Annotated in this window: 54 protein-coding genes (1 of these 54 running past the window's edge); 32 read left to right on the plus strand and 22 right to left on the minus strand. The window is 69.3% G+C overall.

Features of this window, described 5'->3' with window-relative positions:
- A protein-coding gene (locus tag AB0H50_RS15590) for a Dyp-type peroxidase (protein ID WP_357452157.1) crosses the window boundary here: on the minus strand, positions 1-625 show its 5' portion. The gene continues 686 nt to the left of window position 1, outside the view; 625 of the gene's 1,311 nt are visible here — the first part of the coding sequence; its start codon is at positions 623-625; its stop codon lies off the left edge, out of view.
- Between the two features lie 106 nt (positions 626-731).
- Between AB0H50_RS15590 and AB0H50_RS15595 the strand changes: the two genes are divergently transcribed.
- From AB0H50_RS15595 to AB0H50_RS15605, 3 genes are all read left to right on the plus strand, one after another.
- Positions 732-1,181, plus strand: coding sequence for a MarR family winged helix-turn-helix transcriptional regulator (locus AB0H50_RS15595; RefSeq protein WP_357452160.1), 450 nt, complete (start codon positions 732-734; stop codon positions 1,179-1,181).
- Between the two features lie 94 nt (positions 1,182-1,275).
- Complete coding sequence (locus AB0H50_RS15600) at positions 1,276-1,725, plus strand: hypothetical protein (RefSeq protein WP_357452163.1); 450 nt, start codon at positions 1,276-1,278, stop codon at positions 1,723-1,725.
- A gap of 122 nt (positions 1,726-1,847) precedes the next feature.
- On the plus strand, positions 1,848-2,150 hold the full coding sequence (locus AB0H50_RS15605; protein WP_357452166.1) for a hypothetical protein: 303 nt from the start codon (positions 1,848-1,850) through the stop codon (positions 2,148-2,150).
- A 159-nt stretch (positions 2,151-2,309) separates the two neighbouring features.
- Here the strand turns inward: AB0H50_RS15605 and AB0H50_RS15610 are convergent, their stop codons facing one another.
- Complete coding sequence (locus tag AB0H50_RS15610) at positions 2,310-3,158, minus strand: hypothetical protein (RefSeq protein WP_357452169.1); 849 nt, start codon at positions 3,156-3,158, stop codon at positions 2,310-2,312.
- 131 nt (positions 3,159-3,289) lie between these two features.
- Positions 3,290-5,518, minus strand: coding sequence for a hypothetical protein (locus AB0H50_RS15615; protein WP_357453393.1), 2,229 nt, complete (start codon positions 5,516-5,518; stop codon positions 3,290-3,292).
- A gap of 298 nt (positions 5,519-5,816) precedes the next feature.
- On the opposite strand from AB0H50_RS15615, the gene AB0H50_RS15620 reads away from it, so the two are divergent.
- A complete protein-coding gene (locus AB0H50_RS15620; RefSeq protein ID WP_357452172.1) occupies positions 5,817-8,078 on the plus strand; it encodes an acyltransferase family protein in 2,262 nt (753 codons plus the stop codon).
- 28 nt (positions 8,079-8,106) lie between these two features.
- Here AB0H50_RS15620 and AB0H50_RS15625 read toward each other — a convergent pair whose 3' ends face one another.
- The 4 genes from AB0H50_RS15625 to AB0H50_RS15640 all read right to left on the minus strand — a co-directional run bounded on the left by AB0H50_RS15625 (position 8,107) and on the right by AB0H50_RS15640 (position 11,637).
- Positions 8,107-8,517 (minus strand): RNHCP domain-containing protein, encoded by a 411-nt coding sequence (locus AB0H50_RS15625; RefSeq protein WP_357452175.1) that lies wholly within the window; start codon positions 8,515-8,517, stop codon positions 8,107-8,109.
- An 11-nt stretch (positions 8,518-8,528) separates the two neighbouring features.
- A complete protein-coding gene (locus tag AB0H50_RS15630; protein WP_357452178.1) occupies positions 8,529-8,912 on the minus strand; it encodes an RNHCP domain-containing protein in 384 nt (127 codons plus the stop codon).
- A 300-nt stretch (positions 8,913-9,212) separates the two neighbouring features.
- Complete coding sequence (locus AB0H50_RS15635) at positions 9,213-10,607, minus strand: serine hydrolase (RefSeq protein WP_357452181.1); 1,395 nt, start codon at positions 10,605-10,607, stop codon at positions 9,213-9,215.
- Between the two features lie 31 nt (positions 10,608-10,638).
- The gene (locus tag AB0H50_RS15640) at positions 10,639-11,637 is read right to left on the minus strand and encodes an alpha/beta hydrolase (protein ID WP_357452184.1); all 999 of its coding nucleotides are present in this window, start codon (positions 11,635-11,637) and stop codon (positions 10,639-10,641) included.
- Positions 11,638-11,808: 171 nt separating this feature from the next.
- On the opposite strand from AB0H50_RS15640, the gene AB0H50_RS15645 reads away from it, so the two are divergent.
- The 9 genes from AB0H50_RS15645 to AB0H50_RS15685 all read left to right on the plus strand — a co-directional run bounded on the left by AB0H50_RS15645 (position 11,809) and on the right by AB0H50_RS15685 (position 20,994).
- Entirely contained in the window at positions 11,809-12,183 is a 375-nt protein-coding gene (locus AB0H50_RS15645; RefSeq protein WP_357452186.1) for a DoxX family protein, read from the plus strand.
- A complete protein-coding gene (locus AB0H50_RS15650; protein WP_357452189.1) occupies positions 12,174-12,395 on the plus strand; it encodes a hypothetical protein in 222 nt (73 codons plus the stop codon). Before AB0H50_RS15645 ends, AB0H50_RS15650 begins: the two co-directional genes overlap by 10 nt.
- A 99-nt stretch (positions 12,396-12,494) precedes the next feature.
- Positions 12,495-13,514: a GAF domain-containing protein gene (locus tag AB0H50_RS15655; protein WP_357452193.1), complete on the plus strand. Its 1,020-nt coding sequence runs from the start codon at positions 12,495-12,497 to the stop codon at positions 13,512-13,514.
- Between the two features lie 337 nt (positions 13,515-13,851).
- A complete protein-coding gene (locus tag AB0H50_RS15660; protein ID WP_068051984.1) occupies positions 13,852-14,295 on the plus strand; it encodes a GyrI-like domain-containing protein in 444 nt (147 codons plus the stop codon).
- Positions 14,292-14,726: an effector binding domain-containing protein gene (locus AB0H50_RS15665; RefSeq protein WP_357452196.1), complete on the plus strand. Its 435-nt coding sequence runs from the start codon at positions 14,292-14,294 to the stop codon at positions 14,724-14,726. Before AB0H50_RS15660 ends, AB0H50_RS15665 begins: the two co-directional genes overlap by 4 nt.
- 253 nt (positions 14,727-14,979) lie before the next feature.
- A complete protein-coding gene (locus AB0H50_RS15670; protein WP_357452199.1) occupies positions 14,980-15,750 on the plus strand; it encodes a hypothetical protein in 771 nt (256 codons plus the stop codon).
- A complete protein-coding gene (locus AB0H50_RS15675) occupies positions 15,747-17,894 on the plus strand; it encodes an Rv1355c family protein (protein WP_357452202.1) in 2,148 nt (715 codons plus the stop codon). Before AB0H50_RS15670 ends, AB0H50_RS15675 begins: the two co-directional genes overlap by 4 nt.
- A 67-nt stretch (positions 17,895-17,961) precedes the next feature.
- Positions 17,962-19,779: an EAL domain-containing protein gene (locus AB0H50_RS15680; protein WP_357453397.1), complete on the plus strand. Its 1,818-nt coding sequence runs from the start codon at positions 17,962-17,964 to the stop codon at positions 19,777-19,779.
- A gap of 87 nt (positions 19,780-19,866) precedes the next feature.
- Entirely contained in the window at positions 19,867-20,994 is a 1,128-nt protein-coding gene (locus AB0H50_RS15685; protein WP_357452204.1) for a glycosyltransferase, read from the plus strand.
- 239 nt (positions 20,995-21,233) lie between these two features.
- On the opposite strand, the gene rsmI is transcribed toward AB0H50_RS15685, so the two are convergent.
- On the minus strand, positions 21,234-22,106 hold the full coding sequence (rsmI, locus tag AB0H50_RS15690) for a 16S rRNA (cytidine(1402)-2'-O)-methyltransferase (RefSeq protein ID WP_357452207.1): 873 nt from the start codon (positions 22,104-22,106) through the stop codon (positions 21,234-21,236).
- Positions 22,107-22,462: 356 nt separating this feature from the next.
- Here rsmI and AB0H50_RS15695 point away from each other — a divergent pair, with 356 nt between their 5' ends.
- Entirely contained in the window at positions 22,463-24,061 is a 1,599-nt protein-coding gene (locus AB0H50_RS15695) for a phospholipid carrier-dependent glycosyltransferase (RefSeq protein ID WP_357452210.1), read from the plus strand.
- Positions 24,062-24,104: 43 nt separating this feature from the next.
- On the opposite strand, the gene AB0H50_RS15700 is transcribed toward AB0H50_RS15695, so the two are convergent.
- Both AB0H50_RS15700 and arcA read right to left on the minus strand, forming a co-directional pair.
- Positions 24,105-24,470 (minus strand): GntR family transcriptional regulator, encoded by a 366-nt coding sequence (locus AB0H50_RS15700; RefSeq protein ID WP_357452214.1) that lies wholly within the window; start codon positions 24,468-24,470, stop codon positions 24,105-24,107.
- 7 nt (positions 24,471-24,477) lie between these two features.
- Positions 24,478-25,773 (minus strand): arginine deiminase, encoded by a 1,296-nt coding sequence (gene arcA, locus AB0H50_RS15705; protein ID WP_357452217.1) that lies wholly within the window; start codon positions 25,771-25,773, stop codon positions 24,478-24,480.
- A gap of 125 nt (positions 25,774-25,898) precedes the next feature.
- Here arcA and soxR point away from each other — a divergent pair, with 125 nt between their 5' ends.
- Positions 25,899-26,384 (plus strand): redox-sensitive transcriptional activator SoxR, encoded by a 486-nt coding sequence (gene soxR, locus AB0H50_RS15710; RefSeq protein ID WP_357452220.1) that lies wholly within the window; start codon positions 25,899-25,901, stop codon positions 26,382-26,384.
- A gap of 104 nt (positions 26,385-26,488) precedes the next feature.
- Complete coding sequence (locus AB0H50_RS15715) at positions 26,489-27,241, plus strand: isocitrate lyase/phosphoenolpyruvate mutase family protein (RefSeq protein WP_357452223.1); 753 nt, start codon at positions 26,489-26,491, stop codon at positions 27,239-27,241.
- 141 nt (positions 27,242-27,382) lie between these two features.
- Here AB0H50_RS15715 and metG read toward each other — a convergent pair whose 3' ends face one another.
- On the minus strand, positions 27,383-28,981 hold the full coding sequence (gene metG, locus AB0H50_RS15720) for a methionine--tRNA ligase (protein ID WP_357452226.1): 1,599 nt from the start codon (positions 28,979-28,981) through the stop codon (positions 27,383-27,385).
- Between the two features lie 71 nt (positions 28,982-29,052).
- Here metG and AB0H50_RS15725 point away from each other — a divergent pair, with 71 nt between their 5' ends.
- The 4 genes from AB0H50_RS15725 to rsmA all read left to right on the plus strand — a co-directional run bounded on the left by AB0H50_RS15725 (position 29,053) and on the right by rsmA (position 32,453).
- Positions 29,053-29,883, plus strand: coding sequence for a TatD family hydrolase (locus AB0H50_RS15725; protein ID WP_357452229.1), 831 nt, complete (start codon positions 29,053-29,055; stop codon positions 29,881-29,883).
- Between the two features lie 226 nt (positions 29,884-30,109).
- The gene (locus tag AB0H50_RS15730) at positions 30,110-31,237 is read left to right on the plus strand and encodes a transglycosylase family protein (protein ID WP_357452232.1); all 1,128 of its coding nucleotides are present in this window, start codon (positions 30,110-30,112) and stop codon (positions 31,235-31,237) included.
- 45 nt (positions 31,238-31,282) lie between these two features.
- Positions 31,283-31,414 (plus strand): hypothetical protein, encoded by a 132-nt coding sequence (locus tag AB0H50_RS15735; RefSeq protein WP_357452235.1) that lies wholly within the window; start codon positions 31,283-31,285, stop codon positions 31,412-31,414.
- Between the two features lie 157 nt (positions 31,415-31,571).
- Positions 31,572-32,453: a 16S rRNA (adenine(1518)-N(6)/adenine(1519)-N(6))-dimethyltransferase RsmA gene (rsmA, locus tag AB0H50_RS15740; protein ID WP_357452238.1), complete on the plus strand. Its 882-nt coding sequence runs from the start codon at positions 31,572-31,574 to the stop codon at positions 32,451-32,453.
- A gap of 188 nt (positions 32,454-32,641) precedes the next feature.
- Here the strand turns inward: rsmA and AB0H50_RS15745 are convergent, their stop codons facing one another.
- From AB0H50_RS15745 to AB0H50_RS15760, 4 genes are all read right to left on the minus strand, one after another.
- On the minus strand, positions 32,642-34,978 hold the full coding sequence (locus AB0H50_RS15745) for a heavy metal translocating P-type ATPase (RefSeq protein WP_357452241.1): 2,337 nt from the start codon (positions 34,976-34,978) through the stop codon (positions 32,642-32,644).
- Positions 34,975-35,874, minus strand: coding sequence for a hypothetical protein (locus tag AB0H50_RS15750; protein ID WP_357452244.1), 900 nt, complete (start codon positions 35,872-35,874; stop codon positions 34,975-34,977). Before AB0H50_RS15750 ends, AB0H50_RS15745 begins: the two co-directional genes overlap by 4 nt.
- Complete coding sequence (locus AB0H50_RS15755; protein WP_357401287.1) at positions 35,874-36,080, minus strand: copper ion binding protein; 207 nt, start codon at positions 36,078-36,080, stop codon at positions 35,874-35,876. The genes AB0H50_RS15750 and AB0H50_RS15755 overlap by 1 nt, the downstream gene beginning before the upstream one ends.
- Before the next feature lie 106 nt (positions 36,081-36,186).
- On the minus strand, positions 36,187-36,783 hold the full coding sequence (locus tag AB0H50_RS15760; protein WP_357452247.1) for a TetR/AcrR family transcriptional regulator: 597 nt from the start codon (positions 36,781-36,783) through the stop codon (positions 36,187-36,189).
- 79 nt (positions 36,784-36,862) lie between these two features.
- On the opposite strand from AB0H50_RS15760, the gene AB0H50_RS15765 reads away from it, so the two are divergent.
- The 3 genes from AB0H50_RS15765 (at position 36,863) to AB0H50_RS15775 (ending at position 40,513) form a co-directional block, all read left to right on the plus strand.
- The gene (locus tag AB0H50_RS15765) at positions 36,863-37,615 is read left to right on the plus strand and encodes an SDR family oxidoreductase (protein ID WP_357452250.1); all 753 of its coding nucleotides are present in this window, start codon (positions 36,863-36,865) and stop codon (positions 37,613-37,615) included.
- Positions 37,616-37,691: 76 nt separating this feature from the next.
- On the plus strand, positions 37,692-38,627 hold the full coding sequence (locus AB0H50_RS15770; RefSeq protein WP_357452253.1) for a 4-(cytidine 5'-diphospho)-2-C-methyl-D-erythritol kinase: 936 nt from the start codon (positions 37,692-37,694) through the stop codon (positions 38,625-38,627).
- Positions 38,628-38,722: 95 nt separating this feature from the next.
- Positions 38,723-40,513, plus strand: a complete 1,791-nt coding sequence (locus tag AB0H50_RS15775; protein ID WP_357452256.1) for an ABC-F family ATP-binding cassette domain-containing protein — start codon at positions 38,723-38,725, stop codon at positions 40,511-40,513.
- Between the two features lie 102 nt (positions 40,514-40,615).
- Here AB0H50_RS15775 and AB0H50_RS15780 read toward each other — a convergent pair whose 3' ends face one another.
- Positions 40,616-41,524 carry an Abi-alpha family protein gene (locus AB0H50_RS15780; RefSeq protein WP_357452259.1) on the minus strand — a complete coding sequence of 303 codons (909 nt, stop codon included), beginning with the start codon at positions 41,522-41,524 and terminating at the stop codon, positions 40,616-40,618.
- A complete protein-coding gene (locus AB0H50_RS15785; RefSeq protein WP_357452262.1) occupies positions 41,515-42,789 on the minus strand; it encodes a hypothetical protein in 1,275 nt (424 codons plus the stop codon). The genes AB0H50_RS15780 and AB0H50_RS15785 overlap by 10 nt, the downstream gene beginning before the upstream one ends.
- Before the next feature lie 417 nt (positions 42,790-43,206).
- On the opposite strand from AB0H50_RS15785, the gene AB0H50_RS15790 reads away from it, so the two are divergent.
- The 4 genes from AB0H50_RS15790 (at position 43,207) to AB0H50_RS15805 (ending at position 46,395) form a co-directional block, all read left to right on the plus strand.
- Positions 43,207-44,082, plus strand: coding sequence for an Abi-alpha family protein (locus AB0H50_RS15790; protein ID WP_357452270.1), 876 nt, complete (start codon positions 43,207-43,209; stop codon positions 44,080-44,082).
- Between the two features lie 279 nt (positions 44,083-44,361).
- Entirely contained in the window at positions 44,362-44,889 is a 528-nt protein-coding gene (locus AB0H50_RS15795) for a nuclear transport factor 2 family protein (protein WP_357453400.1), read from the plus strand.
- Positions 44,886-45,845 (plus strand): sigma-70 family RNA polymerase sigma factor, encoded by a 960-nt coding sequence (locus AB0H50_RS15800; RefSeq protein WP_357452273.1) that lies wholly within the window; start codon positions 44,886-44,888, stop codon positions 45,843-45,845. Before AB0H50_RS15795 ends, AB0H50_RS15800 begins: the two co-directional genes overlap by 4 nt.
- 112 nt (positions 45,846-45,957) lie before the next feature.
- Positions 45,958-46,395, plus strand: coding sequence for an SgcJ/EcaC family oxidoreductase (locus AB0H50_RS15805; RefSeq protein WP_357452276.1), 438 nt, complete (start codon positions 45,958-45,960; stop codon positions 46,393-46,395).
- 109 nt (positions 46,396-46,504) lie between these two features.
- On the opposite strand, the gene AB0H50_RS15810 is transcribed toward AB0H50_RS15805, so the two are convergent.
- Complete coding sequence (locus AB0H50_RS15810) at positions 46,505-48,148, minus strand: peptide chain release factor 3 (protein WP_357452279.1); 1,644 nt, start codon at positions 48,146-48,148, stop codon at positions 46,505-46,507.
- A 308-nt stretch (positions 48,149-48,456) separates the two neighbouring features.
- Here AB0H50_RS15810 and AB0H50_RS15815 point away from each other — a divergent pair, with 308 nt between their 5' ends.
- Positions 48,457-49,047: a 50S ribosomal protein L25/general stress protein Ctc gene (locus AB0H50_RS15815; RefSeq protein WP_357452282.1), complete on the plus strand. Its 591-nt coding sequence runs from the start codon at positions 48,457-48,459 to the stop codon at positions 49,045-49,047.
- A gap of 23 nt (positions 49,048-49,070) precedes the next feature.
- A complete protein-coding gene (gene pth, locus AB0H50_RS15820; protein WP_357452285.1) occupies positions 49,071-49,652 on the plus strand; it encodes an aminoacyl-tRNA hydrolase in 582 nt (193 codons plus the stop codon).
- A gap of 50 nt (positions 49,653-49,702) precedes the next feature.
- On the opposite strand, the gene AB0H50_RS15825 is transcribed toward pth, so the two are convergent.
- Positions 49,703-51,349 carry a fatty acyl-AMP ligase gene (locus tag AB0H50_RS15825; protein ID WP_357452288.1) on the minus strand — a complete coding sequence of 549 codons (1,647 nt, stop codon included), beginning with the start codon at positions 51,347-51,349 and terminating at the stop codon, positions 49,703-49,705.
- Between the two features lie 150 nt (positions 51,350-51,499).
- The gene (locus AB0H50_RS15830; RefSeq protein WP_357452291.1) at positions 51,500-52,192 is read right to left on the minus strand and encodes a lysophospholipid acyltransferase family protein; all 693 of its coding nucleotides are present in this window, start codon (positions 52,190-52,192) and stop codon (positions 51,500-51,502) included.
- Between the two features lie 98 nt (positions 52,193-52,290).
- Between AB0H50_RS15830 and AB0H50_RS15835 the strand changes: the two genes are divergently transcribed.
- From AB0H50_RS15835 to AB0H50_RS15845, 3 genes are all read left to right on the plus strand, one after another.
- A complete protein-coding gene (locus tag AB0H50_RS15835) occupies positions 52,291-52,854 on the plus strand; it encodes a TetR/AcrR family transcriptional regulator (RefSeq protein WP_357452294.1) in 564 nt (187 codons plus the stop codon).
- Positions 52,855-52,939: 85 nt separating this feature from the next.
- Complete coding sequence (locus AB0H50_RS15840; RefSeq protein ID WP_357452297.1) at positions 52,940-53,797, plus strand: hypothetical protein; 858 nt, start codon at positions 52,940-52,942, stop codon at positions 53,795-53,797.
- Between the two features lie 98 nt (positions 53,798-53,895).
- Positions 53,896-54,159, plus strand: a complete 264-nt coding sequence (locus tag AB0H50_RS15845) for a hypothetical protein (RefSeq protein WP_357452300.1) — start codon at positions 53,896-53,898, stop codon at positions 54,157-54,159.
- On the opposite strand, the gene AB0H50_RS15850 is transcribed toward AB0H50_RS15845, so the two are convergent.
- Positions 54,156-55,073: a ribonuclease Z gene (locus tag AB0H50_RS15850; RefSeq protein ID WP_357452303.1), complete on the minus strand. Its 918-nt coding sequence runs from the start codon at positions 55,071-55,073 to the stop codon at positions 54,156-54,158. The genes AB0H50_RS15845 and AB0H50_RS15850 overlap by 4 nt on opposite strands.
- Entirely contained in the window at positions 55,073-56,251 is a 1,179-nt protein-coding gene (locus AB0H50_RS15855; RefSeq protein ID WP_357452306.1) for an aminotransferase class V-fold PLP-dependent enzyme, read from the minus strand. The genes AB0H50_RS15850 and AB0H50_RS15855 overlap by 1 nt, the downstream gene beginning before the upstream one ends.
- Positions 56,252-56,372: the final 121 nt, after the last annotated feature.

Here is a 56,372-nt window from a genome sequence, read left to right on the forward strand (position 1 = left end):
AGCGCAGGCGACCGAGGCCGGGCATGCGCGCCCGCAGCGCGCGAAACGCGTGGCTGACGATCTGGGCGTCGTCGGCGCAGATCTGGACCAGCACGTCGCCGCCGCTCCACGCGGAATTCAATGCGTCGCCGGGGAATTCGGGGAGTGGGTGCAGGTGCCGGGGACGCTGGGTGGCGAGGCCGAAACGGTCGTCGAAGAGCGAAGGGCCGAGTCCGAAGGTGAGGGTAAGGCGGGCCGGGTCGAGATCGGTGGCGAAATCCGTGTGCGCGCTGAAACCCGGTGCGGTGCCGGGGGTTTCGGGCACCGGCTGGCCCGTGGTCAGGGCCGCGGCCGTCGCGGTCCATCCGGTCAGCAGGTCGCGGAGTGTGGCGCGATCCGGTCGCGCCACGTCGACCGAAAGGAACAGCGCGTGCGACTGGGCGGGCGTGGCGATACCGGCTTGTCTTGGACCGTGGAAGGGTTCGGTCGAGGAGGCGGGCTCGGGGCCTGGGGCGGTCGCACGTCCCGCGGCGACGCCGACGGCAGCCGCCCCGGCGGTGGCGAGGCTCGCGCCGAACAGTGCGCGGCGGGTGACGCGTCCGGCCGGTGCATCGGAATTACTACTCGCTGTAGTACTTTCGCTCATGTGGCGACAGCGTAGCGGCGCGTCAGCGATCCTTCAACAAGCCTGAAGGTGGGCGACTCCTTCACCCATGCCGCGCCGCGGGTTTGCTGTGCGCGAGACTGAAGGTGTGACCTCCGAGAAAGCCCGCCCCGGACCGCCCGTGATCAGCGCCTCCGTCATCGTGCTGACGCTCGCGCGCAAGGTGGAAACCGAACTCGGCGCCGCCCTCGCCCCGCTGGATCTCACCATCGGCAGGCTCGGGCTGCTGGGTCATATCTCCGGTGTTCCGGGTGCGTCGTTCAGTGATCTGGCGCGCATGTCGGGCATCAGCGTTCAGAGCGTGCACACCGCGGTGAAGGCGCTCGTCGCCGCCGGGCTGGTGCGCGACCGCACGGCGCGCGCCGGGTCCGCGTCGACGATCGAGTTGACGCCCAAGGGTTCTCGTCTGCTGCGTAAGGCCGAGGGGGTCCTCGCCGAGGTCGACGAGCGATTGTTCGGCGCCGAAGCCGATCCGATTCGACGCCAGATCGGCGCGGCCATCCTCGCCGCCTTCGCGAACGGAATCCCTTCGCGATGACGCGCTACGGGAGGTGATTCGGCGCACGCCCTTCAGCCTGCCTGAAGCTCTCCGGTTAGGCTTCAGTCGACCTGAAGGACGAAGGAGTCGATCGTTGAAGCATTTCCTGCTGTCGGTGCATGTGGTGGCGGCCATCGTGTTCGTCGGCGGCTCGGCCGTGGCGGCGAGTCTGTTCCCTCGGTACGCGCCGGTCGCGGCGGGTGCGACGACACGCAATCGAGCCGAACGCAGCGTCGCGGTGGCGCGGGCGCTGCACCGAGTCACCGGTACCTATGCGGCACTCGCCGTCATCGTGCCGGTCGCGGGCATCGTGCTGGCCGCCGTCCAGGGCAGGATGGGTGAAATCTGGATCATGCTGGCCATGGTGCTCACCGCTGTCGCGGGCGGGCTGCTCGCGGTGCAGATCCACCCGATGCAGCGCGACGCGCTCGCCGAACCCGACGACGGCGGGCGGCTTCGCCTCCTCGGGATGCTCGCGGGCATCTACAACCTGCTCTGGACGGTGGTCGTCGTGCTGATGATCGTCCGGCCCGGCTCGGCCTGAACTACCTCGCCGAGCGGCTGCGACCTGCGCGGTCGTCCGCGGCCGCGGCGCGCGGAAACGCTCCTCGACGCGTGTTGGCACTATGGCTTGGGGAAGTGCTCACTACGAGGAGGTAATTGGCGATGGCTCGGATTCCCACGGCGCTGTTGGCGGCCGGTGGACTCGGCGGTGGTTTCGCGCTCGCGCAGGTGACGAAGAAGCGGGAACTCGGCGGCGTGGTGTTCGCGGCGGCGACGGCGGCCGCGCTGCCCCGGTGGCGCAAGGCGGCCGGCACGGGTGGGGCCGCGGCGCTGACGGGGCTGTCGGTCGGCGCGCTGGGAGCCTCGCACCCGCTGGCCAAGAAGATCGGCGCGTGGCCGTCGGTGGCGGTGGTGTCGGGCGTGGTCGCGGTGGCCGCGTGGGCGACGGTGGACCGCCGGGTCTGATTCGGGCCGTGGCTGCGCGGCCGGGGACCGGATGCGGTTCTCGACTGCATTCTGGTGCTTCGGCCGATCACTTTCGGATCAGCACGTTTTCGCAGGGCGGGTCCGACGTCTGTCGGGCCCGCCCCGTGCGTAATGAGTTGTGTGCTAACGAAATCGAAGCTATGCGGCGGGAACCTCGCCAGGGGGCGGTGCGACGGGAGGTGCGGCGGGCAGCGGCGCGACCGAGCCTGCCACCGCGCCGACGATCGCGCCGATGCCCGCACCGACGGCGGCGAACGGGAGCGCCACCATGCCGACCGCCAGGGATCCGGCGATGATGGGCATGAAGATGAACCCGGCGGGGGCGAACGGGATCGCGACGACGAGACCGACGGCTCCGCCGATCACCGCGGCGACGGCCGCGATCGGGGAGGCCACGGCGGCGCCGGCGGCCGCGCCCAGCGTGGTGCCGCCGATGACGTTGGCCGCGACCAAGTCGGACCGCGTGCGATCGACGCCGGCCCCCTGGATCGCGCCGGACAGGCCGTTCTGCGCACCCATCGTGGCGTCGTTGATCATGCCTGCGACCTCGGGGGCGATGAAGTCGGGTCTGCCGACTTCGATGCTGCCGATGCGGATCACGTTCGTCGGCGTTCGCACGACGTCGGGGGCAGGCGCATCGGGGGCTGGCACGTCGGCGGCGGGCGCGTCCGCGTCGGGTGCGTCCGCGTCGGGTGCGACTTCGGCTTCCGCCTCCGGCGCGGGTTCGGCCGGATCCGCGACGGGCGCCGGAGCGATCGCGGGGACGACCGGCAGCGGGATCGGCAGCTGGATCGGCGCGCCGAAGACGTTCGCCCCGAGCAGGAGCGGGTCGGTGACGACACCGGCGGGCGCCGACGCACCCGGCGGGGGCGCGTCGGCCACCGCGGGCGCGGCCGTGACAACGGCCGCGGAGAGTGCGCCGACGACCAGCGTCGCCGTGCGCAGTGAGAAGGAATGGAACGGGATTACCGACTTTTCTGTGGCCATACGTTCGTCCTCATTCGGAAGGGCGGAGATTCCTACGAATCTGATTCGGAGCCGCTCCTCGATCGGATGAAACCAATTTCACGCTGCGCATGCCGCTCGGTCGGTTTTGCGGGAAAGGTCGCCTCGATCCGTCAGTTCTTCGCGTCGGCCAGCTCGGCGCCGACGGCGGGCTGTGCGACCTCCGGCGTATCGTCCAGCCGCCGACGCCCGCGCAGGTACGCCCACTGGAGGACACCGATTCCCGCCAGGCCCGCGATCGTCGTACCGATCCCGATCTGCCAGCCCGGCGGCCGCCAGTCGACGACCAGTTCGGCGTTCTGGGTGCCGGGCGGGATGTCGACGGCGAGGAAGGTGCGGGCGACGGCGAGCGTGGGAAGTTCGCGGCCGTTCAGGGTGACGGTATGGCCGGGCCAGGTGAGGCGGGAGAACACCACGCGTCCGCCCGTCGCGGAACTGACCTTCGCCCGGGTGGTGATGTCGTCGTAGGAGCCGGTCGAAGTGGCCGTGACGCCCGAGGTGTGCGCGATGGCCCCGCCGCTCGTCGAGGCCGGAGCATCTTGACGTTCCAGCACCCAGATGAAGCGTTCGTGTCCGCGGTAATCCGCCCACCGCCAGCCGGGCGGGGCCGGACGGTCGCGTGCGTCGGGGTACTGGGCGCGGTGCAGCACCACCCGGTCCACCTTCATCAGGTCGACGACCGGCACGCCGGTGGACGGCTCGTCGGCGAAGGCGCGGCGGAACGCGTCCGGGCAGGTGCTGCCGTCCCATGCCATGCAGAGCAGTCCGGCGAATCCGGTGTGGCCGATGGGCGTATAGGCGTTGACGTAGTCGAGTCCGAGCGCCTTCGCGTAGTTGCCGACAGCCAGCGATCCATATGCGCCCGCGATGTCGCGGTCCTCCGGGGCGATGATCGCCCGGTCGGCGAGTTGCAGTGTGAGACCGCCGAAATCGGGGAAGGCGGCCCGCATCTCGGAGCGCCGCTCCGGGAAGTTGTAGGACAGCGGCGTCATCGGCGCGCTCGCCACCTGTGCGAACGCGATCGGGAACATGGCGACTATGGTCAGCGCGCAGGCCGCGACGATGCCGCGCCTGCGCGCCAGCCACACCACCGCGGCGCCGAGAGCGGCCACCACGACGACCGCGAGCAGATGACGCAGCACCAGCGGCGGTGCGGCGGAGAACGATCGGATGAACAGCAACCCGATCAGCACTCCCGCCGCCACCGCGCGCTGCTTCGACGACGCGAAAGTGCCGTAGTGGCTGAGCAATACGCAAACCAGCACGAGCAGCGCGATGGCGACCATCGGCAGCACGCGCGCGGGCCAGCGCAGCGGGCCGATCGCCCCGGGGCCAGCGGTCCACATCAGCACCGCGGTCGCGAAGATCGCGATGCCGCTGAACTCCCGCACGGAGCGGCGCGCCGCCCGCCAGTCGACGAAGGCGAGCGCGGGAACGAGGAACCACGCGATGTAGACCATCGGCAGCGGCTGCACGTGACCCCACCACGCGGTGAACGCCGGTGTGGTGCTCGGCAGGCTGGCGTTGAGCGATTCCGACCAGGGGACGGTAAGGAAGGGATCGTTGTGGATCTCCGCGCTGCCGCGCCAGGTGACCTGCGAGGAGAGGATTCCGGACAGGTTCGCGATCGCCGCGGTCAGCGCCGCGCAGCCAGCGGCGAGCGTCAGCCGCACGGCCGGGGCCCAGTGCTTCTGGTAGACGATCTCGCCCGCCGCGACGGCGGCGATCACGAGCGCGGATTCCACGGCGGGGAAGGCGTATTGGACGGTGAGCGTGAGGTAGAGGAACACGAATACCGGAATGGGTCCGCTGCGCCCGCGCGCGTAGTTCACCGCGGAGGCCCAGGCGTGCACCATCCACGCGGTCGCGACGTGCGGGGTGAACCAGCTCGCCTCGTCGAAGAACAGGAACCAGCCGCTGAGCGGGAACGCCACGCCCGCGACCGCGGCCCACGGCGCGCGGGCGCCGTAGGCGAGGCAGATCCGGAACACGCCGAGGCCCGCGATGATCGAGAAGACGAGCTTCACCAAGGTCGCGTAGAGGGCGAGGTTGTCCATCGAGGGCGCGATCAGGAAGACCAGCAGCTGGGGCGGGTTGTATAGCCCGGCCTCCTCGAGCGTGTAGTTGCCCGCCATCCATTCGTGCGGGATGAGGACCGGTAGTCGACCCTCCCGCAGCTGGTTTCCGAGCGCCACCCACATAGGTGCGTACTGCGCCTCGGTATCGTCCGTGTAGTAGTGACGCGGATCGGCCAGCAGCACCGCCAGATATCCGGCGATCACTCCGAGCGAGGTAACCGCCCCCCATTTCAGTCCTGCTCGGCGCGATGAGGCCGCCGCGATTGTGCTCACAAGGGGCGGAGCGTATTAGCACCGAATGAACGACGCAAGAACCGATCGGTGACATTTGCTGGCTTCTTCGGCCGCTATGTCCGGTTGGATTTCGCTTCTCCGCACGTGATAAGAGGGTTGTCATGTCATGTTCACCGTCTGTCCACCGCGCGGACATCAAGGGTCGCTGCGCGCGGGCCCCGCGTCGGTCGATGGTGCGATGAGGACGCCGGAGGAGGAGTCGTCCGAGTCCGCCGACAGGCGGGGCGCCGGTTCGATCACCGCCCCCGCGAGGCCTAAGCGGTGGTTCATGCGAGCGGCGCAGCCGGACGGAGCCGGTCTTCAGCCGGAACGCAGGTACAAGGAAAAGGCGCGGCCGCACGAAGTCCGGGAACAGCCCGGCGCACGGCTGGAACGTGGGCAAGCGGAACGGGCTCGGCCGCACGGAATCCGGCAACAGCCCGGGCCGTGGCCGGAACACGAGCAAGCGGAACGGGCGCAGTCGGACGAAGCCCGTCATCGGCTCGGCGCACGGCCGGAGCGGAGTCGCGGGTACGCCTACCGGCACGACCTCGACGGTCTACGCGGCATCGCGATTGCCCTGGTCGTGGTGTTCCACATCTGGCTCGGCCGGGTCTCCGGCGGCGTGGACGTGTTCCTCGTCCTCTCTGGCTTCTTCTTCACCGGCTCACTGCTGCGACGCGCGGAGTCGACCGGCGCGGTCGCGCTCGCCGCCACGGCGCGACGGCTCGGCAGGCGGCTGTTGCCCGCGCTGGTGCTCGTGCTGGCCGTCGTCGCGGTCGCGACGGTGCTGATCCGCCCGTACACGCAGTGGACGGAGGCGGCCGCGCAGACGCTGGCTTCGCTGCTGTACTACCAGAACTGGTATCTGGCGCTGTCCTGGTCGGACTACCTGGCCGCCGACCCGTCGGTGAGTCCGTTGCAGCACCTGTGGTCGATGTCGGTGCAGGGGCAGTTCTATCTGGTCGCACTGGCCGGAATCGCGTTGCTGGTGGCCGTCCTTCGCCGGTTCGGCCGCGCGTCCGCGCTGCGGCCGACGGTGGCGGTCGTGCTCGGCGCGCTCGCGGCCGCCTCGTTCCTCTATGCCGCGCGAGGCGTGCAACTGCACCAGGGCTGGAACTACTACGACAGCCTGGCCCGGGCGTGGGAACTGCTCGCGGGAGGGCTGCTCGCGGTGCTCGCACCGAAACTGGCGGTGCCGCGGCTGTTTCGGGTGCTGTTCGGGGTGGTCGGTGCGGTCGCCATGTCGGCCTGCGGCTGGCTGACCAACGGCGCCAACGAGTTTCCCGGGCCCGCGGCATTGATTCCGGTCGGCGCGGCCGTGGCCCTGATCCTGTCGGGCGCGGGTCTGCCGACCGGTGGACAGCCGCTGCCCAACCGATTGCTCGCGGCGGCGCCGATGGTCCGGCTCGGCGAAGTCGCCTACGCGCTGTACCTGTGGCACTGGCCGATCCTGATCTTCGTGCTCGCCGAACGCGGCACCCCGACGGCGGGCATCGAAGGTGGGCTCGCGGTGCTCGCGGTCTCGTTCGCGCTGGCGTACCTGACCCATCGCTTCGTCGAGCAGCCGCTGCGGACCGGCGCGGACACGAGCCGATCCGGCTATCCCCGCCGCGCGGGCCGGATCGTCGTGGCCGTCGGCGCGGCGATACTCGCAGTGGCGGTCGGTGCGCAGGTGGTGACCAGAATCCTGCCGCCGCAGGCGGTCGCGTACCTGGATCCGGTGCGGTACCCCGGCGCCGAGGCGCTGGCGGCGGGCGCGGCCGTGCCCCGGGCCGAGATGCGTCCGACGGTCTTCGAGGCGCCCGCCGACGCCGCCTATCCGTCGCGGGACAAGTGCATCGCGGACTGGGACACCCGCGAGGTGATCACCTGCACCTACGGCGATACCGGCGCGGAACGCACCGTCGCGGTGGTCGGCAGCTCGCACGCCGAGCACTGGGTGCCCGCGCTGGACATGCTCGCCCGCGAACACGGCTTCCGCATCACGGTGTATTTGAAGATGGGCTGTCCGCTGACCGTGGCGGCCGAACCGATGTACAAGGGTGAGGCGATTCCTGACTGCCGCGACTGGTCGGCGGAGGTGATCGACCGCCTCGGCGTCGACCGGCCGCAGTGGGTGTTCACCACCGGCACCCGCCCGCGCGACCGAACCGGGGACGAGACCCCGACGGATTACCTCGAGGTCTGGTCCCGGCTGGCCGAACACGGACTCAACGTGCTCGCCGTCCGCGACACGCCGTGGCTGCGCCGAGACGGCATCCGCTACCGCGCCATCGACTGCCTTGCCCAGAACGGCGACGGCACGACCTGCGGCATGCGCCGGGTCGACGCGCTCGACGAGGTGAATCCCGCCGCCGAGCCCGCCGCGTCCTTCCCGAACGTGTTCCCGCTGGACCTGACCGACGCCGTGTGCACGCCGGAGGTCTGCCCGGTGATCGAGGGCAACATTCTCGTCTATCACGACGAGCACCACCTCACCGCCAGTTATTCGCGATCGCTGGCTCCCGAGCTCGGTCGCCAGTTGGCGCCGATTCTCGGCTGGTGGTGAGCCGGGGCCGGTTGTCCGGCCCCGGCTGTCAGAGCGCCAGCAGCGCGCGCCTGCCCAATCGCGGATCGGCCAACGGCCGCACCGCGATGCGCATCAGGGCGAGTGCGTTGTCGTCGCCCGCGATGCGGTTCGCCTTCAGTGCGCCGCAGGCGGCGCACTGGTGCACGAGCAGCCACTCGCCGTCGTCGCGGGCCGTGAGGCTGACCGCGGACATCCGCCCGCCGCACGAGGAGGCCCGGTCGCCGGGGATCCTGCCGTCGACGTGGCGACTGGACAGGCAGTGCGGGCAGTGATTGCGATGCGCCGTGCCCGGTGCGACGACGGACACCGCCATGCGGCAGCCGACACAGCGGAAGGCGTCGCCGGATTCGCCGCCCCGCCCGTGCAGTACGTTCTTGCGGCGTTGCGCCCGAGCGGTTTTCGACTTTCTTCGCGGCATCTCGCACCCGCCTACATGTCGCCGAAGACTTCGAGCGGGAAGGGCGGTTCCGCGAGCGGACGCACCGCCAGCCGCATCAGGATCAGCTGGTTGTCGTCGCCGCACACCGGGTGCAGCGACAGCTCCTGGCAGCGGGTACAGCGGTGCACCACTGCCCAGGAACCGTTGCGCTGCACCGCGATCGACAGCGGGACCATCCGGCCAAGGCAGTCGGACGCGCCGCCGTCGACGTGATCGACGGTGTGCTGCGAGTTGAGGCAGCTCGGGCAATGGTTGCGTCGGCTGTCGTCCGGCGCGAGCACGGCCACCACGAGGCCGCAGCGTACGCAGGTGAAGGTGCCGGTCCGTAGCGCGGGGCTCGGACCGCGATGGGTCGAGATATTGGGGTCGGACACCCGGATTCTCCTTACTCCTTGGCTGTGTGAAGAGCAGCGGGAGCAGGCCGAGTGCGCCTCGAAAGGATCAGTGACGGTTGGCTTTATCGGCGTGGCCGGGATTTCGGGCCACGCCTCGAGGCGCCCTCGGCGCGAGCCGGGTCATACATCGTCCTCCTTCTCGGCTACCTGTTCGGCCGAGTCTGGTCGGCGCGGAGGGAACTGTAGTGCCGCGCTCGCGGCGGAGCCACCGATTATTCGCGGGCGATCGTCGAGCGTCTCTGTCCCTCGATGTCGCGAGCCGGCATGGGATCGCCGTGCTCAGCGTGGCGCGTTCCCCAGGGCGGCGACCGCGGCGGAGATCTGCCCGGCGACGTCGAGAATCAGCCGGAACACATCATCGGGGATCGGTTTTCCGTTGCACCACAGCACATTGCATTCCGTCGACGCGTACGGTCCGACGCCGAGCAGGACGGCGGCGACGGTGAGCGGGTCGATGAGTTTGCCGAGATCCTCGGCGGTGCGCACCAGCGGCTGGTTCGGATCCTGGACGGCGTAGGGATCCTCATAGGCCAGGGCGGGCCCATCGACGACCGCGGCGCTCACCCTGCGGAACAGTTCCTTGTTGTCGGGGTTGCTGGTTCCGGTGAGCACGCCGGTCGGGTTGCCCGGCTCGAACCGGGAGGGCACGCCGAGGCGGACGATCACCAGGTCGCGGCTCGGCACCACAGTGAGGAACTGGCCGAGCGCCCCGGAGAAGGCGTAGGTGTCGCGCGGCGACCCGACGAACACCGGATGCGAATACAGCTGGGCGACAGGCACGTTCACGCCGCGATAGGTGTCACCGGCATTGAGCCACCACAGGAATCCGTAGCCGCCGTTGGCTTCCGTCGGCGCTGCGGCTTGGCGGATGTAGTCCGGATCGATGAGCGGCCGGTCTTCCCATCGACCTTCTTGCAGCAGCAGCCTCCCGATCCGGGCCAGATCGGCGGGCCGCATCGCGAGACCGCCGTTGACGGCGGTGTTTCCGCTGCGGTCGCGCAGCCAGATCCAGTTGTCTCGGTCGATGCCGAGCGGGCCCATGACTTCTCGCTGCACGAAGTCCTGGAAGTCTGCGCCGGTGGTGATCTCGATGATCTTCGGCAGCAGCGCGAGCACGTTCTGGGCGTACTGGAAGGTGCTGCCCGGCTCGTGATCGAGCGGCGCGGCGAGTGTTTGCAACACCGAGTCGGTGGACAGACCGGCGATGTCGGCTGGCCAGCTGAAGTGGATGCCGGTGGTCTGGTTGAGCACCTGACGCACCGTGATGCCCGCGTGCGCGGCGTCGGCCTGTGGGAAGAACATGCCGAGCGGGTCGTCGAGACCGAAGTAGCCCATGGTCACGGCGCGTCCGACAGCCACCGACGCGACGCCTTTGCTGCCGCTGGCCAGCGGCATCGGCACGTTGCCCGTCGGCGTGTGGTCGCCGACCAGGCAGCCGTGCCGGTAGATCTGCACCGCGTGCGAGCCGGTCCGCGCGCCCAGTTCCACCGCGTCGGACACCGCCGCCGGGTCCATCCCGACGTCGGCGGCGTCCCGTCGTTCCGGAGCCTGACCCGCCGCGGGCTCGGCGCAAACCGCCTGGGGCGCGGCCGTGGCGGCGGGCGAGAGTAGCGCCGTCGTGACGAGCACGGTGGCGCCGAGTCCGGTCGCCCATGCGTTGCGACGGAAGAGCATGGTGAATTTCCCTCTGCGGTGCGATGTTCGGTCAGTCCAGTGCGTCGGCACGGGCATTGCGGTGGACGCTGAAGTAGGTCTGGTCGGCGGGCAGGCGCCAGTCCGGTCCGGTGAACCAGCTCGCCGCCTCGGCGTCGCCGAGCGCCAGGTACCGCAGCCAGGCGATGGCGGCGCCCGCCGCGCGGTAGTGCTCGATGCCGTCCACGGGTGAGAAATGGGTGACGCCACGGGCATTCGCGATCCAAGCCGGTGCCGCCATCAGGTCGTACTGCCACCAGCGCACCCACGCGAAGTCCGGAACGACGAAATCGTTGTAGCCGGTGAGGAACAGCGTCGGAACGGTGACCGTTGTGCCGAGCGCGAGCGGCCCGGGTTCGATGGCGAGCACCCCGGCCACTCGCAGCGCGGGATCGATCAGCGGTGCGGCGGGCGGGAAGACCGTGGCTGCTTGCAGTGCGGCTTGGCCGCCCGCCGAGTGGCCGCCGAACACAGTGCGGCCCAGGTCGATCCGGCCGAAGAGCGGCGAGCTCGGATCGCGGTTCGCGAGCACTGCCACCGCGACGCCGAGGGCGGGCACATAGGCAAGCGAGTTGAAGAAGTCGTACGGGACGACCACCACGAAGCCCTGTTCGGCGAAGCGCTTCGCGAGCGTGTCGTACATCCCGGGGTTGGCGTTGATGCCGGGCGTGAACACCAGCAGCGGCGCGCTCGGGAGTTCGGTGATGTCGGCGGGGTAGTAGGTGTTCACGCCGATCGGTGACTGCAATCCGTATGGAAAGGCTTGGGTGCACGTGAGATCCGCGGTGTTGCCGAACAGGTGCACACCGATGTGGGCGACCATGCCCGCGATCGATTCTTGGCACGGGTTGGTCCGCACGGCGGTGGCCACGGGGTGCGGACCCGGCTTGTTGTAGATCTCCTGCGCGGTGAGTGCGTCCTCGGCACGGCCGGTGGCGTGCGAAGCCAACAATGTCGCGGCGGCGATCAGCAGCGCGACGGCCGCGCGGCGCGGGCCGCTCGTCCTCGTCATCGAGGTCCCCCTACGTGCTCGGGTCAACCGACCGGCAAGCTGTGGAACTGGGCGGTCTCAGATGGTGACTGTAGCGCAGGAGTGTTCCACGACACAATCGCTTCGGCGCGTACGCTCTGGGGAGCACTTGGCTCCACGTGAAGGAACTTCATTCCAGACGAGGGACGGGCCATGAACATCGCACTGTGGATCGTCGCGGGATTGCTGGCGGCGGTGTATTTCGCCGCGGGACTGGCGAAGCTCGCGCAACCGTACGAGAAGCTCACCGCGAATCCGAATATGAGCTGGGCCAAAGACTTTTCGCCGGGCATGGTGCGCATGATCGGGACCGTCGAGCTGCTCGGCGCGGCCGGTCTGATTCTGCCCCGCGCCACCGGTATCGCCGCGGTGCTGACGCCGCTGTCCGCGCTCGGGCTCGCCGTTCTCCAGGGCGGTGCGATGGTGGTGCACTATCGCCGCGGCGAGACGAAGAACTTGCCGATCAACCTGGTGCTGCTGCTCCTCGCGCTCTTCGTCGCCGTCGGCCGCTTCGTCGAGTGGGTCTGAGCCAGGCGGCGTGCTCGACGCGGCGCTGGGTCCGACCGCGCGCGACGGCGGCGCTCGACGGCGCGATGCTGGGGCTCGACGGCGCGGCGCTGGGGCTTGGCCGCGCGACGCTGGGGCTTGACCGCGCGACGCTGGGGCTCGACCGCGCGACGCTGGGGCTCAACTGTGCGCCGCGCCGCGCGATATACCTCGTCCGCTCGGGTGACCGTTAGAGTCGGTGTCGGGGCGATGGGCCGTGGGGATCCGGCTCGTTGGTGAGAGCGAAACAGCAGGGAGTTACAGACCACCGAATTACGTGAGGGGGAGGACGTATGTGGTTTCTCGTCGATACGGCGGAGCCGGACAAGGTGATTCGGCACGTGCCGAAGGAGGGGATGGCGCGGGCGCGTTCGCTGCATCGGGCGATACGGCCCGCCGGGCTGGCGGCGGCGGCCGAAGCGGTCATCGCGCAGGCGATCGAGAGCGGGCGGCGGTGCGAACGCACGGTGCTGCTGCGCGGCGAAGCGCATCGGGTACTGGCGATTCCGGTGCCGGGGCCGGACGGAGCGCCGCTCGCCGTGCGGCTGTGGGCGGGCGCGTCGCGCATCGAGCCGCCCGACCCGCCTGCCGTGGACGCGTTCGTGTGGGACAGCCGTCAGTGGATGTTGCGCAATCACGGCGGGGGCGGCGGACCGGTACTGCCCGAGGGACATCCGCTGCTGCACGGCGCGTGGTTCCTGTCGCGGGTCATCGAATGCGAGGACCGGGATCGGCTGATGACCGCGGCGCTGGATCCGCGGCCCGGTGTCGCCTGGCGCGGGCCCATGCAGGTGCGCACCCCGGACGATCGCACCGCGCGGGTGTTCGGTTTCCTGCGCTATCACGCCGAAGGCGCCCTGCGCGGTCTGCTGCTCGAGGTGGCGGCCGACCGCGCTCCCGGGCTGGTGCCCGCGACCTACCGCGACGACGCGGCCATCGCGCTGCTCGGCGGCACCACCGCGCTGATCGACGCCGAGACCATGCAGATCATCGAGTGGCTGACCCCGCCGCTCGGCGACATCGCCTGGCGTCACCACCCGGCTTCGCGCGGCATCGATCCGGACGATGACGGCCGCGAATTCACTTTGGCCACTACCCATCTCGTGCACCCCGACGACGTGGACGGCTACCTCGGCGCACTGCGCGCGCTGGCCGAGCGGCGCAGTGCGCGAACCAGGGTGGCGGTGCGGCTGCTGACGTTGCGCCGGGACTGGCAACCCGTCGAGCTGTACGGTGCGAGACTGCCCCGCGGCCTGCCGCGATTCCTGATCTGCCTGATCCGGCCGGTCGGCTCGGATCCGGTGCCCGAGTAGGGAAACCGGGCGTGGTTCGGTCGGAGGGCGACGGGGCGGGCGGCACGACACTGTCGCGCGCCCCTGGGGGTGGCTCGAACGTTGCTGTTGGTTCGCTGCGGGTTTGTCGACACCACGGGCCCGGAAGCGTTCCGGTGCGATGTCGAGGCGGATATCGGTGGCGCATCGCGCTCGGCGACCCCCGTCTTGCAGGACATCTGTCCAGTTCAGCGCGCACATCCGGCCCGGCGGCCGGTAGGGCATGTGATCGTTGACACCCGGATCATGTTGATAGCATGGCGTTTCTAGCCGACCGGATGCGGGCGGGCCCCCGGATGCACCTCGAGAGAGTCTTTCCATGCAGTTTGAAATCGTCGAGCGGGATGAGACGTGGGTTGCCGGATTGCCGGTGCGCAGCCCGAAGCGTGCCCTCGGAAAACTGCGTGACCACGATTTGGAGGCAGCCTGGGCGGCCGTGCTGCATCAGGAGCTCGGCGGCCCGCTGGCCAGCGCCTATACCGATTACACCGGGGAACTCGGCACGTACAACACCCAGATCGTCGGATATCAGTGCGGATCCTTCGCCGAAGTGACTCGTGGCCATCTCGTGGCCCGCCTGCCGCGCGGCAGTTACGCGAAGTTCTCTTCGGTCGGTAATTTTCCGCAGGTGATGACCGATCTCTGGACGCAGATCGCTTACGCCGAGGAACACAATCAGATCAAGCGGACCTATACCGGTGATTTCGAGTGCTATCCGCACGCGTACAAGATCGATCTCTACCTGGCGGTCGATCCCCGATGACCTATGCGATCGTCGTCCGCAACGAGGCGCTCTACGGCGGACTGGTGGTGCCGAGGGTGCGGCCGAGCTTCAAGGTCAGCAACAGCGATCTGATCGAGTTCCTGAAGGATCGGTTGCGCGACCGCGGCGCCGCGGATCAGCCGATGTACACCGTGTACGTGCCCGATCCGGCCGGAAACTACAACGCGATGGTGTGCTTCGAGTATCTCGATCCGGCCGATGTGCCGGTCGGCGATTTACTCGTACGGGTACCGAAGGGCGTCTACGCTCGTTTCGCACCGAACGGTGACTATCACGATCCGGTGGAGGACGTGTGGGCCCAGGTGGACGACGCGACCGCGTCCGCCGAGATCACTCGCGCCTATCGGGAGGAGATCGAGGTCTGGCGCGGGCCCGAGGCGGTCGAGCTGTTCATCTCCATCCTTGTTTGATAGCTACAGGTTAACTACACGTGAACCGACTGGTCTCTATCTTCTAAGTTAGGAATACCTTGCAGCCTTTGACCTGCGGGTATTTCGGGGATCACGATCAGTTTTCGGGATATTAACCAGACGCCTGGTCAATTCCTGCCGGATGACGGATACTGCCCTAGGCAAACTCTCCCGTAGCGCTCGGCGGCGGGAGAGTCTGTCACCCCGGCTCGAAGATCGCGCGCGGGCGCGGTAGCAACGGAGTAGGAACACCATGGCTGTCGAAACAGTCGCAGTCGGCGCTGTCGGAGCGTGCGATGCCGAGGTGTTGCGGTTTCGCGACATGCATTCCGGTTATGTCTTCCATGTGGCTCCACCGGGCGCGCATCCTGATCTGTGGCGACGCTATCTGCGCGGTGCGCTGCGGGTTTACCGGCACTACGAAGTAGAACCGGCATTGGAATACGAGAAAGTCTCCGACGGACGCTCGACGTCGCTGTTCTTCGCGGCCGTCGATCCCTCGGGCGAGGTTGTCGCCGGTCTGCGAGCTCAGGGCCCCTATCTGCTCGAGGACGAAGTGCACGGGCTCGGCGCATGGGCCGGACGCCCCGGTGAGGCCCACCTTCGCGCGATGATCGCCGATCGGATCCACCAGGGCATCGTCGAGGTCAAGGCGGTCTGGGTGACTCGCGATGGCATCGCGCACCGCGCCCAGCTGGGCGCCGCGATCTCCCGCTGCGTGGTGCACGCGGCTTGGCTGCTCGGCGCGCGATTCGGCTTCGTCACCGCCGCGGCGCACACCGCCCGCCTGTACGAATCCAGCGGCGGCCGGATCGCCGTCGGCGTGCCCGCCGTGCCGTATCCGGACGACCGGTATCGCACCGTCCCGTTCTGGTGGGACACCCACGCGTGCCGGACCAGTGCCACCAAGCTGCAGGGCTCGCTGCTGGCGCTCGAACGCGCGGCGCTCGGCGCCTGGTTCACCAGGGCGCGCCGACCGGCCACCGCGGGCGACGCCCGCATTGGGGGACTGGCGCAAGCATGAACGGTGACCCTGGTCCCGGTGCGGACTATCGGCCGCTGATCCTCGACGAGACGGTGCCGGACGAAGCGTCCGTCCTCGCACAACTGCGAAAGTCACCGATGATCCGCATCGTCGACCTGCGCGACGTATTGCGCGCCGAGCTCGACAAGGTACACAACCCACCCGACGACGTCGGCGGACCGGAAACGGACCGATGGGTCTACTACCCGTGGCGGCGCACGCTGACCGGGTTGCCCGGCGAACGGACCTACCGCGCGATCCGGCTCGATCGCAACCGCAACAAGGTGACCCGCGCCGAACAGCGGCGGCTCGCGGGTCTGGCCGTCGGGGTGGTCGGGCAGAGCGTCGGTCACGCCATCGCGCACACCCTCGCCATGGAGGGTTCCTGCGGGCTGCTGCGGCTGGCGGACTTCGACGACATCGAGCTGTCGAACCTGAATCGGGTGCCGGGCAATGTCTTCGACATTGGCGTGAACAAATCGATCGTGACGGCCCGCCGGATCGCCGAGCTCGATCCGTATCTGCCGGTCGAGGTGTACACCGCAGGCGTCGACGAGCACACGGTGGACGAGTTCCTGCACGGGCTGTCGATCGTCGTCGAGGAATGCGACTCGCTCGACGTCAAGTTCGCCGTCCGCCAAGGCGCGCGCAGGCACCGGCTGCCACTGCTGATGGACACCAGCGACCGAGGTCTCTTCGATGTCGAACGCTACGACCTTGAGCCGGAGCGGCCGCCGTTTCACGGACTGCTCGGCCCGACCACCGCCGCCGACCTGCGCGGGTTGTCGACCAAGGAGAAGGCGCCGCACGTGATGCGGATCCTGGATCCGAAGGAGCTGTCCGCGCGAATGGCCGCGAGCCTGGTCGAGATCGACGAGACCGTCACCACCTGGCCGCAGCTCGCGGGCGACGTGCAGCTGGGCGCGGCCATCGTCGCCACGGCGGTGCGCCGCATCGGCCTCGGCTACAAGCTCTCCTCCGGGCGCACCAGGATCGATCTGGAGCGCGGTCTCGACGGGCTCGCCGAGCCCGAGCCCGAGGACGTGGCCTGGGACGCGGAGCCCGATACCGCTCCGGCGCCGACCGGGCCCGCGCGGGCGAACGTGCTCGAATGCGCGCAGCGCGCGCCGTCGGGCGGCAACACCCAGCCCTGGCAGCTGCGGATGGAACACGACGCGATGCGCATCGATCTCGCGCGCAACCGGACATCGGCGCTGGACATCGGCTACCGCGGCAGCGCGGTCGCGATCGGCGCCGCACTGCACAATGCCCGCGCGGCCGCCGCTGCGCACGGCATCCTCGGCGATCACCACCTGATCGAGGACGACACCACCGCGCTCACCGTGCTGCTCGAATTCGGCGCGGGCTCCGACCCGTTGCTGGCCCGCGACTATCCGGCGGCGCTGGCGCGCGACACCAATCGCAAACTCGGCACCGGTGAGCCGCTCGGCGACGCCGTGCTGGCCGGCCTCGCCGCGGCCGCCGCGGCGGAGGGCGGCGCGGTGCATGCGATCACCGGTCGCCCCGAGCTGTCCGAAGCGGCCGTGCTGATCGGCGAATCCGACCGCATCCGTCACCTCACCCCGCGCCTGCACCAGGAGATGTACAGCGAACTGCGCTGGCCGGGTGAGGATCTGCGCACCGGCATCGACGTGCGCGCCATGGAGCTGGCTCCGGACGAACAGGCCAAGCTGCGGATCGGCGGACGCGCCGACGTGATGGCCAGATTGCACGAGTGGTCCGGCGGCGCCGCGCTGGGCGAGTACAGCCGCGATCGGGTGCTGTCGAGCTCGGCTCTCGTCGCGGTGACGCTGCCGTGCCGACCCGGGCCCTACGGTGCGAGTCTGACCGATTACGCCACGGCGGGCGCGGCTTTGCAGCGCGTCTGGCTGGAGGCCGGACGACGCGGTGTGGCCGTGCAACCGGTGTCGCCGGTGTTCCTTTACGCGCGGCACCCCGACGAGCTGATCGCGATTTCCCCGGATTTCGCGGATACACTAACGTCACTTCAGGGCCGTTTCCTGGACCTGCTGGGAGTGCCTGGACATGAGATCATGGCATTGGTGCTTCGCCTGAGCTACGCGGCAGCAGCCACGGTCCGCAGCAGGCGGCTTCCAGTGCCGGGTGCGGGCGACCGCAGCTAGCACGATCGGAGACAAGGTGCCTCGGCGAACGCTCGACTCACTGGTGACGCAAGTCGCCGCCGAGTTGATGGGCGTCGACGCCACGACCATGGTGGCGGCGAGCGAACGCGTGCTGTCCAGATTGGTCGAGCATTTCGACGTCGACTTCAGCTACCTGCGCCACACCGACCGGGAACGGCGCGCCACCGTGCTCATCGCGGAGTGGCCGCACCGCGGCGACATCCCCGACCCCGATCCGCTGAAGGTGGTCCAGTTCGAGAACGCCGACTCGGTGTTCCGTGAGCTCGAGTTCGCCACCGAGCCGATCATCGTGCGCCCCGACGTCAAGTCCGCCGACTACCAGGAGACGATCCGGCGCTCCTCCGGAATTCCGCGGGTGGCGATGGCCTGCGTGCCGCTCATCTCGCGCGGCGAATCCACCGGCGTACTCGGCTTCATCAAACAGGGCGACCGAGATTGGAGCACCAGGGAACTCAACGTGCTCAAGGCGATCGCCGCCTTGTTCGCCCAGGTGCAGGCGCGCGTGGTGGCCGAGGAGCGGCTGCGCTACATCGCGCTGCACGATGATCTGACGGGCCTGGCGAACCGGCGCGCGCTGCTCGAGCACATGGAGGACCGATTACGCCCCGGCAATCCGGGGCCGGTCGCGGCGTTCTTCCTCGACCTGGACCGGTTGAAGGCGCTCAACGACTTTCTCGGACACACCGCGGGCGACAATTTCATCCGCACGCTCTCCTCGCGCCTGCGCGAGAATCTGGACGCCAACGACATGATCGCCCGCCTCGGCGGCGACGAATTCGTCATAGTGCCCGCCAAACCCATGGACGCCGTCACCGCCGAGCTGGAAGCGACCAGGATCCAGCAGCTCATCGGCCGCCGCGTCACCGTCGGCGGCGAATCGGTGAGTCGCGGCGCGAGCGTCGGTGTGGCGGTTGGCATCCCAGGCGAGACCACGGTGGCCGACGTGCTGCGCCGCGCCGATCACGCGCTGCTGTCGGCCAAATCGGGCGGCGGCAACGGCGTTGCGGTGTTCACCGACGCCATGCGCGCCCAGTTCGAGCTGCAGGACGACGTCGAGCTGAACCTGCGCGGCGCGGTCTCCGACGGCTCGCTGCTGCTGCACTACCAGCCCGAGGTGGACCTGCGTACCGGGCGGATCGTCGCGCTCGAGGCGCTGGTGCGCTGGATGCATCCGACCAGGGGACTGCTGCCGCCCGGCGCGTTCGTCACCGTCGCGGAGGCGACGAATCTAGCGGGCGAGCTCGGCCGGTGGGTCATCCGCTCGGCCTGCGCGCAGTTCGCCGAATGGCGCCGCAGGGGTTTGGCCGCCAACGTGGTGATGCGCATCAACGTGTCGCCGGTGCAGTTGGTGAGTCTGGATTTCGTGGAGCGGATCGAGGACATCCTGCGGCTGTTCGGCATCGACGGCAGTTCGGTCTGCCTGGAGATCACCGAACACGTGGTCGTACAGGATCTGGCGCGCACCCAGGTGACGTTGCGCGGACTCAAGCGGATGGGCGTGCAGATCGCCATCGACGATTTCGGCACGGGCTACAGCTCGCTCTCGCACCTGAAGGCGCTGCCGGTCGACGCGGTGAAGATAGACCGCGGTTTCGTGCAGCGGCTCGGCGCGAGCACCGACGACCTGGCCATCGTGAAATCGATCATCGGCCTGGCCGGTTCGTTCGGGCTCGGCGTGGTCGGCGAGGGTGTCGAGACTGCGGTGGCCGCGCGGACCCTGGTCGGCCTCGGTTGCTACCGGGCACAGGGTTTTCTGATCGCGAGGCCGATGCCATCGGACCAGGTGGAATCGCATCTGGCGCTCGGCCGGATTCCGCTGGACCTGGACCTGCCCCGTGCCGCGCGCGGCGTGGCCAAGCACTGACCGCTTCCCCGGTTCTTTCACTGCTGTTCACCGGACGTTGAGCGCTACGGTGCCGGGGGTATCCGGTTGCGCTGCGACGATCGGCGGGTGCGCATCGTGCAGCTGGCGAACTTCTACGGTCCGCGGTCGGGTGGCCTGCGCACCGCCCTGCACCATCTGGGTGAGGGGTATGTGGCGGCGGGGCACGAGGTGGTGCTGATCGTGCCGGGACCGCGTCGCACCGAGGAGGTGCTGCCCGGTGGGGCGCTGCGAATCACCCTGCCCGCCTTGGCCATTCCCTGGACCGGCGGCTACCGCGCCGCCGACCCGCGCCGGGTCGCCGACGTGCTGACCGGCCTGCGGCCCGACGTGCTCGAGGTGTCGGACCGGCTCACGCTGCGCGGCTTCGGCCGCTGGGCGAGCAGGCGCGACGTGGCGAGCGTGATGATCTCGCACGAACGGCTCGACCGGCTGCTCGGTCAGGTCATGCCGGGCAGGCTGGCCCGTCGCTGCGCCGACATCGCCAACCGCCGCACCGCAGCTGAATACGACATCGTGGTCTGCACAACGGAATTCGCGCGCGCCGAGTTCCTGCGCATCGGCGCGCCGAATGTCGAGCTGGTCCCGCTCGGGGTGGATCTGGACCTGTTCAGCCCGCGCAGGCGCGACCGCAGGCTGCGTGCCGACCTCGCGGCGGCCGGGCATCCGCTCTTGGTGCACTGCGGGCGGCTCTCCGTGGAGAAGCGCGTCGACCGCAGCATCGAGGCGGTGGCGCAACTGCGCAAGGTGGGCACCGAGGCGCGTCTCGTCGTCGCGGGCGACGGCCCCCGCCGCGACGCGCTGGAACGGCGCGCCCGCGCGCTGCCGCCGCTGTCGAGCGGCCAGCCTGCGGTGCACTTCACCGGTTTCATCACCGACCGCGCGATGGTCGCCAAACTGCTTGCCACAGCGGATGTCTCGCTGGCGCCGGGCCCGCACGAGACCTTCGGGCTCGCTGCGCTGGAAGCGCTGGCCGCAGGCACGCCGGTGGTCGCGAGCCGGTCCTCGGCGCTGGCCGACATCGTCACCGCCGACTGCGGCGCCATCGCCGCCGATCATCCCGCCGCGTTCGCCGAGGCGGTCACCGACGTACTCGCCCTGCCCGCCGTCGCCCGCCGCCGCGCCGCCCGCAACCGCGCCGAACAATTCACCTGGCCCCGCGCTGTCGCAGGCATGCTCGCCGTCCTCGCGCGCTAGTCGCGTCCCACACAGGTTTCACACGCCTCACACAGCCGGTGCCTATGTGATGCCTCGAAAAGCTGTGTGGCAGCCAGGTGTACCGGCATCAAGAGGCCCTTGCAGGGGGTGAGTACGCCTCTCAGGGCGCGCAGCCGGTGTCTACCCGGCGCCTACAAACGCTGTGTGCCAGGGTGCACTGGCGCGTCGGTCGGGAGCCTTACAGCGGGTCGGTAGCGCAGCCGCTGATGGTCTGCGAACTAGTCGCGGGCGGCGAGGACGGCGTCGTACAGGGCGCGGCGCGAGACGTTGTTGGCGGTGGCTATGTGGGCGCAGGCGTCTTTCAAGCGCAGGCCTTGGGCGGTGAGGGCTTCGACCTCGGGCACGAGATCGGCGGGGTCGGTGGCTTTGGGCTGCGCGCCCTCCAGGACGACGGTGATCTCGCCGCGGGCGCTGTCGGCGGCCCACTCGGCGAGTTCGGCCAGGGTGCCGCGCACGACCTGCTCGTAGGTCTTGGTGAGTTCGCGGCAGACGGCGGCGCGGCGATCGGGTCCGAGCACCTCCACGGCATCGGCGAGACATTCGGCGAGCCGGTGTGGCGCCTCGAAGAAGACGCACGCGCGCGGTTCCTCGCGCAACGTGCGCAGCCATTCCTTGCGCGGACCCGGCTTGCGCGGCGGGAAGCCGTCGAAACAGAAGCGCTCGACGGGCAGCGCGGACAGGGCGAGCGCGGTGGTCACGGCCGACGGACCCGGCAGGCAGGTGACGGGCAGGTCGCGTTCGACGCAGGCCGCGACCATCCGATAACCGGGATCGCTCACCGAGGGCATGCCGGCGTCGGTGACCAGCAGCACCGTGCGCCCAGCCTCGATCTCGCCGAGCAGCGCTGGAACGCGGGTGGTTTCGACGTGGTCGTAGAAGCTCACCACCCGGCCGGTGATCTCGACGCCGAGCGCTTTGGCCAGCGCGCGGGTGCGGCGGGTGTCCTCGGCGGCGACCACGTCGGCGGACCCGAGAGCTTCGCGCAGGCGCTGGGACGCGTCACCGATATCGCCCATCGGCGTCGCCGCGAGCACCAGCCGCCCGCCCGCCGATCCTCGGCCCGCGTCCCCCGCAGTCGACTCGTCTGCCACCGCACTCCCGTCTCGCTCGGTACCCGGCAACCACCGGACACCAGAAGCCTAGTGGGCGCAGGTGGGCACAGTTGGACAGCTTGCGCATGGCTGGAGCGGAAGCGGAGGTGCGCCTGATGGCGCTGCCGGACATAGCCCGTCCATCACCTACGCCCGGCGGAGCCGACGCCCGGTGGCCGCCTGCGGGACGCGCTGTCCGTCGATAGCCTGCGCATGGCCCGAGCCAGGCGGCGGCATGCCATTGAGCGCTTGTAGGTGATCCGTCGTCGGTTTACGCACCGCCGGAGCCGACTCGCGGGTACGGGTACTTCGTACCGCTCAGTTTCGGGGGAGCGCGGTCCTAATACGATCGGGGCGTGACCCAGGTGACCTCCCGCGCGACCGTACCCGGGGCAGTGCCCACCTGGTCGAGTCCAGCGCCGCTCCGGCCGTCGCCCGATTTCGGCCCCCTCGACACGTTGCGGGGGTGGCTGGTCACTGCCGTTCTGACCGCGTTCGCTGCGGTGACTCGGTTCACCATGCTGAACTATCCGACCGACGCGGGAACGCCGGTCTTCGACGAGAAGCACTACGCGCCGCAGGCGTGGCAGATGCTCACCGGCGGCGGTGTGGAGGACAACCCCGGCTACGGCCTGGTGGTGCATCCGCCGGTCGGCAAGCAGATGATCGCGATCGGGGAGTTCCTGTTCGGCTACAACGGATGGGGCTGGCGGTTCACGGCGGCGCTCGCGGGCACCGTGCTGGTGCTGCTGGTGGTACGGATCGCGCGCAGGCTGGCCAGATCGACGCTGATCGGCGCGATCGCGGGCATCCTGACGATCGCCGACGGGCTGCTGTTCGTCTCCTCCCGCATCGGCATGCTCGACATCTTCATGGCGCTGTTCGTCACCGCGGCCTTCGGCTGCCTGGTGGTCGACCGGGACGAGCTGCGGGCCAGAATGGCGCTCGTCGACGCCGAGGGACGCATCGGTGCGACACCGTGGGGTCCGCGGCTCGGCGTGCGCTGGTGGCGTTTCGGCGCAGGCGTGCTGCTCGGGCTGGCGTGCGGCACCAAATGGTCCGGCATCTACTTCATCGCCGCGTTCGGCATCATGAGCGTCTGCTTCGACGTCGCCGCGCGCCGCGCGTACGGGGTGCGCAAGCCCTGGGTCGGCGCGGCGCTGCGCGATGTGGGCCCCGCGCTCTACGCGCTCGTGTTGATCCCGGTCGGGGTGTACCTGGCCACCTACTGGGCCTGGTTCGTCAGCGAGACCGGTGTGTACCGGTACTCGGTCGGCAATCAGGTGGGGTCGGGGGGAACATGGTCGTTCCTGCCCGACGCGCTGCGCTCGCTGTGGTTCTACAGCGGCGAGTCGCTGCACTTCCACGAAGGCCTGACCAACTCGGCGGGCAACCATCATCCGTGGGAGTCCAAGCCGTGGACCTGGCCGATGGGTCTGCGGCCGATGCTGTACTACTACGCCGACACCAACGTCACCGGTTGCGAGCAGGCGCAGTGCGTCAAGGCCGTGATGCTGATCGGCACCCCGGCGATCTGGTGGGTCGCCCTCCCGTTGCTCGCCTGGATGCTCTGGCGCAGCGTGGTCCGGCGCGACTGGCGCTATGCCGCGGTGCTCACCGGCTACGGCGCGGCGCTGCTGCCCTGGTTCCTGACCTTGGACCGGCAGATGTACTACTTCTACGCCGTGCCGCTCGCCCCGTTCCTGATGATCGGCCTCGCGCTGGCGCTGGGCGACGTCATGGGCCAGGCTCGACCGGTGCCGATACCGCGCAGCCCGTCGGGGACCTTCCTGCCCGCGGTCCCCAGCGAACGGCACAGTCTCGGGCTGCTCGCCGTCTGCCTCTACCTCGGCCTGGTGGTCGCGAACTTCATCTGGCTGTGGCCGATCCTGACGGCGCTGCCGATCACGCCGGGCAGCTGGCACGACCACCTCTGGCTGCCGAGCTGGCGTTAGACGAAGGTCCGCCCGCGCGGCGGACCCCGGCCTACGGCGTCGATCAGTGCCCGGTCTCCAGCGCGGATTTCACGTAGCGCAGGGCGGTTTCGTCGTCCAGGCCGAGCCGCCTGATGGCCGACACGTACGCGGTCGCGGCGCGTCCGGCCGCGTCGCGGGTGGGGTCACCGGAGGACGCGATGAACGAACCCTGCCTGCCCCTGGTCTCCAGCACGCCGTCGGCCTCCAGTTCGCGATAGGCGCGCGCGACGGTGTTGGGCGCCAGGCCCAGCTGGGCGGCCAGGGCGCGCACGGTGGGAATCTTCGTGCCCGCGGTCAGCTCGCCGGATCGCACCTGCGCGATGACCGCGAGCCGCAGCTGTTCGTACGGCGGGATGGGCGAATCGTGGCTGATCGTGACGGTGAACATAGGCGGCTCACACGTCGTCTCTGGCCAGCGGGCAGGACAGGCAACGCGGGCCGCCGCGCCCCGAGCCCAGTTCCGAGCCTGGGATCGGCAGCACCTCGATGCCCGCGTCCAGCAGCCGCGCGTTGGTCATCTCGTTGCGCTCGTAGGCGATCACGACGCCGGGCGCAACGGCGAGGGTGTTGTTGCCGTCGTCCCACTGCTCGCGCTCGGCGGTGACACCGTCGAGTCCGGTGTCGATCACCCGCAGCTTGCCGATGCCCATCGCCTCGGCCGCCGCAGGCAGGAACGGATCGGGTCCGCGCATCGTCACCCCGCCGCCGCCCTCGCGCACGGCGTAGTCGTCCTCGCGGTGAATCGTGAACGCGCGCAGCTCGTCTCGGACCGCCGGGTACATCACCACGGCGTCGGTGTCGACCATGGTGCACACCGTGTCCAGGTGCATGGTCGCGCGGGTCTGCGCGATCGGGACCACCAGCACGGTGTGCGCGAGGCCGTCGTCGAACAGGCTGCGCGCCAACGCTTCCGCACCGGCAGGCGAGGTTCGCTCGCCGACGCCGACGGCGACGACGCCGGGCGAGAGCAGCAGCACGTCGCCGCCTTCGATCGGCGCGGTATGTGATTCGTAGGCCCGCCGGACCCCGAGGAAGCGCGGGTGGAAGGCGTAGATGAGATCGGTCAGCGAGGTCTCCCGCATCCTGGCCGGCAGCGCGAGCGAGGTGATCGCGACGCGCGGGCCGACCCAGAACGAGGAGTCCCTGGTGAACAAAAGGTTGGGTAGCGGGTCGATGACGAAATCGGCGCCGTGGTGCATCCGCCGCACCAGGGAGGCGGCGTCGGGGCCGAACGGCAGCTCGTCGAAGGTCATGCCCGCCATCAGGATCTCGGCCAGTTCCTCGGCGGGTACCCCGCGCAGATGGGCGGCCAGCTCGTCGGCCAGTGCGTGGCCAAGCCTGCGCGCGTCGACGGCGGCGGAGATGCCCTGGATTCGCGCCGCGCCGCTGGCCGCGATGGTTTCGGCGAGCAGATCCGAGAGCAGCAGCACCTCGACGCCGCGGCCGAGCAGCACGTTCGCGAAGGTGTCGTGCTCCTGCTGGGCTCGCTCGACCCAGGGGATGCCGTCGAACAGCAGTTGATCGTTGTTGCGCGGGGTGAGCCTGCGCAGTTCGGCGCCGGGCCGATGCAACAAGACCGTGCGCAGCGCTCCTACCTCGGAAGTCACTCCGTAACGCGGTTCGTCGGCGCGGTCGGGCCCGCCCCCGCGCCTGTCCTTTTCGTGGTCGACGGGCACAGCGTCTGCTCCCATCCTCCGACCGTAGTTCGCGATCGGCGCAACGGTACGGAAATCGGCCCCCCAATGCCTTGGGGCGTCCGAATTCGTCCCCAGGACATCCTAACCTGAAGTATTGTTTAGGTGAATGGAGGAGCGTGATGTCGACAGCCGATTGGCGAGCAAAGGAACTGACCCCCGGGCAGCTGTCCGAGCGTAGCGGAGTAGCCGTCTCCGCGTTGCATTTCTACGAGCGCGAGGGGCTGATCACCAGCCGCCGCACGAGCGGGAATCAGCGCAGATACACCCGCGAGACGTTGCGCCGGGTCGCGTTCATCCGCATCTCGCAGCGGGTCGGCATTCCGCTCAGCGAAATACGGGAGGCGCTGGACAAACTGCCCGAGAGCCGCACTCCCACCCGGCGCGACTGGGAGACCCTCTCCACCGCGTGGCGGGAGGATCTCGACGATCGCATCAGTCAGCTGATCCGCCTGCGCGACAACCTGACCGGCTGCATCGGCTGCGGCTGCCTCTCACTCGGCAGCTGCAAACTGGTCAACGAGCGCGACCGGCTCGGTGACGAGGGACCCGGCGCCAGGGTGCTCGACACGCACCTCAACTGCCCGTCGAAACCGGCAGCCTGCTGAACTGGGCGCCGGCCCGGCGGATGACGAACTCGTCCGACCTGGGCCGCCGCCGGAATGGGGTGTGTCACACTGCGGCGGACCGGGGCGGGGTCCATGATCGGTGTATGACCACTTTGGAAAGCAAGGCAAAGGAACTGCTCGCGCTGCACCGTCCGGGCAATCCGGTCGTGCTGCCCACCGTGTGGGACGCATGGTCGGCGAATCTCGCTGTCGCCGCTGGCTTTTCGGCTCTCACCGTGGGCAGTCACCCGGTCGCCGACTCGATCGGGCGCGGGGACAACGAGGGCATGACCTTCGCCGAACTGCTGACTCGCGTCCGGCAGATCACCGACGCGGTGGACGTGCCGATCTCCGTCGACATCGAAGCCGGATACGGCCACGAGCCCGCCCAGCTGATCGAGGGCCTGCTCGACGTGGGCGCGGTCGGCCTGAACATCGAGGACACCGTGCACAGCGAGGGCGGTCGGCTGCGCGGCGACCAAGAGCACGCCGACTTCGTGCACGGGCTGCGCGAATTCGCCGACGCGGCGGGCGTGCACGTCGTGGTCAACGCCCGCACCGACCTGTTCCTCCGGCAGGTCGGCGACGAAGCCGATCGCATGGACCGGGCCATCGCCCGGCTGACGCTGGCCGCCTCCGCAGGCGCCGACGTGCTGTACCCCGTCGGGCGGCATTCCGACGCGGACATGCGCAGGCTGACCTCGGAGCTGCCGCTGCCGGTCAACGCGATCGGCCTGCCGGACAAGTCGGACCGCGCGGAACTCGCCGCGCAGGGCGTGGCGCGGATCAGCTTCGGCCCCTTCCTCCAGTTCGCGCTCGCGACCGAGGCCAACCGGCTGCTCGAACGCTGGAAGTGACGCGGAAATCCGTGCGCGGCGCGGTGATTCGTACGCGAATCACCGTGCCGACGGTCAGTGAGCACCGTGCCGACGGAGGTCGGTCGGTAGGCACCGTGCCGACGGAGGTCGGTCAGTGAGCACCGTGCCGACGCGGGTTTGTCAGTCTTTCTTCTCCACGTAGCGCGGGTACACCGGCTCCGGAGCGGGCAGCGGCACGCCCGGCACGAGCGGGGTCGCGAGGTCGGTGAAGGCGCGACCCTGCTGGGCAAGCAGGTCGAGGATCTTGGCCGCGGACCCTGGCAGCACCGGCTGCACCAGGATCGCGACGATGCGGACCACCTCGAGCGTCACGTACAGCACCGTCGCCATGCGGGCGAGATCTTCCTCGGTGCCCGACTTGCGCAGTGCCCACGGCGCCTGGGCCGAGAAGTACTTGTTGGTCTCGCCAAGGGTCAGCCAGATCGCCTCGAGCGCGAGATGCATCTGCTGGGCGTCGTATTCGGTGCGGCAGCGTTCCAGCAGACCGTTCGCGCGGTCGAGCAGCGCGCGGTCTTCCGCGGTGAACTCGCCCGGCGTCGGCACGGCGGCGTCGCAGTTCTTGTTCACCATCGTCAGGCTGCGCTGCACCAGGTTGCCGAACTCGTTGGCCAGGTCGCTGTTGATCCGGCCGACGATGGCGTCGTGGCTGTAGCTGCCGTCCTGCCCGTAGGAGATCTCGCGCAGCAGGAAGAAGCGCACCGCGTCGACGCCGTATTCGTCGACGAGCTCGAGCGGGTCGACCACATTGCCGACCGACTTCGACATCTTCTCGCCCTTGTTGTACAGGAAGCCGTGCACGAACACGCGTTTCGGCAGCTCCACCCCGGCCGACATCAGGAAGGCAGGCCAGTACACCGTGTGGAAGCGGGTGATGTCCTTGCCGATGATGTGCACGTCGGCGGGCCAGAATCGTTGGAACGCAGCCGATTCCGTGTCCGGGAAGCCGACGCCGGTGATGTAGTTGGTGAGCGCGTCCACCCAGACGTACATCACGTGGTCGGGGTGCTCGGGCACCGGCACGCCCCAGTCGAAGGTGGTCCGTGAGATGGACAGGTCCTTCAGGCCCTCCTTCACGTAGCTGACGATCTCGTTGCGACGTGTTGCGGGCGCGATGAATTCGGGGTGCTCCTCGTAGAGCGCGAGCAGCCGGTCCTGGTACTTCGACAGTCGGAAGAAGAAGTTGGACTCCTCGGTCCACTCCACCGGCGTGTTGGTCTCGGTGGAGACGCGGCTGCCGTCGTCGAGCAGCGTGGTCTCCGCCTCGGTGTAGAACGCCTCGTCGCGCACCGAGTACCAGCCCGAGTAGTTGTCCAGGTAGATGTCGCCATTGGCGAGCATCCGTTCCCAGATCGCGATGCTGGCCGCCTGGTGGTCGGCATCGGTGGTCCGGATGAACCGGTCGTAGGAGATGTCGAGCGTCTTGTCGAGCTGCTCGAAGACGTCGGAGTTGCGCGCGGCGAGCTCTTCCACCGGGATCCCCTCGGCGGTGGCGGCCTGCTGCATCTTCTGACCGTGCTCGTCGGTGCCGGTCATGAAGAACACGTCGTAGCCGTCGAGTCGCTTGAACCGGGCGATGGCGTCCGCCGAGATGTACTCGTAGGCATGCCCGATGTGCGGCGCACCGTTCGGGTAGGCGATGGCCGTGGTGATGTAGAAGGCGGGGCGTTCAGCTGCGCTCATGGTGTGTCTACTGTAATGCGCGTGCTTTCCGTCGCTCACGTGAATATGCCCGCAGGACCTGGCGGCCGCCCGGCGCGCACGGCGCAGCCGGGCGTCAGCAAGGCGAAGTCGTGAGCGCGGCGCGTCGTCCCGCGCCCGATCTGCCCGAGCCGCTCGCGCCGCTGGTGGACGCGCACACCCATCTGGACGCCTGCGGCGCCACGGACGCGGAGTCGACCGCCGCCATCGTGGACCGCGCCGCGTCGGTCGGCGTCGGCAAGGTGGTCACGGTCGCCGACGATCTCGCCGCCGCGCAGTGGGCCGTGCGTGCCGCGCACTGGGATCCGCGCGTCTACGCCGCGGTCGCGTTGCACCCCACCAGGGCCAACGCGCTGGACGACGCCGCAAAGGCGGAGCTGGAGCGGCTGGCGGTGGATCCGAGGGTCGTCGCGATCGGCGAGACCGGCCTCGACTACTACTGGCCGGGCAAGCTCGACGGCTGCGCCGACATAGAGACCCAGGTCGAGGGTTTCCGCTGGCACATCGAGTTGGCCAAGCGGGTGCGCAAGCCGCTGATGATCCACAACCGCGAGGCCGACCACGACCTGCTGACCGTCCTGCTGGACGAGGGCGCGCCGTCGACGGTGATCTTCCACTGCTTCTCCTCGGACGCCAACATGGCGCTGTCCTGCGTCGCCGAGGGGTACGTGCTCAGCTTCTCCGGCACGGTCAGTTTCAAGAACGCCCACGAGTTGCGCGAGGCCGCCAAGGTGGTGCCGGACGAGCAGATTCTGGTGGAGACCGACGCCCCGTATCTGACGCCGCACCCGTTCCGCGGCGCGCCGAACGAGTCGTACTGCCTGCCGTACACGGTGCGCGCGCTCGCCGACCTGCGCGAGCAGGATCCGCGCGAACTGGCCGAGATCACCACGGCGAACGCCCGGCGCGTCTACGGCATCTGAGGGCGTGGGCGCTCGCGTCTGAATGCACGGGCGCGGGCACCTGAGGGCGCGAGCGCGCGAATACCCGGGTGCGGGGACTGGAAACCCACTGTGTGGTCCAGGTCACTCGAGGTCACGAAGGCTGTTATCTACCTGCGGTGTCGATACCGTCTCGTGATCTGCTGTTCCCAAGGTGGCGACGGGATGTCTTGTCGAGGGGCGACCCCTTCGTTATCGTACTGTGACCATGTCGCCTTTGATGAGGATCAACCAGTCGCGTTCGCCGCTGCTGTACGCGGCGGTCGCGGCGCTGTTGCTGACGTTGATCGTCGGCGCTTCGATGGCGATCGTGAATCGCAAGACGGTGACGGTCGTCGTGGACGGCGAGCGGTCGATCCTGAACACCATGTCGCGCAACGTCGACGGCGTGCTGCGCGCGGCCGGTTTCGACCTGACCGATCGCGACTCGGTCCGGCCTGGCCGCGGCTCGGCCGTGACGGACGGCGCGACCATCGTGTTGAACCGGGCGCGCGCGGTCGCGCTGACCGTGGACGGCAAGTCCGAGACGGTGTGGACCACCGGCCTCACCGCGGGCGAGGCGCTCGCCCAGCTGAACATCCCCAGGGACAGCTACGTCTGGCCCTCCCGCGACGAGCGGCTGCCGCTGGACGGCGCGTCGCTGCGCATCGCGAGCCCGCGCTCGGTGTCGCTGCTCGACGGCATCGGTGCTCCGGTCGACGTGCGGCTCGCCGCACCGACCGTGGGCGAATTCCTCTCCGTCGCGGGCATTCCGCTCATCGAGCAGGACACCGTCGAGCCCGCGCCGAGCACCCCGCTGTCCGACGGCCTGCGAATCGTGGTCACCCGCAAGCGGATCGAGCGTCACACCGAGACGTTGCCGCTGGATCCGCCGGAGAACGTCATCGAAGACGAGACCATGAACATGAGTCGCACCGTCGTGGAGAACCCCGGCGTGCCCGGCATGCACGACGTCACCTTCGCGGTGACGATGGTCAACGGCCAGGAAGTCGACCGCAAGGCGATCGAGTCCGTGGTCTCCGTGCCCGCCCAGCCCAAGACCGTGCGCAAGGGCGCCAAGCCGGGCACCGAGGTGCCCGAGGTGCGCGACGGCCAGATCTGGGACGCGCTGGCCCGTTGCGAGTCCAATGGCAACTGGGCCATCAACACCGGCAACGGCTACTTCGGCGGCATCCAGTTCGACCAGAGCACCTGGGAGCGGCAGGGCGGTTTGCGTTACGCCCCGCGCGCCGACATGGCGACCCGCGAGGAGCAGATCGCCATCGCCGAGGTGACCAGGGCTCGGCAGGGCTGGGGCGCCTGGCCCGCCTGCACCAGCAGGCTCGGCCTCACCTGATCCACGCATCTCTACGCGGCGTCGTCCTGAGGTGGGCGGCGCCGGGTGCCCTCTCCGCTGCACCCGGCCTTGATCGCCCAGTTCGCCGCCAACGACGTCGACGCCCAGACCGCCCCTGGCGCCGGCCAGCACACCCAGTTGAGTCCAGCCATGTGGGCCGCCGTCGAATCTTCCTAGCCCGCATCGGCGAGAACCCCACCCAACGCTGACCCCGTCCGGTCCGTGAGCTTCGCGCACCGCGCCCACGCGGGCGCTGCGCGGCGCGGGCGAGGTCCGCGGCGTGCTCACCGGGAGGGTGGGCGCGCGGGATATGCCGGGTTGGTAGGTTTTGCGGGTGTCCGATGCCGATGTTTCTGCAAGGGGGAGTGCCGCGCTGTTGGGGCCTGCCGAGGTGCGGGTGCTCGCCGAGCGACTCGGAGTGCGGCCGACCAAGCAGCTCGGGCAGAACTTCGTGCACGACGCGAATACCGTGCGGCGGATCGTCGCGGCGGCGGGCGTCGGGCGCGCCGACACCGTGCTGGAGGTGGGGCCCGGCCTCGGCTCGCTGACGCTCGCGCTGCTGGACGTGGTGGATTCGGTGATCGCGGTCGAGATCGATCCGGTGCTCGCCGAGCATCTTCCGGTGACGGTCGCCGACCGTGCGCCGGAGCTGGCCGACCGGCTGCGGGTGGTGCATGCCGACGCGCTGCGGGTCGCCGCCGCCGACCTGCCCGCCGCGCCGACCGCGCTGGTGGCGAACCTGCCGTACAACGTCGCGGTGCCGGTGCTGCTGCACCTTCTCGCCGAATTGCCCAGCATCACAACCTCTCTGGTGATGGTGCAGGCCGAGGTGGCCGACCGCCTCGCGGCCGAGCCGGGCGGCCGGATCTACGGGGTGCCCAGCGTGAAGGCGGGATTCTTCGGCAAGGTGAGTCGCGCGGGCGCGGTCGGCACCCAGGTCTTCTGGCCGGTACCGCGAGTGGAATCGGGTCTGGTGCGCGTGCAGCGCTTCGCCGAGCCGCCCTGGCCGATGGACGACGAGCACCGCCGCGGCGTGTTCGAGGTGGTCGACGCGGCCTTCGCGCAACGCAGGAAGACGTTGCGGGCGGCGCTGTCCGGTTGGGCCGGATCGCCTGCCGAGGCCGAGCGGCGGTTGGTTGCCGCGGGTATCGATCCGACGGCGCGGGGCGAAACGCTGGATACCGCGGCCTTCGTCCGGCTGGCCGCGCAAAAGTAGCGGTCACTGTCCAACCGCTTACGACTGCGCGGGCGCGTCGTGGCACGCGCTGCTTGGTGGCAGTTGTTCGAGTGGATCGGTTGACTCAGCGGTCGCCTTCGCGGTCGGGAAGCTTTCGCGGCCGGTTACCGGCCAGGCCGAATAGGCGTCGGACGTGATCGGTGACTGCTGGCGGATTTTCCGATCGGTCAGCGGAAACGGCGTAGCCGCAGGCTGTTCGTGACGACGAAAACGCTGGAGAGGGCCATCGCCGCCCCGGCGAGCATCGGGTTGAGCAGGCCCGCGGCGGCCAGCGGTATGGCCGCGACGTTGTAGCCGAAAGCCCAGAACAGGTTGCCCTCGATGGTGCGCAGGGTGGCGCGGGACAGGCGGATCGCGGTGGCGACGGCACGCAGGTCGTCGCGCACCAGCACGATATCGCCCGCTTCCGCGGCGATGTCCGTGCCGCCGCCCATGGCAAGGCCCAGATCGGCGACGGCCAGGGCGGGCGCGTCGTTCACGCCGTCGCCGACCATGGCGACCACCCGGCCACGGTCCTGGAATTCGCGGACCGCGCGCAGTTTGTCGTCGGGCAGCACCTCGGCGATGACCTCATCGATGCCGACGCGGTCGGCGACCGAACGGGCCGTCGTCGCGTTGTCGCCGGTGAGCAGTACCGGAGTGAGGCCGAGGGCGCGCAGGTCGGCGATCGCGGCGGCACTCGTCGGTTTCACCGCATCGGCCAGCACCAGGACCCCGCGCGCCGCGCCATCCCAGGCGACGGCGATCGCGGTCGCGCCGTCGCGCTCGGCGTTCTCCTTCGCAACGGCGAGGCGCTGGGAGAGGACGACGCCGCGTTCGGCCAGCAGTTCCGCGCGGCCGATCACCACGTCCCGCCCGTCGACCAGCCCGCACACGCCCTTACCGCCATGACTCGTGAACCGCTGCACCGGCGCCGGGCGTAACCCGCGTTCACGCGCACCCGCCACCACCGCGCGCGCAATGGGATGCTCGGAGCCGTGCTCCACGGCCGCCGCCAGCGCGAGCAATTCGTCGGCGGGAGAGCGCCGTTCGTCGGGGCGCGTGTGCGGTTCGTTGGCGCGCGGCCGTGCGGCTGAGGCATGTGAATCAACCGGCGCGGATCGTTCGCCGGTGCCCGCGATCACTTCGTCTGGGCGTTCGTCCGCGATCACCCCGACCAGCGTCATCCGACCGGTCGTGACGGTCCCGGTCTTGTCCAACACCACCGTGTCGATGCGTCGCGTCGACTCCAGCACCTGCGGGCCCTTGATCAGGATCCCTAGTTGCGCCCCGCGCCCGGCGCCGACGAGCAGTGCGGTCGGTGTGGCCAGGCCGAGGGCGCACGGGCAGGCGATGATCAGTACCGCGACCGCGGCGCCGCACGCCACCGCTGTCGGTGCGCCGGTGATCAGCCAGTAGGCCAGCGTGAGGCCCGCGATCACGAAGACGATCGGCACGAAGACCCCCGCCACGCGGTCGGCGAGCCGCTGCACAGGGGCCTTTCCGTTCTGCGCCTCCTCGACCAGCGCCGCCATCCGGGCCAGCTGAGTGTCGGAGCCGACCCGGGTGGCGCGCACGGTGAGCAGACCGCCGGTGTTCACCGTCGCGCCGATCACCGGGTCGCCGGGGCCGACGTCCACCGGCAGCGACTCGCCGGTCAGCAGGCTCTGGTCCACGGCCGAATCGCCCTCCACCACAACGCCATCGGTGGCGATCTTCGCGCCGGGCCGCACCAGGAACCGATCGCCGACGCGCAGTGCGTCGATGGGCACGAGCACCTCGGTATCGCCGCGCAGCACCGAGACCTCCTTGGCGCCGAGTTCGATCAGGGCGCGCAGCGCGGAACCGGCGCGGTCCTTGGCCCGCGTCTCGGCGTAGCGCCCGGCCAGGATGAACACGATGACACCCGCGGCCACCTCGAAATACACGTTGGACGCGGCGTCGGCACGGGCGATGCCGAGGCTGAACGAGTGCTTCATGCCCGCCATCCCGGCGTGCCCGAAGAACAGCGCGTACACCGACCAGCTGAACGCGGCGAGCGTGCCGACCGAGATCAGCGTGTCCATTGTGGCGGTGCCGTGCCTGGCGTTGATCAGGGCGGCGCGATGGAATTCGTACCCGCCCCAGCACACCACTGGCGCGGCGAGGGTCAGCGAAAGCCATTGCCAGTTCTCGAATTGCAGCGCAGGGATCATCGCCATGGCGATCACCGGCACGGCCAGCGCCAAGCTGACGAGCAGGCGGTGGCGCAGTGCGGCGAGTTCCGCGTCGTGGGACCGGTCGGCTTCGGTCGCGGGCGGCTCGGGCAGGTGCGCCGTGTAACCCGCGTTTTCGATCGCGGCGATCAGTTGATCAGCCGAAACAGACTGTGGATAGCGAATTTTTGCCTTCGCCGTCGCGAAATTCACGGTGGCCGTGACGCCGTCGAGCCTGCCCAGTTTCTTTTCGATGCGCGCGGCGCAGGACGCGCAGGTCATGCCGCCGATCTCGAGTTCGAGAGCGGCATGGCCCGCGGTCGCGGTCATCGGTGTTCGCCACCCGAATGGTGTCCGCCGCCGGATGTGGATGGCGCTGTGGAGAGCTGCTCGAATTCGAGGGTGAATTCGGCGGTGTGCACCGAACCGCCGTGCGCGAATTCGAAATACAGCCGGTAGGGCCCCGGCACGGGCGGCTCGACGTGGAACGCGACTTCCGGGCCCGGACTCGTCCGGCCTACCTCGCCCTGCGGATGCGCGTGCAGGTAGGCGAGGGACGGCGCGTGCAGGCCGACGAGATGCGCGTAGGCCCCGAGGTACGGCTCGAGATCGGTGACGGGCCGACCGTCGCGGGTCACGGTGAACCGCAGGTCGCCGGAGTCACGCTGCAACCGGACCTGGTAGCCGTCCACCGAAGCGGTCTCGGCGGCGGGCGGCAGCGGCCGCGCGACCGCGTCCCCGGCGACCGTGACGGTCCGGCTCAGCACCAGACCGCCCGATCCGACGCCCGTCTCCGGCGCGAAGTCGGCGAAGACCCGGTACGTCCCCGGTGCGGGCCAAGTCCAATCGACCGACCAGGTGCCGTCGGCCGCCATCGTCGGATGCGTGTGCCGGTACTCGGCGCCGTCCGACCGGGCGACGACGAGATGCAGGGGCTTCTCGTGCCGGACGGCGAATCGGGTGACCGGCGCGCCATCGGGACCGGTGATGCGGAAGCGCAGGAGACCGGCGCGGTTCGGCGACGCAGGGGCGCTCAGGTCGGCGAGGGTGTAGCCGGACTCGGAGTCCGACAACCCGGTCGACCGGTACGACCCGTCGTGGACGACGCCGCTGTGCTCGACGCCCCGCTCGGACGGATCGCCCACCAGGGCGCCGATTCCGAGCGCTGCGCCGAGCAACACGACGAGCCCGCCACCGAACGCGGCGAACCGCAGCCGATCCCGCATCAGACGGCGACCTCGTACCCCGCCTCGTCGACCGCGGCGGCCACATCCGCGTCGGCCAGCGGCGCGGCGCTGTCCACGCGCACGGCCCCGGTCGCGAGATCGACGTCGACGCTGGTGACGCCGTCGATCTTGCCGATCTCCGTCTTGACAGAGCTGACGCAGTGCCCGCAGGTCATTCCCTTGACGGTGTAAGTGGTGGTGGCCATCTCCAACTCCTTCGCTCGCTGCAATCATACGGTGCCGGGGTATCTCCGACGAATGTGAACATACCCCCTATGGGTATGCGTGCGCAAGCAGTTCGACCCGGCTCGTTCAGTCGGCGGGCCACGCCAGCATTGCCAGTTCCGCCACCCGTTCCAGTTCGTCCCGGCTCGCTCCGTCACGTGCCGCCTGCGACATCCCCTGTAGGACCGTTGCCACGTAGCGCGCCAGGGTCGCGGCGTCGGTGTCGGCGGGCAGCTCTCCCGCGTCGATGTCGGCCTGGATGCGCGCGGCGAACGTGGCGACGTTGCGATTGCGCAGTCCGCGAAGGAATTCGGCGACCTCCGCGTTGGTGGTGTTGACGGCCGCGCTGATCACCAGGCATCCCGCGGGCCTGCCGGGTGCGGTGTACTCGGCGGCCGCCTCGCGCAGGATCCGGCGGGTCATCGCGGTCGCCGTCGGCTCCTCGGTGATGGCGCGGGTGGTGAAGTCGCCGTAGCTGTCGCCGTAGATCGCCACGGCCTCGGCGAAGAGCTTCGTCTTGTCGCCGAACGCCGCGTACAAGCTCGGTGGGCCGATGCCGAGTTCCTTGGTCAGGTCTCCGATCGAGGTGGCCTCGTAGCCGCGTTCCCAGAACAGGCGTAGCGCCTTGTCCAGCGCTGCTTCTCGGTCGAAGGAACGTGGTCGGCCCCGGGGCGCTGTGCTCATGACTCGGATTTTATAGCGATCACTAGATAATCTGCTACTGTCCCATTCTGTAGCGATCACTAGAGAAAGGGGCCCGGTCATGGGCACACTGACTGGTAAGACGGCACTGGTGACCGGCGGCAGCCGCGGCATCGGGCGCGCCGTCGCGGAACGGCTGGGACGCGACGGCGCGCGAGTCGCCGTGCACTACAACGGAAACGAGCAGGCCGCGAAGGACACCGTCGCCGCGATCGAGGCGACGGGCGGCGCTGCCTTCGCCTTCCGTGCCGAACTCGGCGTGCCCGGCGACGCGGCCGCGCTGTGGGCGGCCTTCGACGCGCTCGCCGACGGCCTGGACATCCTGGTGAACAACGCGGGCACCGACGGCATCCGCGAGCCGATCGGCGGCACCGACGAGGCGGCCTTCGACCGGGTCTTCGCGATCAACACCAAGGCGCCGTTCTTCGTGACCAAACTCGGTCTGGACCGGCTCCGCGACGGCGGTCGGGTCGTCAACGTCTCCACCGGACTGACCCACGGGCTCGGCATGCCCGAGCTGATCGCGTACACGATGACGAAGGCGGCGATCGACTCGTTCACCGCGGTGCTGGCCAAAGAGGTCGGGGCCCGCGGCATCACGGTGAACGCGGTCGCCCCCGGCGTGATCGACACCGACATGAACGCGGGGTGGCTGCGCAATCCCGAGGCCGAGGCGGCGGTCGCGGCGTTCTCGCCGCTGCGGCGGGTGGCGCAGCCCGCTGAGGTCGCCGATATCGTCGGCTTCCTCGCCTCCGCCGACGCCCGCTGGGTGACCGGTCAGTGGATTGATGCGACAGGCGGTGCGCTGTTGTGACCAAACGGATCACGGCGGGTGAATGACGGATATCGAGCCCGGCGATTGTCGGACCCACCCACTAGGCTTGAACACCGTGTTGTCAGTAGTGCCAAGCCCCGTCACCGTGCGCGCACCGTCGAAGGTGAATCTCCACCTCGGCGTCGGCGACCTGCGCGCGGACGGGTACCACGACCTGACCACCGTGTTCCAGGCGCTCTCGCTCAGCGACGATCTCGAGCTCGCGCCGTCGTCGGCGCTGACCGTCCGGGTGACCGGCGAGGGCGCGGCCGAGGTGCCCACCGACCGCAACAATCTGGTGTGGAAGGCGGCCGTGCGCCTCGCGCACCTCGCGGGGCGGGCGCCGCTGGTGGAAATCACCATCAGCAAGGGCATTCCGGTCGCGGGCGGCATGGCGGGCGGCAGCGCCGACGCGGCCGCCGCGCTGGTCGGCCTGAACGAGCTATGGGACATCGGCCTTTCCCGCGACGAATTGGCCTCGGTCGCCGCCGAACTCGGCAGCGACGTCCCGTTCGCGCTGCACGGCGGCACCGCGCTCGGCACCGGCCGCGGCGAACGGCTGCTTCCGGTCCTGTCCCGCAACACCTTTCACTGGGTGCTCGCGCTGGCCAAGGGCGGGCTGTCCACGCCGTCGGTCTTCGCCGAACTGGACCGGCTGCGCGAACTGGGCGACCCGCCGCGGCTCGGCGAACCCCAGCGGTTGATGCAGGCGCTCGCCTCCGGCGATCCGCACCAGCTCGCTCCGCTGCTCGGCAACGACCTCCAGGTGGCCGCGGTCTCGCTGAAGCCGGAGCTGCGGCGCACGCTGCGCGCCGGCGTCGGCACGGGCGCGCTCGCGGGGCTGGTGTCCGGCTCCGGACCCACCTGCGCCTTCCTCTGCGAGAGCGAGGACGCCGCCGTCGCGGTGGCCGCGGAACTCGCGGGCGCCGGCGTCGCCCGCAGCGTCCGCACCGCGAGCGGACCGGTGCCTGGCGCGCGCATCCTCGACACGGACACCTCGGCCAAGCGCTGACCCCACCGCGCATCGACCGCGCGCGGGCACACGATGCCGGGTGAGTAGGCTCGTACGGTCGGCAAATCACCCGGAGAGGCGGGCTAGCAGCGTTCATGTCCAACCTGATCAACCTGGAGCAGGTTTCCAAGAGCTTCGGGGTCAAGCCCCTCCTGGACAACGTCTCGCTCGGGGTGCACGCGGGCGAACGCATCGGCGTCGTCGGCCTCAACGGCGGCGGCAAGACCACGCTGCTAGAGGTGCTCACCGGCATCGAGGAGCCAGACAGCGGCCGGGTGAGCAGGCTCGGCGGGTTGCGTCTCGCCGTGGTCACCCAGCGCGGCACGCTGCCCGAGGGCGCCACCGTCGGTGAGGTGGTGCTCGCCGGTCTCGCCGACGATCAGATGACCGACGGCGTCGCCGAACACGAATGGGCGGCGAACCCGCGGATCCGATCGGTCCTCGACGGCATCGGCATCCAGGGCCTCGGCATGGAAACCCCGGTCGCCAACCTGTCCGGCGGCGAGCGCCGTCGCGTCGCGCTGGCCGCCGCGCTGGTGCGCGAGCTCGACCTGCTCGTCCTCGACGAGCCGACCAACCACCTCGACGTCGAGGGCGTGCAGTGGCTGGCCGCGCACCTGCTGAACCGCCGCTCCGCCCTGGTTGTCGTCACCCACGACCGCTGGTTCCTCGACACCGTCGCCACCAACACCTGGGAGGTCGTCGGCGGCAAGGTCGAAAGCTACGAAGGCGGTTACGGCGACTGGGTTTTCGCGCGCGCCGAACGGGCCAGACAGGCCGACGCCAGCGAGGCGCGTCGGCGCAATCTGGCCCGCAAGGAGCTGGCCTGGCTGCGGCGGGGTCCGCAGGCCCGCACCTCCAAACCGCGCTACCGGGTGGAGGCCGCCGAGGCGCTGATCGCCGACGTGCCGCCGCCCCGCGACAGCGTCTCGCTGGCCGCGTTCGCCCGGAAGCGCCTGGGGCGGGTGGTCGTCGAGCTCGAGGACACCACACTCACCACGCCGGACGGCCGCGAGCTCGTGCGTGACCTGACCTGGCGGCTCGCGCCGGGGGAGCGGGTCGGCTTGGTCGGCGTCAACGGCTCCGGCAAGACCACCCTGCTGCGCGCGCTTGCCGGTGATGCCGCGCCCGCCGCGGGCAAGCGCATCCAGGGCCAGACGGTGCAGATCGGCTGGTTGCGGCAGGAACTCGACGACCTGCCGACCGAGCTGCGCGTGCTCGAGGCGGTGCAGCAGGTCGCGCAGCGAATCATGCTGGGCGACAAGGAGGTCTCGGCCGGTCAGCTGGCCGAGCGGCTCGGTTTCACACCGGCACGCCAGCGCACGCCGGTCGGTGATCTGTCCGGCGGTGAGCGGCGCAGGTTGCAGCTCACCCGCATCCTGATGGCCGAGCCCAACGTGCTGCTGCTCGACGAGCCGACCAACGACCTGGACATCGACACCCTGCAGCAGCTGGAGGATCTGCTCGACAACTGGGCGGGCACCCTGGTGGTCATCAGCCACGACCGCTACCTGATCGAGCGCATCTGCGACTCGACCTGGGCGCTGTTCGGCGACGGCAAACTCACCAACCTGCCCGGCGGCATCGAGGAGTACTTGAAGAAGCGGGCCGCGCTGAGCGCACCCGCGCCCGCCCGCCCGTCCGCGGACAAGCCCGTCGCCGCGGCCACCGATTCCGCGGCCTACCGCGCGGCTCGCAAGGAACTCACCCGGCTGGAGCGCGCCATCGACAAGCTGACCGAACGCGAGGAGCGCCTGCACGCCGCCCTCGCCGACGCAGCCACCGAACCGGAGAAGCTCGTCGGCCTCGGCGCCGAACTCAAACAGGTACTCGCCGAGAAGGAAACCGCCGAAGAACGCTGGCTCGAACTCGCCGAGGGCGTCTGACCGACGCGGGGTCCCACACACCGTCCGCACGCGTCACATAGCCAGTGCCTATGTGACGCGTGTACGCGGTGTGTGGCACCTGAGCCGCGCGCCTTGGTTCGTTCAGCTGGATTCGGCGCGGCCTTCGGTCACCACCGGAAGACAGGTCTGCACGAAGTCCGCGCCGAAGGTCGTGAGCACGATGCTGCGGTAGTGCACCTTGGTGCCGAATCCGGAGCGCTTCAACAGCTCTCGCACCGGTGACTGCGCCTCCAGCAGCTGGTAGCGGTTCGGGTTGTCGACCGGTTCCTTGGCGAACTCGATCAGCCCGAGCCTGCGCAGGTTGGTGAGGTACTGGGGCACCCGGTTCGGGAAACGCAGCCCGGCCTGTTCGCCGATCAGCGTGAGCCCGGACAGGTAGCGCTCAGCGCCGAGCGCCCTCGGCCGTCCGACGCGGATGTCGATCGAGGGCTGCGGGCCGTCCACGTGCAAGAAGCGCAGAATGCGCGCCTCGTCGGGTGTGAGTTCCGCGAGCATTCCGGCGAAGGCCGGGTGGATCTCGGATGCCTCGGCGTGCGTGCTCGCCGAGAGGCGCAGCAGCGCGGCGCCCTGCTCGCGCAGGGTGGGTACCGCCGGATCGGTGCGTTCGGGAGTGGCGGCGGGCAGGCCGAGCGCCCGGCGCAGTGCGTCGCGGACCTCGGCTTCGGCCTCGGCGAGCACCTCGCGCGGCGGCACACCCGCGATGCTGCCCTTCACGACGGTTCCGGTGACGCCGAGCGCGGTGTCGACGGTCCATGCGGTGACTTCGGAGGCCGCGGTGAAGGCGACCTTGGCTACCCCGCTCGCGGCGCGCACCGTCTGGCGTGGCGACGGCACGCGCCGTTTGGCGGGCGGCTTCCCCGCGGGTTCGATATCGGAGAGCGGCCACCGGGCGAGCTCCGTCGACGGCGCGACGGACTCGGAATGCTCGGCGGCCTGGATATCGTCGGCGTCCGATCCCGCGTTGTTCTCGCCCGAGCCCGTCATACCCATGTCGTCGCCACTCCCGTTCCGAAGATCAGAATGTGAGCGTATCCGGCCAAGAGGCCCAGCGCGCCGCCATGGACGAAAAGCAACCATTCATCCTGTTTGATGGCCGAACGCAGCATTTCCACGAAGTCCGGCGGCTGCAGAGCGGACATCTGTTTGGCGATGTAATCGTTGATCTGCTTGCCCTGTTGGAGGTTGAAGTCCGGATCGGCGAACGCGATCGGCGCGATGGACATCGCCTCGGTGGTCAGCGTCGCCTGCAGCGAGTCGTATTCGCGGCTGCCCAGCATGAATTTCACCGCGGGCCGCGCCGGGCCGAGCGCCCGGTCGGCGGCCGGGCGCAGGGTGTCCTCCAGCATCTGCATGGTGCGATCCGAGCGCGGACCGTTGAGCAGTTCGTCGCCGATATTGGCGACCGTCATCACCTGACTCGACACCAGTTCGGCGTAGCCGTCGGTGATCTCGGACTGCCGTTTGATCAACAGGCCCTGCCGCCACGGGCACCACCACTTCGGGTAGGCCGGGGCGAAGATCATGTTGATGCCGATCCAGTTGACCACCCACCCGATGATCACACCGCCGATCGGCAGCACCACCCACGTCGACAACCCGGTGACGTGCAGGATGAGCACGAGCAGCGCGCCCATCGGCGCGCCGAAGTAGAAGCCGAAGTTCTGCATGAACCGCAGCTCTTTGGCGCCGAGCACCTGGAACAGCGTGTTGAGCAGCTGCGGGCGCGCCTGGAAGTAGCGGATCACCATCTGTTTGACGTCGATCAGCTGATCGATGTTGGCGCCCAGTTCCTCGGTCAGCTCGCGCAGGATCTCGGGCAGCTGCTGGCGCACCCTCGCGTGCACCATGTCGCGCACCTGGCTGGGAAGGTTGTACCAGAGCTGCGGGTGCTCGCGGCGCAGGATTTCCTCGACGATGTCGGTGATCTGCGCGTCGGCGATGCTGGCCAGGTGCTCGGCCAGCTTGTCGGGTTCCAGTTCGCGATAGAAGTCGGAGACGCTACCGAGCTTGGCGAGCCCTTTGTCGACGGCGATGCTGGCCATTTTGTCGGCGCGCGAGGGAACGATGCCCTGCCAGCCCATTCTGCCGTCGTAACTCAGCAGCGGGAGTACTTGGATTCGCTTGGGCAGGAAAGGGTAGAGCGCCCGTAGGCCGGGCGCTCGGATGCCGTGAAAGGCGATGGGCTGGAACAGCATGAGCACGCCGGTCCAGTTGGTGATGTAGCCGATCACTCCTGTGAAAAGCGGAATGGTCAAAAGCTCGAGGAGGATCGTGGGGTGAACTCCGAAAACACTCTCTAACAACGACACCCTCCTGCCGAAAAACCGGTGATCGCCGCCTCACCGGCACTCAAAGTAGCACCCCGTCGGCAGCTGGACCCTATTGTGAGTTGCGGTGCCTCGTCCACGACTCGACGGACCGGAGCACACTGTAGTGTCTGAGACATCAGTCACAGTATCTGTGTCGAATGCCGCATTGTCTCGGTCGGGACGAGAGAATGACGTCCGCCACATCCATTTAGCGGATGAAAGATGCTGGGGTGCTGGCGATCGGGTCCGACGGGTGGGCTCGGCCGGGACGCGCGAACAAGTTGGGGTTCGCTACGCCTGGAAGACGGTCGGGCAATAATCTGTGGGCGGATTCGTTCACTTGGCGACACTTCGGAGTAGAACGTGGCAGACGACAGGACCGGACAGGACGTAACCCGGGCCGGTTCCCGCGCGGTAGAGCGCAGCTCGGATGTCGAACAGCGGCAGATCAGCAACGAGGCGAGGCTGATCCGCGGGGTGTTCCGGGCCGCAGGGCTGGCCGCGGGTACGGCCGTGCGCGGCGGACAGTGGGCGGTGAACACCTCGTACGAGGTGACCAAGGAGATCGCCCAGGCCGCGCTGGACGGCGAATCCTCGGCGGAGATCGCCGAGCGGACCGGCAACGCGTTGCGCTCGATCGCGCGCAGCGCGCTCGGCGTGACCGAGGGTTCGGTGCGCGAAATCGTCAGCTACGTACCGACTCCCACCGGCACGGCGCAGCAGGCCATCGCGATGGGTTCGTACCTGCGCTCGGCCACCACCGAGGAACTGCGGCGGCGCGGCGACGCGCTGCTGGCGCGGTCGGCCGACGTCTACTTCACCGAGGACGTGCACCCGGCCTACGACCGGATCCTCGACGAGATCGCGCCCGACGAGGCCCGCATCCTGCGCTTCATGTCGCTGAACGGTCCGCAGCCCGCGGTGGACGTGCGGACCAACCGCCCGCTCGGCATCGGATCCGAACTCGTCCAGGGCGACCTGACCTCGGTGCCGGAACAGGCGGGCGTGCGCTACCCGGACCGCGCCAGGTCCTACCTGATCAACCTCAACCGGCTCGGCCTCACGCTGACCTCCGACGATCCGGTGGTGCTCAGCCGCTACATGGTGCTCGAGGTGCAGCCGGTGGTGGAGGCCGCGCTGAAGAAGGCGGGACGCGCGCCGAAGATCGTGCGCAAGAGCCTGCGGCTGACCGAATTCGGCGAGGATTTCTGCCGCACCTGCTTTACGATCGGTAGTTGATCTTCCCGGGCGTCCAGTCCGTGCGTTGATAGCAATCTGATACAGATCTCCCAAACCGTGAAGCTCGGGGGCTTCGGATGGGATTGTTGAGGTATGGATCAGGGAAGCGGCGAGCAGGGGCGCGGCGACTCGACCGTGGACGCGGCCGAGGAAGCCGCCGAGCGTGCGGAAGAGACTGCCGAACGCGCGGCCCCTGAACCGCGCAACGGCGCCCAGCCGGAGGACACGGACGTCCGTGATCCCCGGCGGGTCGTCCAGCCGCCCGCCGACCGGCCGGGCATGGACGACGTCGCGGCCATCAGCCGCCTCAAATTCCGCTACCTGCGCGCGCTGGACACCAAGTCGTGGGAAGAATTCGCCGACACCATGATTCCCGAGGCCACCGCGACCTACAGCGAGTACCTGCAGTTCGAATCGCGCGACGCCTTCCTCGCTTTCATGCGCAACACGCTCGGTCCGCACGTCATCACCGAGCACCGCTGCGATCATCCCGAGATCGACGTGGAGGGCGACACGGCAACGGGCACTTGGTATCTGGCCGACACCGTGCTCATCCCGGCGCACAACATGCTGCTGCGCGGCGCGGCCTTCTACACCGACCGCTACACGCGCTGCGACGACGGCCAGTGGCGCATCGCGCACACCGGCTACGAGCGAACCTACGAGGTGGTGCTCTCGCTCAGCGACCTGCCGAGCCTGCGCCTGACCTCCAGCCGCTGGGGTCTGATCGCGAGAGAGGACGGCATCGCGCCGGTCGAGCGCGAACCGGGAGCCGCACCGGTGCGCGAGGAGCCCGAGGCCGAATGACCGTGCAGCCGGCGCGGGCGACCGAACCGGAGTTCGAACGCATGGTCGCCCCGCTGCGCGCGGAACTGCACGTGCACTGCTACCGGATGCTCGGTTCGGTGCACGATGCCGACGACGCGGTGCAGGAATCGCTGGTGCGAGCCTGGCGCAACTTCGACAAGCTGACCGATCGCGCCGGGCTGCGGCCCTGGCTCTACCGCATCGCGACCAACCGCTGCTTGACCTTGCTGGAGACTCGCCGCCGTCGCGAACTGCCGGTGGATCTGAGTCCCGGCGCGCCGATGGGCGATATCGCCTGGCTGGAGCCCTATCCCGACGCCGAGGTGCGCGGCACGGCACCGGAGACAAGATACGAGGCGCGCGAGGCGGTGGAGCTGGCGTTCGTCGCGGCGTTGCAATATCTGCCCGGGTTGCAGCGTGCCGCGTTGGTGCTGCGCGACGTCCTCGGTTTCTCGGCCCGCGAGACCGCCGAACTGCTGGAGATCAGCGTGGCCTCGGCCAACAGCGCGTTGCAGCGCGGGCGGGCCGGTGTCGAGGCGCGGCTGCCAGAGCGATCCCGGTCCGCGTCGCGCACCATGGCCGACGACGAGATCCGCGACCTGGCCCGGCAGTACGCGGACGCGTGGGAGGCGGGCGACGTGTCCGCGATCGTCGCCTTGCTCAGCGCGGACGCGAAGTACTCGATGCCGCCGCTGCCCGAGTGGTACGCCGGTCGGTCCGCCATCCGCGAGTTCCTGCTCGACGGTCCGCTGCGCTATCGCTGGCGCTTTCTGCTCACCTCGGCCAACGGCCAGCCCGCTTTCGGCACCTATCTCTGGGACGAGGAGCGCGGGGTCTTCGCGGCGATGGCGTTGGACGTGATCGCCGTACGCGACGGACACATCGCGGAAGTGGTCTCGTTCCTGGATCCCGAGCTGTTCCCCGCCTTTGGCCTGCCCGCCGAACTGTCCGCCTGAGATATCCGCGCGTAAAGATCCCCCGCACCGATGAGTTCCGCGCGCGGCGCGGGTTATACGGCTGACGGGACGGACCCGCCCCGTGGGGGGTAGCACCGAAGGGAAGGCCACCATGAACGAAGAAGCGCAGATCCGCGAGCTGATCGAACGATGGGTCGCCGCGATACGCGCCGCCGATCTCGACGCGGTACTCGCCGACCACGCCGACGACATCGTGATGTACGACGTGCCGCCGCCCAACGACGGTGTCCGCGGCATCGACGCCTACCGGCAGACCTGGTCGCCGTTCTTCGCCTGGCTGGCCACGGGCGCGGTGTTCGAGATCGTCTCCCTCGAGGTCACCGCGGGCGACGACGTGGCGTTCGCGCACGCGCTGCTTCGCTGCGGGACGCCCGAGGAATTCCTGGCCGATCCGGACAAACGATTGCGGCTGACCATAGGACTGCGGAAGATCGACGGCCGCTGGACGGTCGTGCACGAACACCACTCGTTCCCGCTGCCGATCGCCGACCCCGCCGCAGCGGAAGTGCCTGCGCTGCACCGAGATTGATCCGACACCACGGCCGGATCCGGATCGCATCCCGACGACGTCGTCACGGACCCGCCGTTGCGACAACGGTCTCGACCGCCCGCCGTGACGGCTCAGCCGGTCGTCGCCCTCAGTTGTCCGCGGCGGCGACCAGCGGTTCCAGCGTCAGCTTCGGGTGTTCCTTCTCGATGTACTGCAACCGCCACTTGTCGCTGAACAGCGCGAGCAGCGCGCCGTCGCTGCGGGTGAACACCTCGACGCCGCGCTGGCGGCCGAGTTCCTCCGCCGAGGCGGCGTCGGTGCGCCTGGCCAGCGAGTAGCCGAGGTGTTCCATGTTCGTTTCGACGTTGAACTCCGCCAGCATGCGCGCGGTGACCACCTCGAACTGCATCGGGCCCACGGCAGCGAGCACGGGGGCGGCGTCACCGCGGACGTCGTTGCGCAGCACCTGCACCACGCCCTCGGAATCGAGCTGGTCGATGGCCTTGCGGAACTGCTTGTACTTGCCCGCCGTCCGCGCGCGCAGCACCGCGAAGTGTTCCGGCGCGAAGGACGGGATCGGCGGGAACTCCACTTTCTTGTCCACGAACAGCGTGTGGCCGGGCGCCAGCGCGGTCGCGTTCACCAGGCCGACCACGTCGCCCGGGTAGGCGGTGTCGACGGTGGCGCGCTCCCGGCCGAACACGGTCAGCGCGTACTTGGTGGCGAACGGTCGTCCGGTCTGCGCGTGCGTCACCACCATGCCGCGCTCGAACTCACCGGACACGATCCGCATGAAGGCCAGCCGGTCGCGATGCGCGGTGTCCATGCCCGCCTGCACCTTGAACACCACCGCGCTGAACGGATCGGTGGTGTTGCGCGGAGTGCCGTCGACGGCCTTGCGCGCGCCGGGCGCGGGAGCCAGCGCCACCAGCGTCTCCAGCAGCTGGCGCACACCGAAGTTCAGCATCGCGGAGGCGTAGATGACCGGCGAGGTCTGTCCCGCGAGGAACAGCTCCTGGTCGTGGTCCTGCCCGGTGGCCGAGAGCAGTTCGCTCTCCTCGACGGCGGTGGTCCACGCCTCGCCCTCGCGCACCTCGGCGGACTGGGGGGTGATCGAGTCCTCCGGCGCGATCGTCGCGCCGCCCGCGGTGCGGGTGAAGTGGATGTATTCGAGCGCCTCCCCGTCCGCGCCGCGGCGCAGCAGACCGCGGAAATCGCCGGCGATACCGACCGGGAGGAACAACGGCGTCGGCGTGAGGCCGATCCGCTCCTCGATCTCGTCGAGCAGCTCCAGCGGCGCGCGGCCCGGCCGGTCCCACTTGTTGATCACGGTGATCACGGGGATGCCGCGGTGGCGGCAGACCTGGAACAGCTTCAGCGTCTGCGGCTCCAGCCCCTTCGCGGCGTCGATGAGCATCACGGCCGCGTCCACCGCGGTGAGCACCCGGTAGGTGTCCTCGGAGAAATCGGAGTGACCGGGGGTGTCGACCAGGTTGATGACGCTGTCGACCTCGGAGCCCGCGGCGCGGTAGTTGAACTGCAGCGCGGTGGAGCTGACCGAGATGCCGCGGGCCTTCTCCATCTCCATCCAGTCGGAGACCGTCGACTTGCGGCCGGCCTTGCCGTGGATCGCGCCCGCCTCGGAGATCATCCTCGCGTGCAGCGCCAGCGCCTCGGTGAGCGTCGACTTGCCCGCGTCCGGATGCGAGATCACTGCGAAAGTGCGGCGCCGGGCGACCTCGGCGGGCAGTCCGCGCGGGGTGGGCGCGACGACGTCCTCAGGGGCGGTCAACGTGAGCAACCTTTCACAGGCGAGCGAACGAACAACCTGTCCAGATTACGCGACCGGGGTTGCGACCCGCCGAACCGCGTCTGACCACCCGATTCATTCGCCGTGCGCGGCCTGGGGTATGGTGTTCGGGTTGTCTCGGCGAGGGTGTCCGCAGACGTTTTTGCGACACCGTGATCGACGCGGCGCGGCTTCCGGCCGTCCTCGTTCGGTCTTCGCCCCGACGAGTAGACCAGAACCCAGCCCAGGGCGCCACCCTCCCTGGCGGGCACCTTTGACAGCCCGGAAGAGCCGTAGGAGTAGATCCAGTCATGTCCGACGTCAACCTTCTCGAAGCCGCCGTACGCACCGAGTTCGGCAAGGGAGCCGCGCGTCGCACCCGTCGCGCGGGCAACGTTCCCGCCGTGCTGTACGGCCACCAGGCCGACCCGCAGCACCTCGCCCTCAACGCCCAGGCCTTCGCCGCCATTCTGCGCGAGCACGGCACCAACGCGGTGCTGAACCTCGTCATCGACGGCAAGAAGCAGCTGGCGCTGACCAAATCCGTTGTGGTGCACCCGATTCGCCGCTACATCGAGCACGCCGACCTGCTCATCGTCAAGCGTGGCGAGAAGGTCACCGCCGATGTCAACGTCACCGTCACCGGTGACGCCGCCGCGGGCACCCTGGTCACCCAGGAAACCACCACCATCTCCATCGAGGCCGAGGCGCTGAACCTGCCCGAGGCCATCGAGGTCTCCGTCGAGGGCGTCGAGGCGGGCACCCAGATCACCGCGGGCGAGCTCCAGCTGCCGTCCGGTGTCGCGCTGGCCGCTGACGCCGAGACCCTGGTCGTCAACGTCATCGCCGCGCCTGTCGCCGAGGCGGAGGCCGTCGAGGCCGAGGCCGCGAGCGCCGAGTAAGGACGCCCGGAACCGGTTCGTCGATGACCGAATCCACGACCGGGCCCGCGCTCGTCGTCGGACTTGGCAACCCAGGTCCGGAGTACGAGCGCACCCGGCACAATGTCGGTTTCCTGGTCGCCGACGTGCTCGCCGAGCGCGTCGGCGGCCGTTTCGCCGTGCACAAGAAGTCCGGTGCCGACCTGCTGCAGGCCCGCCTCGACGGTCGCCAGGTCCTGATCGCCAAGCCTCGGTCCTTCATGAATCTCTCCGGAAGGCCGGTGGCCGCGCTGGCCAGATTCTTCTCGGTGCCGCCCACCGAGGTGATCGTCGTGCACGACGAACTCGACCTGCCCTTCGGCGCGGTCAAGCTCAAGCGCGGTGGCGGGGAAGGCGGCCACAACGGGCTTCGGTCCGTCTCCAGCGCGTTGACCACGAAGGATTACGTGCGCACCCGGATCGGCATCGGCCGTCCGCCCGGCAGGCAGGACCCGGCCGATTTCGTACTCAAGCCGTTCTCGGCGCCGGAGCGCAAGGAAGTTCCGGTGATCGTCGAGCAGGCCGCCGACGCGGTGGAACTGCTGCTGCGCGTCGGGCTGGAAACCGCGCAGAATCAGTTGCACTGAATCGAGCTGGCGCCCGCGCTCAGCTGCCGCCCGGCGAGTTCCTTTGCGCGTCAGTGCAAGTGGACGGCCGTGGCAGAGCGGCGCAGCTTGCCCGACGAGGTCTTCGGCAGTGCGCCGGGGCCGAGCACGGCCACCGTGCGGGGGCGGACGCCGACCTCGGAGAAGACAGCGTGCACGATCTCGCGCTCGATGCGCTTGACCTCGTCGTGGTTCTGATGGTCGTTCGATTCCACCACCACGGCGAAGCTCTCCCGCTTCTGTCCCGCGTCGAGCCGGACCGCGACCGCGTTGCCGGGCCGCACGCCGGACACGCGCATGGCGGCCCGCTCGATGTCGGTCGGGAAGATGTTGCGACCGGCCATGATGATGACGTCCTTGATGCGGCCGCAGACCACCACCAGACCCTCGTCGGTGAAGTAGCCGATGTCGCCGGTGTCGAGCCAGCCGTCCTCGTCCTGGGCCGGGCGGAATCCGTCGACCGTCACGTAGCCGGAAGTCACCGCGGGCCCGCGCAATTCGATGACGCCGACGGAACGGGCCGGCAGCGGTTGCCGTTCGGAGTCGACGACGCGGCCCTCCAGCTGGTCGACCAGGTAGCCGAGCGTCGGCAGGCGGCGCACGTTGGCGTGGGCGACATGCTGATCCGGCACCGGCACCGCCTTGCCGAGCGCCTCGAGCAGATCGGCGTCGATGACGTCGAGCACCTGTCCGTGGCCCGCGTCGGGGACCGAAACGGCCAGCGTGGTCTCGGCCATCCCGTACACCGGGGTGAGCGCCATCGGGTTGAGCCCGAAGCGTTTTCCGGCCTCGGCGAGGGCGTTCATGGTGTCGGGGTCGACCGGCTCGGCGCCGTTCCACATGTAGCGGACGCTGCTCAGGTCGAGTGAGCCGTCCTCGGCATGCTTCAGCCTGCGTGCCAGCAGGGAGTACGCGAAATTCGGTGCCGCCGTGACGGTTCCGCGGTACCTGTCGATCAGTTCGGCCCACAGCACCGGCCGGGTCAGGAAGTCCAGCGGTGTCACGCACACCACCTCGGCACCGAATTGCATGGGAACGCTGAGGAATCCGACCATGCCCATGTCGTGGAAGAGCGGGAGCCAGCTGATCATCACGTCGTTGTCGAGCTGGAATTTCACCCGATCGAACATCGCGTAGGCGTTGACATAGAAGTTGGCGTGCGTGATCTGCACCGCCTTCGGCGATCCGGTGGAGCCGGAGGTCAATTGCAGCAGGGCGACATCGGATTCGGTGGTCGGCACGGGATCGGTGTCGGGGCCCTCCGCCAGCTGGTCGATCCGGACCACGGTGATGCCGCGCTCGCGCAGCAGCGGTTCCGCCGCCTCGAACGGCGCGCCGAGGACCACCGCGCGCGCCTCGACCATGCCGAGCACGGTCTCCGTGTCGCGAGCCCACACCGCCAGGTCGGTGCGCGGGGTCGGCTGATGCAGCATCGTGATCGACGCGCCGCGCATCCAGATCGCCTGACAGGCGGGCGCGATGTCGACCGGCATTCCCGCGAGCACGCCGACCGCGTGGCCGTGGTCGATGCCCGCCGCCGCGAGTCCGCCCGCCATCCGGCGCGCCGTCCGGTGGACCTCGCCCCAGGTCTGTCGCCGCGGCGCGTCCGGCTCCCCGGTCACCAGCCCGCGGCTGGTGGACCGCGCCGTCGCGTACATCTCGTCGGTGAACCTGCTCACTGTCGGACTCCTCGTCACACGATGGACCGAGCACCCGGCCTCTTCCCACTATCCCGCGAGAACGCCGCGGCGTTAACCCCCTGTCGCGACCGAGATGCATGCGGCGCGGCACCGCTTCCTTCCCAGGCCGTCGCCTCGGTTTCTCCCTGATCAGGCGTGGTGCCCACGCCCCTGTGTACTCGTGCCGCGGGACTTGAAGAGGGCGGCGTAGGAGTCGACGTACTGCCGGCCTGACCGCCGTGCCAGCTCGCGCATCAGCGCATCGGTTTCGGTCCGCGCATCCGTGCGCGTCCCGGCGGGCGGGTAATACCGCGGCGCGCTGAAGTGGATGCGCACCTTGGCGAATCGCCACATGCGGCTGCCCGGCGGATTGACCCGGTCGGTGCCGGACAGCACGACGGGCACCACCGGCGCTCCGGTCGCGATGGCCACCCGCAGCGCCCCGGTCCGGCCGCGGTAGACGCGTCCGTCCGGTGAGCGAGTGCCCTCCGGATGGATGGCCCAGATACCGCCCTCTTCCAGAATCCTGGTCGCGGCCGCGAGCGCGTCCGCCGCCGCGGTGCCGCCGGTCCGGTCGACCGGCACCTGGCCGGCGACGGTGCAGAACCAGCGAGTGAACCGGCCCTTCCAGCCGGGGGTGGTGAAGTACTCCTGCTTTGCCAGGAAGGTGACCCGGCGGGGCAGCACCAGCGCCAGGTACAGCGAGTCGATCACCGCCAGATGGTTGGCGGCGACGATCACCGGTCCGCTACGCGGCACGTGCTCGAGGCCGACGATCTCCGGTCGGCCGAGAATCCGCAGCAGCGGACCGAGCAGGACGTGCTTGAACAGGTGATACCACAAAAGAGGCCCTCCATCGGCGAATGCGTAGACAATGTCTACATTCCGTGCGTAGACATTGTCTACCCCGCTGGGCGTGATCGGCTCGGCGAAGGGGCACAATGTTTCGCGTGGCAGGGAACGAATCGCTGAGCGAACGACTGATCGCCGTCGGCGTCGATCTGCTGGAACAGGAAGGCCCGGACCGGCTCGGGCTGCGCGCCATCACCCGTGCCGCAGGCGTTTCGCACGGCGCGCCCCGCCGCCACTTCCCGACCCATAAGGCACTGCTCGCGGCCATTGCGACCAGAGGATTCGCCGACCTCGCCGATCGCTTCGCCGCGTCCGACGACGCGGGCGCTCCTGCGCGAGACCGGTTGCGTCGCATGGCCGTCGACTACGTCGGCTTCGCGGCCACCCGCCCGCAGATGTTCACCCTCATGTTCCGGCACGATCTGCTCGAGGGTTCCGGCGCGAACCTGCGCGCCACCACTCTCCCGATCTTCGACCGCTTCGCCGATCTCGTCCGCCAGGCCCGCCCAGCCGCCCCCGACCGCGCCCTGGTCCTCTGGACCGCCCTGCACGGCCTGGCCACCCTCCGTGCGAACCGCAGCCTCACCCTCGTCGCCCCCACCGCCGACGACTCGACACTGGTCGAGGAGATCCTCGAATTGCACCTCGCCTGAACAACTTTCCGCTGGTACGGCGCGTCGCGGAGCGGCACGCCGACGGCGATCGGTTCCGTCGGTGCGCGCCGGTACTGTGCCGCGCATGCCATCGCAGCAGCATGAGCTGATCATCGATATGTTCCGGGCCCGACCGGACATGATCCCGCCGCTATTGGCAGCGCTCGGCTGGCAGCTGCCCGAGTTCGACAAGATCGAGAACTTGTCCGGTGATCTGCCGATTCTGGCGCCGACCGAGTACCACGCGGATTCGGTGGCGGTGCTGCATGCCGCAGCGGGGCCGGTGCTGGCGGTGGTGGTCGAGGTCCAGCTACGCCCTGATCCGGACAAGCGATGGTCGTGGCCGGTGTATGTCGCCGCGCTGCGAGCGCGGTGGAAATGCCCGACCGTGCTGCTGGTGCTGTGCCCCGACAAGCGGACCGCTCGGTGGGCGGCGAAGCCGATCGATTTCGGGTACGGCCACCCCTACGCCCGGCTCGTGCCACTCGTGCTCGATCCGGCCGCCGTCCCGGTGGTCACCGACCTGGAAACCGCCAATACGCTGCCGGAACTCGCGGTGCTGTCGGCTGCGTCGCACCACACGCACCCGGACAACGCGAAGGTGTTCGCGGCCGCGGTGGCGGCGCTCGAGACCTTCGAGGGGGACCGGGCCAAGCTGTACTATGACTTCATCCTGAAGAGGCTGCCACGAGCCGCCCGAGCCGTTTGGGAGACGCTGATGACCGCCACGCTCCGCAACTACGAGTACCAGAGTGACTTCGCCCGCCGGTATTTCGCGGATGGTGAAGTTCGCGCTCTGCTGGCGGTGCTGGATGCGCGTGACATCCCGGTATCCGACGAGGTCCGCGATCGCATCACGGCTTGCACGGATACCGACATCCTGGCCGAGTGGGTGCGCCGCGCGGTAACAATTGCGACAGCTGAGGAGCTGTTCGCGGAGTAGCACCCCGAGCCGTCGAAGTGGGTGGTCGGCGGCCCTGGCTTCGCTGGTTGACGAGATCTTTTCTCTTTCAGGTGTGGCGACGGTGTGGGGAGGCACTGATGATGCGTGTCGGTATGCGCCCGTATGAATTCGAGAGCGAGTTCGCGCGGCGCTACTTCACGCATGGCGAGAAGGCGGGCATACGACAGGGCAAACGGGACGCGGTCAGAAACGCGGTGTTCGTTGTGCTGGACGCGCGGACGATCCCGATACCGCACGACGTCCGCGACCGCATCACGGCATGTGCCGAAACCGAGCAGCTGTCCTTGTGGCTGCGGCGGGCGGCGGTGGTCGAGGACGCCGACGATCTGTTCCGCGATTAGCGGCGTGGCGGGAAAGGGATGCGCGCCAGGTCTTCGGCGATGACCAACTCACCGGTGAAGTACTTCTCGGCTTCCGCGCGGTGGCCGTCTAGGGTGCGGTAGCGCTGGGAGAAGTGGGTGAGGACGAGTGTGTGCACGCCTGCCTCGGCGGCGACGCGCGCCGCTTGGCCCGCGGTGAGGTGGCCGTATTCCTCGGCGAGGTGGGCGTCGGCGTCGAGGAAGGTCGCCTCGACGACCAGAACGTCTACGCCGGAAGCCAATTCGTACACGCCATCGCACAAGCGGGTGTCCATGACGAAGGCGAAACTCTGCCCCGGCCTCGGCTCGCTGACCTCGGCCAGAGTGACTGTGCCGCCATCGATTTCGAGTACGCCTTGGTGTTGCAGACGGCCGATATCGGGTCCGCGAACACCGCGGGCGCGTAACCGGTCCGGCAGCATCCGATGTCCTGCGGGCTCGGTCAGCCGGTAGCCGAAGGCCTCGACCGGATGCGACAGCAGCACCGCCTCGATGCCGAAGGGCGCGTCCGGCGCGGGCAGCGCACCTGGTCCCGCGATCGGCCGCGCTCGCAGCTCGACGGTCCGGTAAAACGCCGTGGCATTGCACAACCGCTCGAAATACGCCTCGCCGGAAGCGGGGTAATACACGTCCACCGGGTGCGCGACCCGATCCAGGTTGATCCGCTGCACGATGCCGGGCAGCCCGAGGCAGTGATCGCCGTGGAAGTGCGTCACCGCGATCCGCGTGATGTCGCCCGCCGCCAACCCCGCGAACGCCATCTGGCGCTGGGTGCCTTCGCCGGGATCGAACAGCACACCCTCGGCGCCCCAGCGCAGCAGATAGCCGTTGTGGTTGCGCTGCTTGGTCGGCACCTGGCTCGCGGTGCCGAGCACGACGAGCTCGCGCTGCGACATCAGAGCGCGGCGACGGCGGCCACGAAGCGGTCCAGTTCCTCGAAGGAGACGAAGCAGTGCGGGGAGGCGCGGACCACCGAGTCCAGACCCCGCGCCGTCATGTCCAGCAGCGTGGAACTGGCGAAACTGACCGTGACCGTGATGTTCTGGGCGGCGAGCCGGTCGCGCACCTCGGTGGCGGCGTGCCCGTCCACCGTGAACGAGACGATGCCGCTGTGCCGAACGCCGTTGTCGCGCACGGTGACTCCGCCGATCTCGGGCAGCGCCTTGCGCAGGTACTCCGCCCGCGCGCCGATCGCGGTGTAGACGTCCTCCGGCTCGAGGTCGAGCAGGTATCGAACGGCCGCGCCGAGCCCGAGCCGGGCCGCCACATCGCACTCCCAGAATTCGAAGCGACTGGCGTCCGGTGCGAGCCGGTACTCGTCGGGGCCGGTCCACTCCGCGCTGTGCAGGTCGAGCCGCTGCGGCTCCATCGAAGCGGCCAATTCCGGTCGCACATAGAGGAATCCGGTGCCGCGCGGCCCGCGCAGCCACTTGCGTCCGGTGACCGAGAGCGCGTCGACGCCGAGCTCGGCCACGTCGATCGAGATCTGCCCCGCCGACTGGCAGGCGTCGAGCAGCACGAGCGCGCCCACCGAGTGCGCGATTCTGGTCGCCTCGGCGGCCGGGTTCACCAGCCCGCCGTTGGTCGGCGCGTGCAGCAGCGACACCAGCTTGACGCGTTCGTCGACCAGCTCGGCCATGGCGTCCAGGTCGAGCTGCCCGCTGCCGTCGTTCGGGATCTGCTCGACCGTCGCACCCACCGCGCGAGCCCGCTGAATGGCCGCGATGGCGTTGCTGGCGTAGTCCGATCCGGAGATGAGCACCCGGTCGCCGGGCCCGAGCGGGACGGAGTAGAAGAAATCGGTCCAAGACCGCGTCGCGCTGTCACTCAGGGCGATGGCGCCGGGATCGGCGTTGATCAGCGCGCCGATCGCGGTCTTCACCGCGGCGAGGTCGTCGAGGCGTTCGTTGGCGGCGCGGTAGCCGCCGATCTCGGCCTCCCTGCGCAGGTGGTCCACGACGGTGTCGAGGACGATCCGGGGCGGAAGGGAGGAGCCCGCGCTGTCGAGGAAAACCAGCCCCGAATCGGACTGACAGCCCGGCGTGTCCTCGCGTACCCGTTTCTCGTCCAGCATGCCGACGACCTTATCGGTACAAATGTCCCCGCGCAGGCGCTCAGGCACCGCCCCAGGTAGGACCGTCTGTTCGATTGCTGGACGGTTTTTTGTCGGTATCCGTGGCTACCCTGGTTGGAAC

The organism is Nocardia sp. NPDC050793, from assembly GCF_040654065.1.
Taxonomy (GTDB): Bacteria; Actinomycetota; Actinomycetes; order Mycobacteriales; family Mycobacteriaceae; genus Nocardia.

What these genes read in the sequence shown, in the direction of transcription:
- AB0H50_RS15605 (WP_357452166.1), top strand. Translation starts at nt 1,848, where the DNA reads ATGGCTCGGATTCCCACGGCGCTGTTGGCGGCCGGTGGACTCGGCGGT.
- AB0H50_RS15610 (WP_357452169.1), bottom strand. Translation starts at nt 3,158, where the DNA reads ATGGCCACAGAAAAGTCGGTAATCCCGTTCCATTCCTTCTCACTGCGC.
- AB0H50_RS15620 (WP_357452172.1), top strand. Translation starts at nt 5,817, where the DNA reads ATGCGAGCGGCGCAGCCGGACGGAGCCGGTCTTCAGCCGGAACGCAGG.
- AB0H50_RS15625 (WP_357452175.1), bottom strand. Translation starts at nt 8,517, where the DNA reads ATGCCGCGAAGAAAGTCGAAAACCGCTCGGGCGCAACGCCGCAAGAAC.
- AB0H50_RS15635 (WP_357452181.1), bottom strand. Translation starts at nt 10,607, where the DNA reads ATGCTCTTCCGTCGCAACGCATGGGCGACCGGACTCGGCGCCACCGTG.
- AB0H50_RS15640 (WP_357452184.1), bottom strand. Translation starts at nt 11,637, where the DNA reads ATGACGAGGACGAGCGGCCCGCGCCGCGCGGCCGTCGCGCTGCTGATC.
- AB0H50_RS15645 (WP_357452186.1), top strand. Translation starts at nt 11,809, where the DNA reads ATGAACATCGCACTGTGGATCGTCGCGGGATTGCTGGCGGCGGTGTAT.
- AB0H50_RS15655 (WP_357452193.1), top strand. Translation starts at nt 12,495, where the DNA reads ATGTGGTTTCTCGTCGATACGGCGGAGCCGGACAAGGTGATTCGGCAC.
- AB0H50_RS15660 (WP_068051984.1), top strand. Translation starts at nt 13,852, where the DNA reads ATGCAGTTTGAAATCGTCGAGCGGGATGAGACGTGGGTTGCCGGATTG.
- AB0H50_RS15665 (WP_357452196.1), top strand. Translation starts at nt 14,292, where the DNA reads ATGACCTATGCGATCGTCGTCCGCAACGAGGCGCTCTACGGCGGACTG.
- AB0H50_RS15670 (WP_357452199.1), top strand. Translation starts at nt 14,980, where the DNA reads ATGGCTGTCGAAACAGTCGCAGTCGGCGCTGTCGGAGCGTGCGATGCC.
- AB0H50_RS15675 (WP_357452202.1), top strand. Translation starts at nt 15,747, where the DNA reads ATGAACGGTGACCCTGGTCCCGGTGCGGACTATCGGCCGCTGATCCTC.
- AB0H50_RS15680 (WP_357453397.1), top strand. Translation starts at nt 17,962, where the DNA reads ATGGGCGTCGACGCCACGACCATGGTGGCGGCGAGCGAACGCGTGCTG.
- AB0H50_RS15700 (WP_357452214.1), bottom strand. Translation starts at nt 24,470, where the DNA reads ATGTTCACCGTCACGATCAGCCACGATTCGCCCATCCCGCCGTACGAA.
- arcA (WP_357452217.1), bottom strand. Translation starts at nt 25,773, where the DNA reads ATGGGAGCAGACGCTGTGCCCGTCGACCACGAAAAGGACAGGCGCGGG.
- soxR (WP_357452220.1), top strand. Translation starts at nt 25,899, where the DNA reads ATGTCGACAGCCGATTGGCGAGCAAAGGAACTGACCCCCGGGCAGCTG.
- AB0H50_RS15715 (WP_357452223.1), top strand. Translation starts at nt 26,489, where the DNA reads ATGACCACTTTGGAAAGCAAGGCAAAGGAACTGCTCGCGCTGCACCGT.
- AB0H50_RS15730 (WP_357452232.1), top strand. Translation starts at nt 30,110, where the DNA reads ATGTCGCCTTTGATGAGGATCAACCAGTCGCGTTCGCCGCTGCTGTAC.
- AB0H50_RS15745 (WP_357452241.1), bottom strand. Translation starts at nt 34,978, where the DNA reads ATGACCGCGACCGCGGGCCATGCCGCTCTCGAACTCGAGATCGGCGGC.
- AB0H50_RS15750 (WP_357452244.1), bottom strand. Translation starts at nt 35,874, where the DNA reads ATGCGGGATCGGCTGCGGTTCGCCGCGTTCGGTGGCGGGCTCGTCGTG.
- AB0H50_RS15755 (WP_357401287.1), bottom strand. Translation starts at nt 36,080, where the DNA reads ATGGCCACCACCACTTACACCGTCAAGGGAATGACCTGCGGGCACTGC.
- AB0H50_RS15760 (WP_357452247.1), bottom strand. Translation starts at nt 36,783, where the DNA reads ATGAGCACAGCGCCCCGGGGCCGACCACGTTCCTTCGACCGAGAAGCA.
- AB0H50_RS15765 (WP_357452250.1), top strand. Translation starts at nt 36,863, where the DNA reads ATGGGCACACTGACTGGTAAGACGGCACTGGTGACCGGCGGCAGCCGC.
- AB0H50_RS15775 (WP_357452256.1), top strand. Translation starts at nt 38,723, where the DNA reads ATGTCCAACCTGATCAACCTGGAGCAGGTTTCCAAGAGCTTCGGGGTC.
- AB0H50_RS15780 (WP_357452259.1), bottom strand. Translation starts at nt 41,524, where the DNA reads ATGGGTATGACGGGCTCGGGCGAGAACAACGCGGGATCGGACGCCGAC.
- AB0H50_RS15795 (WP_357453400.1), top strand. Translation starts at nt 44,362, where the DNA reads ATGGACGACGTCGCGGCCATCAGCCGCCTCAAATTCCGCTACCTGCGC.
- AB0H50_RS15800 (WP_357452273.1), top strand. Translation starts at nt 44,886, where the DNA reads ATGACCGTGCAGCCGGCGCGGGCGACCGAACCGGAGTTCGAACGCATG.
- AB0H50_RS15805 (WP_357452276.1), top strand. Translation starts at nt 45,958, where the DNA reads ATGAACGAAGAAGCGCAGATCCGCGAGCTGATCGAACGATGGGTCGCC.
- AB0H50_RS15815 (WP_357452282.1), top strand. Translation starts at nt 48,457, where the DNA reads ATGTCCGACGTCAACCTTCTCGAAGCCGCCGTACGCACCGAGTTCGGC.
- pth (WP_357452285.1), top strand. Translation starts at nt 49,071, where the DNA reads ATGACCGAATCCACGACCGGGCCCGCGCTCGTCGTCGGACTTGGCAAC.
- AB0H50_RS15835 (WP_357452294.1), top strand. Translation starts at nt 52,291, where the DNA reads ATGTTTCGCGTGGCAGGGAACGAATCGCTGAGCGAACGACTGATCGCC.
- AB0H50_RS15840 (WP_357452297.1), top strand. Translation starts at nt 52,940, where the DNA reads ATGCCATCGCAGCAGCATGAGCTGATCATCGATATGTTCCGGGCCCGA.
- AB0H50_RS15845 (WP_357452300.1), top strand. Translation starts at nt 53,896, where the DNA reads ATGATGCGTGTCGGTATGCGCCCGTATGAATTCGAGAGCGAGTTCGCG.
- AB0H50_RS15850 (WP_357452303.1), bottom strand. Translation starts at nt 55,073, where the DNA reads ATGTCGCAGCGCGAGCTCGTCGTGCTCGGCACCGCGAGCCAGGTGCCG.
- AB0H50_RS15855 (WP_357452306.1), bottom strand. Translation starts at nt 56,251, where the DNA reads ATGCTGGACGAGAAACGGGTACGCGAGGACACGCCGGGCTGTCAGTCC.